Here is a 57,671-nt window from a genome sequence, read left to right on the forward strand (position 1 = left end):
GCGCTTCGTGGCGGTCTATGCCCGTGGTACGTCCAGCCAAGCGTTCGACGGGTCAGGGCCGGTGAAACGCGATAAGGGCGATTATAGTCAGTGTACGTTTAACACAGGCAAGCGCTACCACGCGGACCTTAATGCCGCTTATAACATCGCCGCCCGCGGGCATGTTGTTTACCAAGGGCGTGGCCGCAAGGCTACCGCCCGTGTGAGCTCGCAGACGCCGACTCGTACACCGCGAACCCCGGTCACGCTCTCCACGCTTTGGCAACAAAGCGCGTGAGAGTGATGGGAATCCGCGATTCTATTCTTTGAATGAATCGTCGGAGGGTTCAAACAGATCTCTAGCCGATTGAGTTAGTCTATTTCCTTGAATATTAACAGCATTACCAACACCACTAGCCTGTGGAGCAACTAACCCAGTTCGAGTAAGTCCGTTCAAAACAGCACTCGTAGTCAGTTCATTTACTTCATATTTCAAATGTTACGTTTCCCATTTCAACAGTCTCACATTCAGGATTTTTCAATGTTCCTTCAGCAATCACGGCGCCCTCTGAGTCGTAAATACAGACATTATCGAGAGATACTTTTCCATAGTGCTGCGCGCCTCGATGCCATACCACAGTCCTCGGCTTGCTTGCCCCTTCTGCACCCGTAGTGGTTGAGCCGTCCCCGATAATATCCACTTCCTGTCCTGCCATGGAATGGTTACCAATTCTGATCGTTGCGTTCGTGTAGGTAGTCATAGAGTCTCGCTCCTTTGTCATCCTGGAATACCCAAAACACTCCCATATAGATCGTCTCGCAAGTGGCTGCCCATGACGACCCTATTCATGTTACACCCAGCCCATTGTAGTCGCACAGCATGTACAAGGCTGCTTTACCGCCGAGCGCCGAATGAGCGAGCAGATCGGTGCTGCCGGGTCGCTCGACGACCTGGTAGCCTTCGACATCGAAGCGGAATTTACGGCAGCGCTGGAAGCGGTTAAAGCTATGTAGAGGTGTAGATAAATGCGCACCTGCACCAGATATGAGAAACTGCCGTCCTTTTTCCGGCGCTTGCGGATCGTTGCCATCACTGTCTCTCAGATGTACCCAATCAAAAGCGGCTCACGTAGCAAATATGTACAACGAACCAGGTAAAACGCCGCTCAACTACTAAATATGAACAGCCATGAATGATCACACAACCCCGCAAACCCGCATGAAGCCTGACATCGCACGCCCTGCGCTGGATAGAACATTCTCCGTGGCGCCGATGATGGACTGGACGACCCGCGACTATCGCGCCTTTGCCCGTACGCTGACGCGCCATGCACTGCTGTATACCGAGATGGTGACCACCGGTGCCATCTTGCATGGCACGCCGCGAGAGCGCTTTTTGGGCCATGAGGCCATCGAGCATCCACTCGCGCTTCAGCTGGGGGGAAGCAATGCCGGGGAGCTTGCCGAGTGCGCGGCGATTGCCCAGGCGTGGGGCTATGACGAGGTGAACCTCAACGTGGGTTGCCCCAGCGATCGGGTGCAGAACAATCTGATCGGCGCTTGTTTGATGGCGTACCCGGAAAAGGTCGCCGCCGCTGTGCGCGCCATGCAGGATGCCGTTTCGATCCCGGTGACGGTGAAATGCCGTATCGGTATCGATGACCAGGACGAAGATGCCGACCTGGAGCGATTCATCGCCACCGTCGCGGATGCCGGGTGCGAAGTTTTCATCGTGCACGCACGCAAGGCTTGGCTCCAGGGGCTTTCACCCAAGGCCAACCGTGATGTGCCACCGCTGAACTACCCGCGCGTGCATCGCTTGAAACAGAGCCGCTCCGAGCTGCATATCGGCATCAATGGGGGCATCAAGACGCTGGCCGAGTGCCGCGAGCATCTTGCGCATGTCGACAGCGTAATGATTGGCCGCGAAGCCTATCAGAACCCCTGGATGCTGGCCGGCGTCGACCAGGCGCTTTACGGCGAGCGCGGCCCGGCCTCTAGTCGAATGGCCGCCGCCCAGGCGTTTCGTCCTTATATCGCTCAGCGCCTGGAAGAAGGCGCCAAGCTCAACCACATCACCCGCCATTTGTTGGGGCTGTTCCAAGGCTGCCCCGGCGGGCGGCGGTTTCGTCGTCATCTGTCGGAACATGCGCACCTGGAAGGTGCCGGGTTGCGAATCTTCGACGATGCCTTGAGCCTGGTGCGTGAACCCGATACTCGCGAGATTGAATTGGCTCAGTAAAGCGAGTCGGGAGGCGGCGCCAGGCTTGAATTGAAGCTTTCCACCGCCGTTTCCGCCTCCTCGATCGCATCGAAGCGAGCGATATGGAACAACGCTTCTCCCTCGTTGGCCAATGGCAGGCGGCTCATGCCGATCACGATGCCATCGGCTATCGCTCGCACGGCACTTTCATCGTTGCCGAACGGATCGGCTATCTTGCCCAGCACCTCCCCCTTGGCCACGCGCGCGCCCAAACGTACTTGGGGTCTCAATATCCCGTCGATGGGCGCGCGAGCCCAGCTGGAACCATTGGCAAGTTCAGCCGCCGGCGGGGGGCGTCGACGCTGCTCGCCGGTAAGCATGCCCAGGCGACGCATGACGCGCAGCACCCCGCGCACGCCGGGTGAAATCGCCCACTCATCGAAACGCAGTGCCTCCCCGGCTTCGTAGGTCAGCACCGGAATTCCGCGATTCTGGGCATAGTGGCGCAAGCTGCCCTCGCGCAATTCTGCATTGAGCACCACCGGCGCACCGAATGCATCGGCCATACGCTCGGTTTCACTGCCGGGGCGAAGTTGCGCCCGGATCTGGGGCAAGTTGGTACGGTGAATCGCGCCGGTGTGAAGGTCGATCACATGCGTGGCCTGGTCGACGATCTGCTCACGAAACAAGGTGGCAATACGTCCGCCCAGGGAACCCGATTCACTGCCAGGAAAGCATCGATTGAGATCGCGCCTGTCCGGCAGATAGCGGGTCTGCTGCAAGAAACCGAAGACGTTGACCACAGGAACCGCTATCAGCGTTCCCTTCAGGTTATTGATGGCTTTGGAGCGCAGCACACGGCGCACGATTTCCACGCCGTTGATCTCGTCGCCATGAATGCCGCCGCATACCAACAAGACCGGCCCCTCCTTGCGCCCATGTACCACCTCGACGGGAATATGCAGCGGGGTATGGGTATATAGCCGAGCCACCGGCACATCGATTTGCAAGCGTTGGCCGGGATTCACTTTTTCTCCTGCCAATTCAAAAGCGGCACGCACCATATACTTCCCCCTGGAAACGAAAGTGTCTTTATAACGTCATAGGCAAGGCATGACGAGCCTTTCCATGACAGTTTGCCACTTTCAACATACAATCATGCATGTATCAATGCTTTTGCATGCCCTATCGGATAAAATCAATCCATTCCCACCAGCGGCAGCTTACGACAGGAGGAGCCCTATGGCTCGGCGCACAAAGGCAGAAGCGGCCGCCACACGTGAGGCGCTTCTCGATGCGGCAGAAGAGATGTTCATGGAGCACGGGGTGGCGCGCACCTCACTTGAGCAGATCGCTCGGCATGCAGGAATGACGCGAGGTGCAGTCTATTGGCACTTCAAGAACAAGAGCGATGTCTTTCACGCCATGCTCGAACGGGTTCGCATGCCGTTTCAAGACCTGGTGGATGAAATCGAGACGCTGGAACATGACGTCTCGTCGCTGGAAGCCATACGCATTGCCTGCCTGAGAGGTTTTTCCCGCCTCGAACAGCCGCGCTACCATCGTGTGCATTCGATTCTTATTCATCGTTGTGAATTTTTCAGTGATATCGACCCCATCGCCATGCAGACGGAAATCGCCGAAGAGTGTCACACCTCGCTTCAGGAACACTTCACGCTTGCCTCACAGAAAGGCGCTTTACGTTCCGATCTTTCCGCTTCGGTGGCCGCCGACCTCCTGCATGCCACCCTGGGTGGGCTGTTTCATGAATGGCTGCGCAACCCTGAACGCTTCTCTATCCGTGAACGCGGCGAAACGCTTATCAATCAATTGCTGCTGTTGATGAGTCCTCCTCCGTTCTCTGCGTCTGCGTAACTCTTCAAGACCAGACAGGTGACGTTAACCTTACTCGGACACACCACGAGAAAAGGGCGCCATCCAAATGAATGACGCCCCTCGAAAACGCTTAACGTTCGCGTGAAACTTAGCGCTCGCTTAAAGCTTTGCGTTCAACCGCCGGTTGCTGTTCACGATGGTCGCCTATTGCCATCTTGCGCTGCAGCCAATCCGAGATATGCGCAATCATCGCATAGAAACTGGGAACGAACAGACTCCCCAGGATCGCCACCGATACCATGCCTACCGCCACGGTAGTACCGATATGATGGCTGCTGACGTTGCTGGCCCCGGTGGCCAATGCCAACGGCAGGGTACCGAGAATGAATGCCAGTGAGGTCATCACGATCGGCCGGAAACGCAGTTCAGCGGCGGTAATGGCGGCCTCACGAATCGACTTGCCCTGCTCCTTGCGCTGCAGCTCGGCGAACTCGACGATCAGGATGGCGTTCTTTGCCGCCAGCCCCACCACCACCAGCATGCCGATCTCCACGTAGACACTGGTATCCAGCCCGCGCATTGCAATGCCGCCGATACCGCCAAGGAAAGCAAAGGGTGTGGCGGTGAGTACCGCCAGCGGCAGCGACCAGCTCTCGTATTGCGCCGCCAGAATCAAGAACACCATCAGCAAACCGAAGACGATGGCCAGGGTGGCGGCACCCCCCATCTGGCTTTCCTGGTAGGCGGTACCGGTCCAGCCCATGGCCCAGCCGGAGCCCAGGGTCTCCTCGACAATCTTTTCCATGGTGGTGACCGCCTGGCTGGAGCTGTAGCCCGGCGCCGGACCGCCTTGGAACTGAGCACCCAGGTAGACGCCGAAACGCGATACCACCGCAGGCTTGGCCTGACGCTCAAGGGTCACGAATTCAGACAGAGGAATACGCTCTCCGTTGCCACCCCTTACATGCACCCGGCTGATATCATCCGGCGTTCTGCGGAATTCATCCTCGTTTTGCAGATAGACCTGGAAGTTGCGGTTCTGATAGCTGAAGAAATTGACGAAGCCGCTGCCGAAGGTATTCGACAGGGTCGCATTCAGGTCCTCCAGCGCCACCCCATAGCTGAGCGCCTTCTGCCGGTCGATCTCGGCACGGTAACCCGGCACGTTGACATTGAAGGTGGTGAACACCTGTTGCAGGGCGGGATGCTGATTGGCCGCCTGCATGATCCGTACCGAGGCCTGGTACAGCTCTTGGGAAGAAGCCCCCTCCAAGGATTGTAGGTAACCGGTGAAGCCCCCGGTGGTGGAAAGTCCCATGATCGGCGGCATGTTGAAGCCCATGGCCGAGCCTCCCGGCACTTGGGCTCCCAACTGCATTACCCGCCCCACCAGCTCCTCGGCAGTCAGCTCACGCTCCGCCCAGGGCGCCATATTGATGAACATGACACCCCGCGCGGAGTTCACCGCGCTGGAGAGGATATCGTAACCGGCGACCGCCGCCACGTAGCTGACGCCTGGAATTTCCTCTATGCGCGAGCTCAGCTCATCCATGTAGTCCTGGGTGCGCGCCAAGGAGGCGGAGTCCGGCAGCTGCACACTGGCCAGCACGATGCCTTGGTCGGTCTCCGGCACCAGGGTCGAAGGAGTGATCTGATACAGCCACCAGGAACCAGCCCCCACCAGGGCGACCAGCAACAATGCCAGCCCCCAGAAACGTACCAGGGCTTTCACCAGCCATATATAAGCCGCAGTTATCGCCGCAAAAAGCCGGTCAAAAAGACGCAAGGGCGTATTGAGGACACGCCTGAACTTGGACTCGTCCTTCTCGTGCAGCTTGCGCTTGATGAAGATGGCCGAAAGTGCCGGGGTAAAGGTCAATGCCATCAACGCCGAGAAGGCCACCGAGATCGCCACCGTCAGCGCAAACTGCTGATATATCTGCCCGGTGAAGCCACCCAGAAAGGCAACAGGAACGAATACCGCCGCCATGATCAGCGAGGTGGCAATGACGGGGCCGCCCACCTCTCGCATGGCGCGAACGGTAGCCTGGATGACGGTAATTTCCTCATCCTCGCTGAGCACCCTCTCGACGTTTTCCACCACCAGGATGGCGTCATCGACCACGATGCCGATCGATAGCACCAGCGCAAACAGCGTCAACAGGTTGATGGAGAAGCCGAACATGAAGAAGCCGGCGAAGGTGGCCAGTACCGCTACCGGAACCACCGACATGGCGATCACCGTGAAGCGCCAGTTTTGCAGGAAGATAAACAGAATGACGCCCACGATCAGGAAGGCCTCGACAAAAACCGTGAGCACGGTATTCACCGAGGCATCGATGAACAGGGTGGTGTCGTAGGGCACCACGTATTCCAGGCCCGGCGGAAAACGCCCTTCCAGATCGGCCATGGTCGCCTTGACCGCCTCGGCGGTTTCCAGCGCATTGGCCCCCGGTTGTTGGTTGATGATGATCGGCGTCATGCTGGCGCCGTTGAGTTCGGCGTTGACACCATAGAAGGAGGCTCCCAGCTCTACACGTGCCACGTCCTGCAGCAGCAGGGAAGAACCATCCGGATTGGTGCGCAGGAAGATCTCACGGAAGTCGGCGACATCGTTGAGCCGCCCGCCCGCAGTGATGGTGTAAGTAAAGGCCCGGGGCTCAGACTGGGGCGGGGCCGCCAGGCTGCCCGCCGGCACCTCGGTGTTCTGGGCACGGATCGCCGCGGCCACCTCGGTGGGCGTCAAGTTGTACTGAGCCAGCTTGTCCGGATCCATCCAGATGCGCATGGCGAACTCGCCGCCTCCCAATACCTCGGCATTACCTACGCCAGGCACCTGACGCAATTCGTTGAGAATATTGAGTGTGGCGTAGTTCTGCATGAAGGTGCTGCTGTAGTCGCCCTCCGGCGAAATCAGCGCCACCAGCATCAAGATCGAGCTGGAGCTGAGCTCCACCTGCACACCCTGGGTCTGCACCGCCTCGGGCAACTGGGATAGCGCTCCCTGTACACGGTTGTTGACGTTGATGGTATTGATGTCGCCGTCGGTACCGATGTCGAAGGCGACGTTCAGACTCATCGAGCCGTTGTCGGCACTGGTCGAGCTCATGTAGAGCATGTTCTCGACCCCGTTGATCGCTTCGGCCAGCGGCGCCGCCACCGTCTGTGCCACCGTCTCGGCGTCGGCACCGGGGAAGCGAGCCTGCACAGAGACCGAAGGCGGCACCACGCTGGGGTACTGCTCGACGGGTAGCACGCGCATACTCATCACCCCAACCAAGGTCAGGATGATCGCCAGTACCGTGGCGAAGATCGGCCGCTTGATGAAGAAGTTGGAGAAATTCATGGGGTACTTTCCCCCTCCTCTTCATCCGCCGGGACAGTCGGTCCACCCGTGGCCTGCTCTTGGATTACTTCACGGATTTCGGCCTGTTCCTCAGCTTGTTCTTGCGCCTGCTCTTGCTCTACGTCCTCGACGAGTTCTTCAGCATCTTCTTCAAAGGGTTGTGGTTCGATCGGTGTGCCGGGCTCGATACCAGCCGGGTCGCCAACGATCACCCGTTCGCCGGGCTCGATACCGCCGCGCAGTATCTGCCAGGGACCGGCCACTTCGCCCAGATCCACGGTGCGGGCACGGGCCACGTTATCCTCATCCAGCACGAACACTTGAGGCCCCATCAGCCCCTGCGTCAGGGCAATCTCGGGCACTGCCAGGACATCGAAACGCTTCAAGCCTTCGATACGCACACGGGCGAACTGGCCCGGCAGCACGCGGCCGTCAGGATTGGCGAAGCTAGCGCTGGCTTGTACGGTGCTGGTGGCCTCGTCCACCCGCGAGCCGAGAAAGTCCAGATGGCCCTGCAGGCGCTCGCTATCTCCATTGCCTTGAGAGGAAACCTCCAGGCTGGCGCCGATCTCCTCGATGGACTGGCCTTCGAGCTGACGTCGCAACTCAAAAGCATCGCGCTGGGGCAACTGAAAGCGCACTTCCAGGGGGTCGAGCGGCGTGATGGTGGCAAGCTCAGTTCCGGCATTGACCAGATTGCCCACATTGATCTGGCTTAGACCGATCATGCCGGCGACGGGCGCCGAGACTTCGGTATAGCCCAGGTCGATTTCGGCACTTTCCAATGCCGCTTGTGCCTGTGCCACACGGGCCTGGGCCACGGCCAGTTCGGCACGCGCCTGATCGTATTCCTGGCGGCTGACCGAATTCTGGCTAAGCAACCGCTCGAAGCGTTCGGCATCGCGCTGAGCACGGGCCAGTTCGGCACGCGCGCTCTGCAAGTCCGCTTCACGCTGATTCACTGTGGCCTGGTAGAAATCAGGTTCGATGGAATACAGCTGCTGGCCTTTTTCCACCAACTGGCCCGGCTCGAAATGACGTTGTTCAAGAAAACCCGTCACCCGCGCCACCAGGGTGACTTCGTCATCACTACGCAGCAAGGAGGGATATGATTTATCCAAGGGCAAGTCCTGGAGAGCCGCTTCCATCACTGCCACCGGATGGGGAGGAGTCTCTTGTTGCTCGGCGGAGGCCTGCTGCTCCGGGGCCTCCTGGCCACAAGCCGCCAGCAACGTGCCCATGCCCACCGCCAGCAAGGCAAGGCGGACACCGCTAACCATCGTTCTCATACGTTTATATCCCGTTGCGTGCGTGAAAAGTTGACGTAGATTACATTCATACATGTATGAATGTAAATATCCGCCACCTATCACCTATCGTTCAGACGAGGTCTATCTCCGATGTTTGTGACACTGTCCGAGCGTTGTTCCGCATTATCTTCCGGCAATGTGAACGTAATGCTGTCGCCTCGCAGCCAGTCGTTGAGCTCGTTAATGACTTCGACATCCAGAATACCCGCCTGCTGGTGCAAGGCGAGCAGATTGATCACGTAGTCGTAACGGGCCTGGGCGTAATCGGAAAAGGCGTTGTACAAGTTCTGCTCGGCATTCAACACATCCACGATATTCCGCGTGCCGACTTCATAGCCCGCACGGGTTGCATCCAACGCGCTCCGGTTGGAAACGATCGCTTGTTGGCGCGCCTCGACGGTCGAGACGTCATTACTTACCTGGGTATATAAAGAACGTACCTGCTGTACCGTATCGCGGCGCTGGGCCTCGAAATCGAACTGGCTGGCTTCCAGTAGATAGGTACTCTGGCGAATGCTCGCCTGGGTACTGCCCCCGGTGTAAATAGGCCAGTTGAGCCCGACGCCCAACTGACCGGTAGCGTCGTTGCCTTGTACCCCGTCGATATCGTTGTCGGCATATTGGTAGCTGGCAAAGGCATCAACGATAGGCAGACGCAGCGCCTTGGCTATATTGACGCTACTTTTGGATACTTCGACCCCCGCCTGCTCGGCCAGAACCAAGGGGTTATTGACGATCGCCATCTCGACCCAGGGGTCACGCCCGGTAGGGGTAGGTAGATCGACGGGGAAAGCCTCATCGAGCGCCTCGATGCTGGAATAACGCTTTCCGGTCAGGCGCTCAAGCACTTCAAAGTTGACTTGAAGATCACTTTCGGCGGCGATGCGTATCGCGCGTGATTGATCGAACCTGGCTTGCGCCTCTTCCACTTCGGTGATGGCGATCAAACCCACTTCAAACTGCTCTCGAGCTTGCTCCAACTGGCGCCCGATAGCACGCTCCTGAGCCCGCCTTGCTTCAAGGATGTCATGCGCCCTTAGAATGTCGAAGTAGGCGCTGGACACATTGATCAATACTTGCTGTTCCGTGGCGGCCAGGACGTAAACCTGCTGATCGATTTCACGCTCTGAGCGCTCCACCTCACGCCGATTGATCGCATCGAATAACGCCTGGGAGGCTTCAAGCGTCAAGCTGACGCTATTGAAACGATCGGATCCCGTCGCCTGTGCAGCACCACCATCAATCTGACGTGTGCTTGACTGGCTATCGAACTGCCGGGTATGCGCCGCGCTACCCCCCAGATTCACCTGAGGCAGCAGGTCTCCTCGCTGAACATCCAGCCCCGCTTCGACACTCTGGCTCTGGGCACGAACGGAGCCCAATTCAGAATTGTTGTTCAATGCATCGCGGGCAATCGTCAATAAATCTGCGGCAAACGTAGGCGTTACCCACGTCATGGCGATAAGTGCCGGCAAGAGGCCACGCCGCAAGAAACGGCCGTTAGTGGCGGCACTCGCCGGTGATGAAATGAATCGCAACATAGCGTTTTCCTCATACTTGTCAGTCGGAATACATATACATACATTGTCGCATGTTTTAGAGTCGAAGCTAGACAGTGGTGCTGGTTTTGCACATTTTTTCATGTAGGGCACTTTCATCTCTACTATGCTGCACCGCAACACACCACGCAGAGGATGTCGCATGCATGCTCTGGAAATGATCAAGATACGCGAACTGGAGATAGCCGTGCGCATCTGGCATCCTGACGCCCCCAATACGCTCATCGCCTGGCACGGTCTGGCCCGCCATGGGGGTGATTTTGCCGCTTTGGCACGGGAGCTTGGGCCTCAGTGGCGCATTCTCGCCCCGGATACCCCCGGTCGCGGACTCTCCAGCTGGTCGTTGCATCCAGCGCATGATTATCTCTACTCTCACTATATGCGTGTGGCTCTGGCTGTGCTCGACCACTTCCAGTTGGAGCGTGTTCCCTGGATCGGTACGTCCATGGGAGGCTTGCTGGGAATGCTGCTGGCCTCCGAAGAACCGTCCGCCTCACGTATTCAGTGCCTGGTACTCAACGATGTTGGCCCCGAGCTGGATGCTCAGGCGTTGACCCGCATGGCCACCTACTTCAGCGTGGTAAAGCGCTTCAATGATTTCAGTGAACTGCTTGCCGAGCTCAAGGAACAGTACCGTGACTTCGGTATCGATACCGAAGCCGGGTGGCGGAGGATGGCGCTGGAAAGCGCTCGACGCTTGCCGGATGGCACCTGGAGTTACCATTACGACCCGCGTATTGGTGAGCAATTCATCCACGATACCCCGCGGGATATCTGGGCCGATTGGACACGCATACAGTGCCCTTTGATGCTGATTCGTGGCGCGCATTCGCCTCTACTTACCACTAAAAGTGTCGCCCGGATGCAAGAAATACAGCCTTCGCTCGTCACCCTGGAAGCCCCAGGCTGCGGCCATGCGCCGATGCTCGACCGTCCCGGCCAAGTCAAGCCTATCGCCACTTTCTTGCAGGCGCATGGTAATGCCCATTCATTACCTTGGTGGCAACGCCTGAAGCAGCGCTTCGTCTCTTGAACCGCCACCCGCGACGCCACCTTCAACGCCATGCTATCTTTTCTGGTAAGCCTGCCTTCACGAACCGGCTCTTCAAGCATCGCATCCCCATGGAGGAATGAATCATGTACAAAGTCGTATTTTTCGTACCTGAAGAAGACGCCGAAACCGTCAAGGAAGCCGTATTCGAAACCGGCGCCGGACGAATCGGCAATTATGAGGCCTGCTGCTTCCAGACGCCGGGAACCGGCCAGTTTCGTCCCTTGCCGGGTGCCGAGCCCCATATCGGTGAAATCGGGGAGCTCGAATACGTGAAAGAACTCAAGGTGGAATTAGTCTGTGAAGATACGCTGATTTACACCGCCGTGGCCGCGCTCAAACTGGCTCACCCTTACGAGGAGCCGGCGTTTGATGTCTGGCGCCTGGATGACACCTGACCCTACAATTCCACGGAGGATGCTGAAGCCGTTGTTAGGCTGAACCTGGCTAGGCTGAACCAAAGTAACGCTCACGGTCCTCAAGAGTGACTGCGCTGATATGCAGCGGAAACTCGCCATGGCGACGGTCGGCAAAGAAATGCTGCAAGGTGCGCTCGATGGTGGGAAAGGCGAGCTCGTCCCAAGGAACCTCGTGTTCCTCGAATAACGCAACTTCCAGGCTTTCCACGCCGGCATCGAAGCCACCCAGCAAGTCGGCACGAAACATCATGTACACCTGATTGATATGCGGTAGATCGATCAAAGTATAGAGGCCGCGCAACGTCACTTCGGCGCATGCTTCTTCACGCGTTTCGCGAGCGGCGGCTTGCTGGGTGGTTTCGGCGTTTTCCATATAACCTGCCGGTAGTGTCCAATAGCCTTTGCGTGGACTGATGGCGCGCCGACAGAGTAATACTCGGGAGCCGCTGACCGGCAGGGTGCCGGCCACGATACGCGGGTTCTGGTAATGGATCGTGCCGCATGATTCGCACAGATAGCGCGGTCGATCATCGCCCTCTGGAATGGCGAAGCACAGCGTATGGCCACAGTGGCTGCAAAAGTTCATCGTGTTTCCTCTGTTGAGCGCATTCCTGCTGCGGCTGATGGACAAGACAATCTTTTATCCTTGACGCTGATCACAGCCCAAGGATGAAGGTATCAAATTCGATGGATACGTCATGTTAGAGAAACTCAACGAACGGCTGCAACTGCTTCGCCCTCAACGGTTTACCCATCTGGCGCTTCCCGAGGCTGCCGTGTTGTTGCCGATCGTCGAACGAGCCGAGCCGACGTTACTGTTCACGCGGCGAGCACGCCACATGAGCACCCACAGCGGCCAAGTCGCCTTCCCCGGCGGCAAACGTGAACCCGACGATCCCGATTTATATAGTACCGCCCTGCGTGAAGCCGAGGAAGAGGTCGCCTTGGCACCGCAACATGTACGCTGCCTGGGCAGCTTATCCGATGTGCTCTCCCTGCATGGCATCTGCGTGACGCCCTGGGTGGGGATCATTCCGCCGGATTTGCCTCTGCACCCCGACCCCACCGAGCTCGACACCATCTTCGAGGTGCCGTTGCACTATTTTCTGGAAGACAATCGCACCCATACCGATGTGATCACGGTGGATGGCCGTGCCCATTACGTGCCCAGCTATCACGTTCAGGGGCATGTGATCTGGGGGCTCTCGGCGATGATGCTGGTCGAATTGCTCGCCGAGGGTTTCGGTATGCCGATCGATATCTACCAGCGCCCCCCGGGGGCTTTGCGTCATCATCCAGAACGCCCTATCCCGCGTACCAGGCGCCATTCCTCCCGGGGAGTCTTACGATGATGCAGGCCCCGCCTTTCGCCACGCTTTCTTCCACCGGCAACTCCGCCCCCGTATTGCGCTCCGATGCGCTACCGGCATTGGTCGATGCCTTGATCGAACGGGGTTGGTACCTGGGCACGAACGTCATCGATGCCGACCTGTGCCAGGCTCTCTATCAGGAATGCCTGAACATGGCCGAGCATGGCGTTCTCATGCCGGCGGGAATCGGTCGAGGAAAGCAGCACAACATACGCCGAGACGTACGCGGCGATGCCATCCACTGGCTGGACCGGGAAAGCCAGGCCCAGCGACGTTACCTCGAAGCCATGGCAACGCTTCAGCAAGAGCTTAACCAGACACTATTTCTGGGATTGTTCGAATACGAAGCGCATTTTGCCCATTACCCCGCCGGCGCCTTCTACCAGACGCACCTGGACAGTTTCCGCGGGCGCGCCAACCGGATGCTCTCGACCGTGGGTTACCTAAACGCGGGCTGGCCGGAAGATGGTGGAGGTGAAATGGTCATCTACGCCCCCGACGTTCCCCATCGCGAAGTCGCCAGAGTACGGCCACAAGCCGGCACCTTCGCCTGCTTTCTATCCGAGACCGTTCCCCACGAAGTGCTGCCGACCCGCTTGCCGCGCGCCAGCATTGCCGGCTGGTTTCGGCGCAATGCCTCCCTTGGCAGCGTTATCGACCCGGCACGTTAATCCCATGAGACCCGTGCAAAGCAATGACCGAACATAACCTTCAGGCGCTTCACGCCCGCATCGCCGCCCTCGAAGCGCGCAATGCCGAACTGGAAAACGACAAGCGCCATTATCGATGGCTGGCGGAAAGCACCACCGATCTGATTTCACGCCATGCCCGCGACGGCACCTTTCTGTATGCCTCGCAAGCCGCCCTCGAGCTGCTCGGCTATGAGCCCGAAGAGCTGATTGGCGTTTCCGCTTACGGCCTGTTTCACCCCACCGACCTCAATGACCTGCTCAACAAGTCACCGCGGGTGTACTACCACGCCGGTTTCTATCAGCAGACCTACCGCTTTCGCGCCAAGGCCGGGCATTACGTCTGGTTCGAAACCACCAGCCGCACTCGACGCGACCCGCAAACCGGCGAGTTGATCGACATTCTTTGCGTCTCTCGGGATGTGGGACGCCGCATCCATGCGGAGGCCAACCGTGAACGCCTCGCCCAGGTCGTCGAATCGACCACCGATTACGTGCTGTTCACCGGCAGCGACGAGGCTATTTTCAGCTCCAACGAAGCCGCCAGACGGCGCTTTTCGCTTCCCCGGGAAAACCCGCGGATGCACCTCAGCGAGGTCTATACCGCTGATTCGCTGCATGTATTGCGCGAGATCGTGTTTCCTGCGGTGGCGCGCTACGGCTCCTGGAGCGGCGAGCTGGAAATGGGTAATGGCAAACAGCCGGTGCCGGTCTTGAGCGTGGTTCTTGCTCATCGCGGGCTAGGGGCAGAACCCGGCCACCTTTCCCTGCTCAACCGTGATATCAGCCTGCGCAAGGCCACCGAAGCGCAGGCACGCCACCATCAAGCGCAAATTGCCCACGCCAACCGCCTGGCCACCATGGGCGAACTGGCCTCCAATATCGCCCATGAACTCAACCAGCCGCTGGGCGCCATGGCCAACTACGCCAGCGGCGCCTTGATGCAATTGCGCGCCGACCCCCGGCGCCCTGCCGCTGACCTGGAATTGCCGCTTACGCGTATCGACGATCAGATTCATCGCCTGGCTCAACGACTGCGACACATCCGCACCTTTGTCAGCAAAGGACGTACACAGATACGGCCGTTGGATTTCAACCCGGTGGCAGAGGCAGCTTGCCGGCTGTGCGAATGGCAGTACCAGCAAGCCGGGATCAGCTTGATGCACGAGCTGCCAGCGTCGCTGCCTCGTGTGCAAGCCGATCCGGTAGCCCTTGAACAAGTCCTGGTCAACCTGCTGCTGAATGCGCTGGAAGCTAGCCGACACCATCCCGGCGCCAGTGAAGTCAAGCTCAGCGCCTGGCGCAGCGGCCCGCGCCAGGCAAGCTTTCAGGTCAGCGATCAAGGTCCGGGCGTTGCCTCTCATCAAGTCGCGCATATTTTCACCGCCTTTCACTCCACCCGCCCCGAAGGGCTAGGCATGGGCCTGGCGATCAGCCGCTCCTTGATGGAAGCCATGGGGGGTCAACTCATGCTGGCGGAACAAGGCGAGTTCAGTGGCGCCACCTTTGCCGGTACACTGCGCACTGAATCCGATAGCGCCCTAGCATCCGGGAGATTCCTGTGAACGACACTCTTTCCCCGCCCCCTTTACCCTGCATTGCCGTCGTGGATGATGATCAAGCCTTGCGTGAATCGCTGGCTTGGCTGCTGGAATCCGTCGGGCTTGCCACCCAGGCCTATGCCGATGGGGAAACCTTCCTGGCTACCCGGACAGCCACTATCGATGCTGTTTTGCTGGATGTGCGCATGCCCGGCCTTAGTGGCTTACAGGTGCATCAACAACTGCGTGACGAGGGGCTTACCCTACCGGTCATCATCATGACCGGCCACGGCGATGTACCCATGGCGATAACCGCGCTCAAGGGGGGTGCCTTTGATTTCATCGAAAAGCCTTTCAATCCTCAACAACTTATCGATACCGTACAGCAAGCCCTTAACCTGCATCAGCGCGAGCGTTTGGCGCAACGACAACTTGCGGCACTACAGGCACGTTATCAGTCGCTTCGCCCCAAGGAGCGACAGATCATCATTCATGTTGCCGAGGGCATGACCAGCCGGGAAATTGCCGCGCATATCGGGGTCAGTGGCAAAACGGTCGAGGTATATCGACTGCGGGCAATGAAAACCATGGAGGCTGCCAATCTGGCGCAACTGGTGCGCCAAGCAGTCGTTCTAGAGCTTGTGACCTGCCTGCCGGACCCAGCATCGGGCTTGTCCGGGCGCTGACGCTAGCGCGGCCTCATTTCAATCAGGAAAGAGAGGATTGAAGCGCTCACTGACTTCTTCCACGGTCTCATCGAACAACGCCTCGTTCGCCGTGGGCGGTTCGGCACTCATCTCAGTCGGGCTTATCGGCAACGGCTCTACGGCTTGTCGAAGGGTTTCTTCCGAGCCAGGAAGCGGAGGGCTAGCCTCGGGGGGACTGAATTTCTCTACGGATCTGACGCCACGCTCTTCAGTGGCTTCGCTCAGGTCAATAGTGATTTCCACCCGGCGGTTCTGAGCACGTCCTTCCTGGGTGGCGTTTGAGGCTCGCGGTTGCGTATCGGCGAACCCCTGCACCACCAAGCGCTCAGGCGAGAGGTCGTCATTAAGCAGCAACACGTTGGCCACCAAGGCCGCACGCATGGCGGAAAGGTCCCAGTTGCTTTGAAAGCGTCGCGTACGGATGGGAATGTTATCGGTGTGTCCGTCAATGGCGATCGTACCCGGTAAGCCTTCGAAGACTTCCGACATATCCAATAGCAGAGTTTCGAATTCATTGGTCACATTGGCCGAACCGGAAACGAAGGTACCTTTCTCCTGGATACGGATCACCACTCTCTTGTGGTCCACCTCCACCTGCGTGACGCCTTCTTCAATGGAGTCTTTCAGAAGGTCTTCCACCTGTTGAGCCACGGCTCTGACTTGCTGCTGCAATCGTGCATCGAGGATGTTGCGCAAGCTTTCCAGCTGAGGGCGCTCCTCCATGGAACGTTGGCGGATTTGATCGAGCAGTGTTCGGTCCGGGGTCGCCGGGGAAAACTGATCGAATACGGCGCTGGTCCCCATAGGAATCTGTTCCGCTGGAATATCCCGCTGCACACCGAATGCCTTGGAAAGCTCTCCGGCGATTCGCCGAAATTTATTCGCATCGACCTCAGCGAATGAGAGTAGCAGCACGAAAAAGCACAGCAACAACGTCATCAAGTCAGCGTAGGTGACAATCCATGCCGGTATCTTGGAGTCTTTCTGGCTCATTCCATCAAGCCTGTTCGCTGGCCGGTTTGGCTGCACCTTCAGCGCCAGCCTCTTCTTCCTTACCACTGTGTTCCGGCGGCAGGTAGATGTTCAGCATTTGTTCCAGCACACGTGGGTTCTTGTCGCCTTTTATCGCCAGCACCGCATCGATCCACAGCTGCTGCATCTTGGCTTCCTGATTCATTCGTAACCACAGCTTTTCAGCAATCGGATTGGCGATCATGGTAGCGATCATCGCCCCGTAAAGCGTGGTCAACAAGGCCACGGCCATGGCCGGACCGATCATGGAAGGTTCATTCATGTTGGCCAGCATCTGTACCAGGCCCACCAAGGTTCCGATCATCCCCATGGAAGGCGCCACTTCTCCAAAGGCGGAAAATACCTGGCCCCCAGCTTCGTTACGCTCCAGCGTCAACAAGCGTTCCTTTCCCATCATTTCTTTGATCATTTCGGCGCTAAAGCCATCCGCCAGCATCTGCAAGCCTTTTTGCAAGAAAGGCGAACTAACCTCTTGGTCTTCCAGCGCCAGCAGGCCACGCTTACGTGAGATCTTGGAGAGTTCGACCAGCTCTTCAATACTTTCCTGCGTATTGGGCAATTGGAATTTAAAGGCCCGGGCCACCGCCTTGAAAGCGAAACGAAACTGCGTCAGGCTGAACTTCGCCAACACCACGAACAAGCTGCCACCCACCACAAGCAACAACCCGGTAGGATTCATGAAAACCTCAGGCGATGTGCCCAAGACAACGGCAGCGCTGACCAGCACCGCCGCTCCTACCAAACCGATTAGTGTCGCGAGATCCACGGCAACTCCAGAATTTAAAATGTAAGCGCTACGCAACATACGGAAGCAAACAATAAAGAGTCCGCCCAGATACGTCAACGCTACTAATAGAGCGAATAGATTAAACCTTAAGAATGAGAACTATACAGCTCTTAGTACCAGCGCCATGCAGGATACCACGCAAAAAAGCACAGCCATTGAAATGGCTGTGCTTGTGTCTGGTTATTCAAGTTTTCTTGATGCCCAACAACATCTACTCAGCTAAATATTTATTCATTGCCTTGGTTTGTCAGCCAACGTAGCCGTCGATTACACCAACTGCGCTTCCATGGTGATTTCCGCATTCAGCGCTTTGGATACCGGGCAGTTGACCTTGGCCGCTTCCGCTGCCTTCTTGAAATCATCTTCGCTGATTCCACTAATGGAGGCCTTGACCTTCAGATGAATCTTGGAAATTTCGAAGCCTTCATCGGTTTTTGACAGCATGACAGCCGCCTGGGTATCGATGGACGTCGGCTCATAGCCGTCTTCGCCCAGAATCATGGAAAGTGCCATGGAGAAACACCCCGCATGCGCAGCACCGATCAGCTCTTCCGGATTGGTGCCCTTTTCCTCTTCAAAGCGTGTGCCGAACGAATAGGGATTGGCATCCAGAACACCACTTTCGGTCGATACCGTGCCTTTACCCGCTTTCAGGCTACCTTCCCAATGTGCAGTGGCATGACGATCCATGCGTTTCTCCTCAATATTGTCAGCAGAAATGAATTGCCGACACTCACCGTAAAGTGCCGACACTGCCTTTATCAAGGTAGCTGATGTAATTCCTTTTGTATGTTTCTGTGTGAACACACTATGCAAGCCGGCAAAAAATCAGCACCAGCCTACTTCCCTAGCCTGTCTATCGAACGTAACCTTATCCATTAGCCAATTAACAAAGGAGGCGGCATGTCAGCTGCTGATACCTTGCGCCTGCTGCTGCTGTCTTCCTTGTGGGGCATGTCGTTCATTTTCATGCGGGTCGCGGTACCCGAGTTCGGCCCGGTACCGCTGATCATGGTGCGCATGGGCATCGGTGCCCTGCTGTTAATCCCTTTACTGTTCAGCCTGCGCTACTTCAAGCTGATGTGGGAACACAAAGGCTCTTTATTGTTGCTGGGTGTGATCAACCATGTGCTGCCGTTTACGCTGTTGGCTCTGGCGACCACACGCCTGGAAGCTGGGTTTACCTCCTTGATCAATGCCACCACACCAATCTTCACTGCCCTGCTGGGAGCGTTGTTCTTCACTACCCCGGTTCAGCGCCAACAATATCTGGGCTTGGCCATGGCCTTCTTCGGTGTCTATGTGCTTTCGGCCAATCGTCTGGATTTCGCCTTGGGCGGTGATGGCTGGTTCATCCTGGCGGTGCTCGGCGCCACCTTCTGCTACGGCATTGCCGGCAACTATTCCAAGACCTACCTTTCGCACCTGCCCATTCGCGTCCTGGCTGCGGGCAGCACCAGCATGTCCGCCCTGGTCCTGCTTGTTCCCGGCATTCTGCTGTGGCCCAGCGAACCGATCAGCCTTTTGGGTTGGAGCAACGCCGTAGCGCTCGCGGTACTCAGCACCACCCTGGCGTTCTTGCTCTACTTCGGCCTCATTGCCAGTGCCGGGGCCACTGCCACGTCCACCGTTACCTTCCTGGTACCGGTCAGCGCTTTGTTATGGGGCTACTTGCTACTGGACGAGACACTCAGTTTGCAGCTTATCGCCGGCATGGCGATCACCTTGCTCGGCACTGCCATCGCTACCAAATTGCTGCGCTTGCGTCGCAAGACACCGGTTACCCCCAAGTATCCCCCACTTTGATGACCTGCCCTTCGCCTTCCAGCAAGATGGCGTTGCGGCCAAAATAAGCGCCTTTGAGCGTCGGTTGATTGCCAATTTCGATCAGACTTTTCAAATACGATCGTGGAGATCACCACCGTCGCCACGATCAAGTGGCCTTCTTCGGGAAAACGTTCCGCTGCCAATAGTGCCATGCCCATCGCCGCACCGGCCTGGGCATCAGTGCCAACCAAGGTAATCACGCATAGAGATCCGGTCGTAAATTGAATTGTCAACCTGTCACGAGGGGATTTCCCCCGCCCTTTTCAATCGCCAACGCACAAATATCGGCCCCAACAGCTCAAAAATGATTGTGGAGCCAATCACAAGAGGCAGTATCTTGCTACCTACCTCCGGAAACCTTTCTTCCACCAACAATGCCAGCCCCAGTGCCACACCGGCCTGGGATAGAAGGCACCAGCCCACATTACGACGCACAACCGAGTCGGCGCCGGCTACCGAGGACGCCAAGGCACCGCCTCCGATAAGTCCGATAGTACGAGATACAATGTATACCGCCCCGATCATTCCCAGCGATGGCAGCATGCCGATATCCATCTTAAAACCTGCCAAGAGAAAGAACATCACCATAAAAGGCTCAATGGCTCCCTTGATATCACTGAATGGCCGCTTATAGTGCTTGGCACGATTCGCCACGGTGGCGCCCAGTGCCATGCAGGCCAGCAGATAGGAAATGTTCAGCCATAGGGCCAGGCCCCCGCAAAGCAGAACGAAGCCTGATGCTTCCAGCAAAGTCGGCTCACCTTTGCGCATGTGCCCGGTCATCAAGGCCATGGGGAAACCAAGGATTACGCCCAGGGCAATACCGCCGAAAACCTCCCAAATAGCGGAAAGCATCCAACCTAAGGGGGCCATGTCACTGTTCAAGGCTTGGGCCAGGACCAGTAAAATGCTGAAGAGAATGACGCCCCAAGCATCATCGATGGCAACTACGCCAAGCACGATGCCACTGAGCGGGCCGCTGGCACCTTCTTCATTTATAACATCGAGGGTTGCGGCCGGCGCCGAGGCGGGAGCCATGGCTGCCAGCAATAAGCCCATGACAGGATCAAGACCAATGAGCTGAGTTGCCAGAAAGACAGCGACGGCCGCTGACAGCACTTCACCGATAGATATTATCAGTACCTTACGCCCGGAACGCTTCAGTTCCCGGCCCATGAAACGCTCACCCAGCAGAAAGCCGACCATTGCCAGTGCAAGATGAGTCACTTGATCAAACCAGCTGGAGACTTGATCCGGAACAAGATCAAGCATATCAGGCCCAGCAATCACGCCAATGACCAGCAGTAGAGAAACCCGAGGAATGCCCGTTTTTTCCCCCGCGACATGAGCAAACCAGCCGGTCAGAAGCAGGACACCAAAAATAAGGGTAAGCGGGATATGCCCTGAAACATGCAATATCTCGTGTTGCATCAGGCCTCTCCGAAGCGAATCAAGCCATGCAAGCAATACCTCTCGTCACCGGAAGCTATCTTCCATACCGGCTGGCTGCTACGGAGATAGTCTGCACTTTTCATGAGTCGGAGAAGATGACACAAATCTTCCATAACGATATTTTTTTCACCCAGGTGGTTTCTAATTTATCGGCACAGCACCATCAAATGCCTGACATCATATGGTTTTTAACCGAAGTATCCTCTCTACAGACTGGATCAATTTTTTCGGGTGTCAACGGCAACCCGATCGGCAGATCACACCAATACCAGCACCAATAATGCAGAGGTACTGGAAGCCATATGACTCACCTGTTCTTCCAGATAGAGCTGGAACTTTTCCATCGAGACCATCCTTGTTCAGACCGTCCTTGTTCAAACCAAAAGCGACTCACGACGCCCGCCATAGGCGTCACACCAGTCCCTGTATTTTTTCGCGGGCAACGCCTTTGAGTAAAGAAAGCCCTGGGCCTGGTCACAGCCCAACTCTCGCAGTGCACGATGCTGCGCCAACGTCTCGACACCTTCTGCGGTGACCTCCAACTCTAGCGCATGGCCGACGTTGATCAGACAAGCGACAAGCTTGCGTGAGCGTTCACTTACCGCCAGATCATCTATGAAAGCTTTATCGATCTTGAGACCGGTTATGGGAAGGTACTGCAGATATTCGAAAGAGGAAAATCCGGTACCGAAATCATCAATGCTAACCCTAAAGCCAAAGCGTCGCAGTCGCTCCAACGCACGCTTGGTGGCCACCATATCGAGCATTAACGCACTTTCGGTAATTTCAATTTCCAGGCGTGAAGGTGCCAGGTCCAACTGCTTGACCAACGCTTCCAGTTCGTCGAGCAAGTCATCATCGAGCAAATTTCGCACCGAGAAATTGATGCTGATCACGCCCTCATTCTCAAGAGCGAATTGACACGCCTCACCGATCACAAAATGCGTGACCGGTGAGATCAGCGTAGTATTTTCCACCTTGGGCATGAACATTGCCGGTGCGAGAAATTCGCCGCTCTTATTGCGCCAGCGAATCAGCCCCTCATTGCCACACACATGACCATCGGCAAGGCGTACTTTGGGCTGAAAATGCAGCTCGAATTGCTTGAGCTCAAGGCCGGTGCGTACCTGTGAGATCAATGCAATGGTTTCCATGCTGCGCTGCGTTAAGGACGAGTCGTAATGGCAATGCGAACGCTGCTTTTCGGTCGCCGAAAACAAGGCGATGCGTGCCTGGCGAAGTAACTCACCGGGGTCCGAAAGGCTATCCTGTGGCGAAAGACTGCTCCCCATAACAAGTTGCACGCGTACCGGCACCCCGCGCACGATGATGTTTTCTTCACCAAGATCGATCAAGCGTTGAGCCATTCGCTCGATGCAAGCGCGATCGACGCCGCTCACCACCACGGCAAGCTCCGCACCGCTGAAACGGTAGATACCCACACTCTGAGAGCCGAATTGATCGAAACGTCGACCTATTTCGGCCACCAGCTCGTCAGAGGCATCCATACCCATTGCTTCGAGAACGTCGGTTATATCAACCAGCCGCACCAGCACTAAACCCACCTGCGCCTTGAGGGATGCCGTCTTCAATGCATGGCTGAGGTGCTTCTGGAGCGCGACTCGGTTAGGTAGACCCGACCCAGGGTCGGTACGCATCAATGTCTCTCGAGAAGCATAGGTGTGGCGCAACCTGCTGAAAAGAAAACCTGAAAACCCTCCGATCAAAAGATACATGGTTAAGCGTACCAACCAGCTGGCGGTATTTTGCGAAACGTTGCCGCTCACATCGAGCGGCATGATTGCCATCGACCACCCTGCCGCCAAGGCTACCAGGAGCGCGCCGTACATCCCATACCACGAAGCCCCCAGCAGCACCGGCAAGAGCATCAGATAAGAATAGGCGTAGCGTGTGCCACCCGTTGCATAAACAATCAGAGTGCCCAATGCTAGAAGAATCATCAGCACAACAATCCGCAAGGCCGTCCGGCAGAATTCCGGCCAATCCTGCCAGTGAAAAACATCGGTTAACGGATGGCTTGAAGCCTTGGGGAAGCTAACCATTTCACAACTCCTTTTGGTGTCACTTCGGCCAATGGAAAGGCAAGCAAGGCATAGTTTTTCGTTTAACCCTTACAGCCTAGTAAACTAAATCATATTTATCCTTGGGGAGGAAACTCCATGAGCGACGAGACCTACACGCCACTCCGCGTCTGGAAATGGGAACCGGGCAACGGCGGTAAATTTGCCAATATCAACCGCCCCGAAGCCGGAGTCACCCATGAAAAATCGCTCCCCCTAGGCAAACATCCGCTTCAACTTTATTCCCTGGCCACACCCAACGGGGTCAAGGTCACCATTTTGCTGGAGGAACTGCTGGCACTGGGTTTCGAAGGAGCCGAATACGATGCTCATCTCATCCAGATTACCGAAGGGGACCAGTTCAGCAGTGGCTTCGTGGAGGTCAACCCCAACTCCAAGATTCCCGCTCTGCTGGACCAGAGCATGACCCCGCCCCAGCGGGTATTCGAGTCCGGCGCCATTCTGCTTTATCTGGCGGAAAAGTTTGGCGCCTTCCTGCCCAAGGATATCGCCAAGCGCACCGAATGCCTCTCCTGGCTGTTCTGGCAAATGGGCAGCGCCCCGATGCTGGGCGGCGGTTTCGGTCATTTCTACGCCTATGCGCCGGAGAAATACCAGTATCCGATCGACCGCTACACCATGGAGGTGAAGCGTCAGCTCGACGTCCTGGATCGACAATTAGCCGATCAGCGGTTTATTGCGGGCGCGGACTATACGATCGCCGATATGGCGATTTGGCCCTGGTACGGCGCTCTAGTGACCAACCAGGTATACGAAGCCGCTGAATTTCTCGACGCCCATACCTACAAGAACGTGCTGCGCTGGACCGAGGAAATTGCCCAGCGCCCGGCGGTACAACGTGGCCGCATGGTCAACCGTACCTGGGGCGAACCCCATGAACAGCTGCATGAGCGCCACGCCGCCAGCGACTTCGAGCATAAGACCCAAGATAAGCTGCAGGAAAAAGTTAATGGATAGCATGCAAAACGGCCCGTCAGGGCCGTTTTTAGCTTTGTTGAATAAAAAACGGCAATGGGGTTATTCCCACTGCCGTTGATCGAGTTGTTTCTCAAGCTCAGAAGTTGGGCTTGCGCTTCTCAACAAAGGCGCCCATGCCTTCGCTTTGCTCTTCACCGGCAAAGCACAGCGCGAACAGGCTGGTCTCAAGTGCCAAGGCACTGCTGAGATCCTGGTCCATACCATCGTGAACGGCTTGCTTGGCGTTACGTACCGCCTGGGGGCCGTTGCCGGAAAGCTGTTTGGTCAACTCATCGGCATAGGCATCAAGCTCCGCCTGAGGCATCACCCGGTTGACCAGACCGATACGCAGGGCTTCCTCGGCATTGATCTTGCGGCCAGTGGTGACCAGGTCAATCGCCATGGCCGGGCCGACACGCCGCGGTAAGCGCTGGGTGCCGCCGAAACCGGGAATCACACCCAGCAAGACTTCCGGCTGGCCGAATACCGCGTTATCGCTGGCTACCGCCCAGTCGCAGGCCAACGCCAGTTCGCAGCCGCCGCCAAGGCAAAACCCGTTCACCAAGGCGACCACCGGCACCGGTAGCTCTTCCAGACGCTTGATGGTACGCAGGGCTTGAGAGGCGAACGCTCGTGCTTGCTCTGGGGTCTTGTCGCGCATTTCGGTGATATCGGCACCGGCAACAAAAGATTTCTCACCGGCACCGGTAATCAGCACGGCGCGCAGATCAGGGTGCGCTTCCAGCTCGACCAGATGCGCTTCCAGGGCGCTCAATACGTCGCTGTTGAGCGCATTCAGGGCCTTGGGGCGAGTGATGGTCAGGCGGACGACACCATCGTTATCGACTTTTTCGATCACAGCTTCGCTCATACAGGGGCTCCTTGCGTTGTTATTAAAAACACTGTTATTAAGAATGGCTACTAAAAAAGGTTCACCCACCAACCCTAGCGAACGCTTGGTTGGTAGGCAATCACTTCTTTGGTCGTCTCCCTTCAGGGCTTAGTCGTAACGGTGGAAGCCCCGGCCGGTTTTACGTCCCAGATAGCCCGCGTCCACCATGCGCTTGAGCAGTGGGCAAGGCCGATATTTAGGATCGCCGAAACCATCCTGCAATACATTCATGATCGCCAGGCAGACATCCAGACCAATCAAATCCGCTAACGCCAAGGGCCCCATGGGGTGAGCGGCGCCCAGCTTCATGGCGGCATCCACCGCCTCCGGCGTCGCGGCACCCTCTTGCACCAGGAAAGCGGCTTCGTTGATCATCGGCACCAGCAGGCGGTTGACCGCAAAGCCGGGAGAATCGCCCACCGGTACCGCGGTCTTGCCCAATGCCTCGGCCAGGCGTTCGATACGCTCCACCGTGGCGTCACTGGTCTGTTCGGCGCGAATCACTTCCACCAGCTTGAGTACCGGTACCGGGTTGAAGAAGTGCATGCCCACCACGCGTTCAGGGCGTTCGCACACCGCCGCCAGCCGCGTCAGCGAAAGCGATGAGGTGTTGGAGGCGAGAATCGCGTCGCTGCTCAGGTGGCTCAAGTCGCGGAACAGTTTTTCCTTCAAGGCGGGCTGTTCGGGCGCGGCTTCGATAATCACCTCGCAGTCGCTCAATGCATCCAGCGCGGTGGAGGTGGAAAGACGCGCCAGGGCGGCATTCTTGTCGGCCTCGCTGAGTTTGTCCTTGGCCACCAGCTTGCTCAAGCCTTTTTCAATGTTGCTGTGGGCTCGGCCCAGCTGTTCATCGGCCACATCGTAAAGCTGGGCATCGAAGCCACTTGAGATCAAGACTTGGGCAATCCCTTGGCCCATGGTGCCGGCGCCGACGACGCCAATCGCTTTATCACTCATCTTGCTCTCCCTGGATTACTGACTGCGCGCTTCTTCACGCAACACGAATTTCTGAATCTTGCCGGTGGAGGTCTTGGGCAAGTCGGTGAAAATGACGTTTTTCGGCACCTTGAAGCGCGCCAGACGCTCGCGGCAATGCTCGATGATATCGTCCTCGGTGACCTCGCCATATCCCACCTTGAGCTTGACGAAGGCACAAGGCGTCTCGCCCCATTTTTCATCCGGCTTGGCCACCACAGCGGCTTCTTCCACCGCCGGGTGATCATAGATGGCGTTTTCCACTTCGATGGTGGAGATATTCTCCCCACCGGAAATGATGATGTCCTTGGAGCGGTCCTTGATCTCGATGTAGCCGTCGGCGTGCCAGACGGCCAAGTCGCCGGTGTGATACCAGCCGCCTTCCAGTGCCTGCTCGGTGGCGGCGGGATTTTTCAGGTAACCCTTCATCACGTTGTTGCCGCGCATCAGGATTTCGCCGATGGTCTCGCCGTCCTTGGGCACCGGCTCCAGCGTATTGGGGTCGGCGACGCACAACGCTTCGAGCATGTGGTAGCGCACGCCCTGGCGGGCCTTGATCCTGGCACGCTCTTCCAGCGGCAATTCATTCCAGGCCTCGCGCCAGGCACAGACGGTCACCGGCCCGTACACTTCGGTCAAGCCGTAGACATGGGTGACTTCGATGCCGAGCTTTTCCACCCCGGCAATCACCGAGGCGGGCGGTGCGGCACCGGCCGTGGTGACTTTTACCGGATGGTCGAATTCATGTTTGTCTTCCGCCGGCAGATTGACCATGCCGTTGAGAATGATCGGGGCGCCGCTGAAATGGGTGACGTTTTCCGACGCGATCAGTTGCATGATCTTTTTCGGATCGACCTTGCGCAAGCAAATGCTGGTCCCGGCATTGGCGGCAATCGTCCAGGGGAAACACCAGCCGTTGCAGTGGAACATCGGCAACGTCCAGAGGTAGTTCGGATGGTGAGGCATGGCCCATTCCATGATATTGCTCACCGCGTTGAGATAAGCGCCGCGGTGGTGATACACCACGCCTTTAGGCTTGCCGGTGGTGCCGGAGGTATAGTTGAGCGAGATGGCGCTCCACTCGTCTTTCGGCAACTGATAGGCGTAGTCCGGGTCGCCCTCCTCAAGCAGCGCTTCGTATTCGATTTCACCGATGCCCTGGATTTCACCCAGAAATTCCACATCCGCGACATCGATCAGTAGCGGTTTGTGCGTAAGCTTTGACACCGCTTCCTTGATGGTATCGGCGAATTCCGGGTCGACCAGAACCGCCTTGGCCTCGCCATGCGCCAGCATGTAGCTGATCGCATCGGCATCCAGGCGGATATTCAAGGTATTAAGCACGCAACCGGCCAGCGGCACCCCGAAATGCGCTTCAAACATGGCAGGGATATTGGGCAGCATCACCGCCACGGTCTGGCCCGGCTGGATGCCGCGCTTTTCCAGTGCCGACGCCAGACGGCGGCAGCGCTCCCAGGTGGTGGCCCAGTCGCGGCGAATACTGCCGTGTACCACCGCCGGGTAATCCGGATAAATAGACGCCGTGCGCTCGATAAAGGTCAGCGGTGAAAGCGCCACGAAATTGGCCGTCGTCTTGGGCAGGCCTTGCTCGAAGATGTTCTGGGACATGAGGGCTAAGCTCCAGGTGTGAAGTGTTATGTCTGACGGTGCGGATAAGTCGGAAGATAGTGATCCGCCGATGACCGAAAAAGCCACCGGCGACATGAAATCCGTCAGACACTTACATCGAAGGCGCTCAGGCTCTGCATGCCCGCCTCGATCACCGCCCGCTGAGCACGGCCCACCGGCAACCACTGTTTGATAGCGTAGTCGGCGCTGAGCGTCTTGCTGCGATAGAAAGGATCATTGCTGCCGTTGTCCAACGCGGCCTGGGCCTTGAGTGCGGACTGACCCATCTGCCAGGCACACAGCACATGGCCGGCCAGGTTGAGAAACGGCGTTGCATACGCCTGGACGGCATCGGGGCCGTTATCCGGGTCTTTGCCTTGACCCAGCACGATGGCCATGGCGGCGCGCAGGTCATCGGCGCCCGCCGCCAAGCTCTGACCCAGGCCGGAAAGTGCTGCATTTTCGTCCAGCTCCCGGGCCGTGGTTTCCACGTCATCCAGCAGTCCCGAAAGCGCCGCGCCATCGTCACGTTGCAGCTTGCGCCCGGCCAGATCGAGTGCCTGAATACCGTTGGTGCCTTCGTAAATGGGCGCGATACGCGCATCGCGCAGCAGCTGAGCGGCTCCGGTTTCTTCCACGTAACCCATACCGCCATGCACCTGAATGCCCAGAGAGGCGATTTCCACAGCTTGATCGGTGGAGAAGCTCTTGACCACCGGGATCAGTACATCGGCTCGCGCCTGAGCGGTCTGGCGCTCGCCTTCATCGGCGCTGCGACGCGCGGTATCCAGCTCGGCGGCGCAGTACAGTGCCAGGGCACGCAGGGCGTCGGTGCGCGAGCGCATGGAAAGCAACATGCGGCGTACATCCAGGTGATCGCTGATGGTGCAGTCCTTGCCACCTCGGGATTTGGGCGTCTTGCCTTGCACGCGATCCTGGGCGTAGGCGAAGGCATGCTGGCAGGCGCGTTCGGCCACACCGATACCTTGAATGCCTACCTTATGACGCGCTTCGTTCATCATGGTGAACATATGGTTGAGCCCGCGACCTTCCTGCCCTACCAGATAGCCAATGGCGCCGTCTTTCTCGCCGAAACTCAGCGTGCAGGTGGGCGAGCCGTGAATGCCCAATTTATGCTCGATGGAGGCGCACACCACGTCGTTGCGCTCGCCCAGGGAGCCATCCGCGTTGACCAGAAACTTGGGAACCAGAAACAGCGAAATGCCCTTGTTGCCCTGCGGCGCATCGGGCTTGCGTGCCAGTACCAGATGGATGATGTTTTCGGCGCAGTCGTGCTCACCCCAGGTAATGTAGATTTTCTGACCGAAAACGCGATAGTGATCGCCTTCGGCCTCTTCACAAGGGATGGCGCGGGTACGCACCTGGGAAAGATCCGACCCCGCCTGGGATTCGGTGAGATTCATGGTGCCGGTCCAGGCACCTTCCACCAACTTGGATAGGTAAACGGACTTGAGTTCGTCGCTACCATGATGGGAAAGCGCCTCGATGGCACCCGCGGTGAGCATCGGGCACAGGCCGAGGGCCATGTTGGCGCCGTGAAGCATTTCTTGAACCGAACTTGCCACGACTTCTGGCAGGCCCTGCCCGCCCAGTTCCTCGGAGACCCCGATGCCGTTCCAGCCGCCTTCCGCGTACGCTTGATAAGCGTCCTTGAAACCCTTCGGCGTCATGACATCGCCGTTTTCCTGACGCTGACAGCCCTGATGGTCACCGCTGGCATTGAGCGGTCCCCAGACATCCCCGGCAAGCTTGGCAGCTTCCTCAAGTACCGCCTCGACCAAATCAGGGCTGGTTTCTTCGAAGCCCGGCAACGCCAGTGAGCGATGCTCGAGCAGCTCTTCGAGCACAAAGCGCAGGTCACGCACTGGCGCGGCATAATAATTCATGAAAAGACCTCGGATGGTGAAATTAGTGATTCTTCTACCCGGGATAGTAGATTCACTACTTTTCACACACCATTAGCCTAACGTCTTGGTTGCACCTCAGGACCCGTTTCAGAACCCGTGTTCGTGTTGGCGTCAGTTTCATTCTCGTCAGTTTCGTTCACGTCAAAGTACTGAACGTGTTCCTCATCGCGTGTCGGAGGGCCGGCCAAGGGTTCGGCCACTTCCACGTCCGCCACCGCATGGGAAAGATCTTCCATATGCTCGTGCTCCGTGGCGCCCTTGATCAGTTCCTCGGTCACCACCAGTTCCGCCCCGGCGGCGGACATCGGTGTGGTCGCGGTAAAGGGCGCCACGGGTATCGGGGCCGGACGTACACTGCGCCGCCAACTGAAGAAGGCAAGAAAGATAGCGCTCAAGCCCCCCAAGGCCCAGAACAAGCCAGCATCGCCCAAGGCAGTCATCAAGGGAGAAATCATCAAGGGGCTTATCGTGGAACCCAGGGCGTTGATCAACAGCAAGCCTTGGCTCATGCGCACCAGCGCCCCCGCCGGCGCCCGGTCGGCGGCGTGGCTGACCGCCACCGGATAAAGCGCAAATACCCCGCCGCCCAGCAAGAACAGCAAGCCTATCAACAAGGGCGTATTCATTGGCAGAACCAGCATGGCGACGGAAATCAGCACGCAAAAGATACTGATACCAATCAGTACCATCTGGCGATCATGACGATCCGACCAACGCCCGATGGGGTATTGCAATAGCATGGCGCCGAGAATCACCACCGCCATCATTTGCCCCACCTGGCTCACTCCCAGGCCGATACGCTGCAAGTAAAGCGGCAGCAATGAATAGGCTGCCGCCACCAGCATGCCCGAGCCGAAACTGCCCACCACACCGGTGGGGGTGAGCGTAATCAGGCGATGCGGAGGCAGCGGCTCGGCATGTTCGATCAACGGCGATACACGCGGAATCATCGCCATCGGCAATACCGAAAGCGAGGCCAGCAAGCCGATCACCATGAACGGTGCCGTGACACCCATGGCATCGGTCACGCCCAGCAGCAGCTGGCCGAGCACACCGGCGGCGTAAAGCGAGATCATATACAGCGCCAGCAGGCGACCGCGCACCTTCTGCTCTCCCGCGGTCAGAAGCCAGCTTTCGATGACCAGATAGACACCCACCGTGGCCCAGCCACCGATCAGGCGCAACACGAACCAGGCCCAGGGCTCGAAAAACAGGCCTTGAAGCAAGACGGTGACCGCCACCAGCGAGGCGAAGCTGCCATAGGCACGAATGTGACCGATACGCAGCAGCAGACGGTCGTTGACCATGGCCCCCAGCGCAAGACCGATAAAATAGGCCGAGGAGACCACACCGATCATCGTCGCTGACTCTCCCGCCGCGTCCATCCGCAACGTGATCAGGGTGGCCAGAAAGCCATTGCCGATACCCAGAATGAACAGCCCCAACAGGGGCGCCAGGGCCATGGCCAGTAGTTGCCGCGACATGAATAACCTCACCATCTTGAAACGGAATGTACCCACTCATCACCGGACATGGTGTGTCGCGAGCTGTGTTGCGGCGCGCAATTATTGCTTCAACGCCTATAAAGTCAATGATTTTTCCGGCGGTTATCCAGTGTTGGCATAATTAACGGTTTTGCATGCTGAAAGCTTTTGCATGATCACCACATCCGCATGCGGAAAGACCGCTACCAAGCCGTGCTGTTGCGCCCACCAGCGAAAGGTCTCTTCACTGAAAAAACACACATGCGTGGGGTCGAGAATGTAATGCCAACGGGCAAAGGCCTCCGGTCCCTGGACGCGCTTGGTCATTATTGCCAAAAAGCCACCTGGCTTGATCAAGGCTAGCAGCCGTGCAAGCTCGTCGCCTGGAGCGAACAGGTGTTCGACGACTTCGGTGGCGGTGATGAAATCGTAGTCACGCTCGAACACGCTTGTATTCGGCGCGTAGAAGGGGTCATAAAGCGTCATCGGATGGCCGACTTCCTCGAACATCACCGAGAGCGTTGGCCCCGGGCCTGCGCCAAAATCCAGCCCACAAGCGCCCGGTGCCAGGCGCTTTTGCAACGGATCGAACAAGCGGCCTAGAAAGCGTCGATAGCCCGGATCATCCGGAGAATTTTCGTGCTGATCGTAGACGGCTTTTTCCTGAGCGGGGTCAAGGCGCTGGGAAGGGGGAACAAATACCAACTCACACGTGGCACACTGGTGGTAATCGCGGCGTTTATCATGGTGATAAGCCACCGGATTGTCATTGGCACATAGCGGACAGGACAACATCGTCGTATTCTCTTTGGCTCACGATTATCTGTTAAGGAAGTAGGAATGCTCTCAGGTCTGGATCATCTTGTCGTTACTGTTACCGACATGGGACGCGCGGTGGACTTCTATTCCCGCGTATTGGGACTGGAAGTGCGCTATCGCGATACCCAGCGGGTCGACCTCTTGCTCGGCGATACCGCCCTGCGCTTGCACCAGACGGATACCGACATTGCTCCGATATCCGCCACCCCGACCCCCGGCAGTCTTGATCTATGCCTGCGCTGCCAGCTGCCTCTGGAAGAGTTTCAACAACACCTGGAAGCATTGAATATCGAGATTGAGCTCGGTCCGGTAGCCCGCCAAGGCGCGACAGGCCCGATCGAATCGATCTATCTGCGCGACCCGGACGGCAATCTCCTGGAAATCTGCCGCCCTGCACGTTGATGCCAAGCCAGGCCACTCGCGTTATCATGGCCGCTCTTTCAACAATTTTTTCAGCAGCACTTTTTCAACAACTCTTTTTCAACAACTGTTTCAGCCGCTACTCTCAGTCATTTTATCAGCCATTCTTTGCCACCGGGCTCGATTGCAGCGGCTCAACTCGTCTGTGACCAGGATTGTGTATGAATGACGATGCAACGCCGGACAACCTCGGCAATACCAATGATCATGCTATTGCCGAGCAGCGGCGTTCCCCCGACACCACCATTGCGATCGTGGGCTACGCCCTGCAGCTTGCCGGCATTGCCACCGGCGGGCTGACATCACTTCTCGGTGTGGTGATTGCCTATGTTTACCGCGGCGGCGGGCCCAGCTGGCTCGATGACCACTACCGTTACCAGATTCGAACGTTCTGGCTGTCGTTGCTCTATTTCTCGGTTTCTGCCTTATTGACCTTGATACTGATTGGCTTCGTCACCTGGTTGATTGCCGTGGTATGGCTGGTGATACGTTGTGTCAAGGGAATCAAGGGGCTGCAACGACAGCAAGCACCCGCTAATGTGACCACCTGGTGGCTGTAGCGCCTATGGCAGACCATGACCCGACGCCTGAAACGACTGCTGCCGTGCCGCTTTTTACGCGGGCGGGGGCCATTGCCTGGCTATGGCACCGGTTATCCGGCTGGCCGCTTCGACGCATCTGGCGCCTGGCCAAGATTCTCGGTCCCCTGGCTTATCGTTTCAGCAAACGTGAACGCAATATCACCCAGCGCAACCTGAGGGTGGTCTATCCCCAACTGGATAAAAGCGCCTGTCGCCGATTGGCATGCCAAAGCCTGGTACATTCCGCCGCGACCATGCTTGAGCTGGGCCATGCCTGGATGGCCGACCCCGCACGGGTGGAAGCCAGTATTATCGCGGTTCACGGAAGCGACAAGCTCGATCGAGCGCGTGCCGAGGGGCGCGGGGTGATTGTGCTGGCGCCGCATTTCGGCAATTGGGAGGTGCTCAATTTCTGGCTTTCCAGTCACTTCCCGTTTACCGCCATGTACGAACCGCCCAAGATTCATCAGCTTGATCCGGTCATTCGTCATGGCCGGGAGCGCATGGGGGCAAAGTTGGTACCCACCAACCCGCGTGGCGTAGCCGCCTTGCTCAAGGCGCTCAAACGCTGCGAAGCGATCGGCATTCTACCCGACCAGGAGCCCGACTGGGGCAGTGGCGTGTTCGCTCCCTTTTTCGGCCGCGATGCCTATACCGCCACCCTGCTACCCAAACTGGTGGCGCGCACCCAGGCGCGTGTCGTCGTGGGGGTGGCCAAGCGTGTGCCGGGGCAGGGCTTCGAGATTCACTTCATCGATGCCGATTCAGGTGTCTACGCCGAAGATGAGCTGGAATCCGCCACCGGCGTCAACGCCAGCGTGGAAGCCGCCATTGCCTTGGATGCCGCTCAGTATCAGTGGGAATACAAACGCTACCGTAAAGTGGCCGAAGAACAGCAAGGCCATCCTGATTACCGTTCTTTCCGGCTCTACTGAGCCGGTATCACCAACGAGAGAACCATGTCTCAAACGTACATTTCCCGCGATGAAACCCGCACACCACAGATTATCTATGGGCTTTACCTGGCCGGCATTTTCACCGCCAACCTCACTCTGTTCATCGGCGTGATCATTGCCTACGTCTATCGCAAGGATGCCGCCCCCTGGTTGCAGACGCACTATCGCTACCAGATCCGCACCTTCTGGATCGGCATGCTGTACTCCAGCATCGCCTTCGTGCTGAGTATCATCTATATAGGCGTGCTGCTTTGGCCGTTACTCGCCATCTGGCTAGCGGTACGTTGCATACTCGGCTGGCTGGCCATCCGCAAACAGCAACCGCCCGCCCGCCCGGATAGCTGGCTCTGGTAACAGGCACCTGACGATTCCTTTATTTATCGTTCAGGCGGGTGTAGGCATCATCCAGGCGCTGAATATCGTCTTCTCCCAGGTAGGCGCCTGACTGTACTTCGATCAGCTCCAGCGGAATCTTGCCCGGATTTTCCAGTCGATGTACTTCGCCGATGGGAATATAGGTGGACTGATTTTCGCTGACCAGAAAGGTCGTTTCACCTAATGTGACCTTGGCGGTACCGCTGACGACCACCCAATGCTCGGCACGATGATGATGACGCTGCAACGATAGCCGCCCACCAGGTGCTACGCTGATATGCTTGACCTGATAGCGCTGCCCACGGTCCACTGCGGTGAAACTGCCCCAAGGGCGATGCACCTGTGCCGAACGACTGGCTTCTTCTCGCCCGGCTTGTTCCAGCCCGGTCATTAATGTCTTGATTTGTTGACCTTGATCACGCCTGGCCACCAGAACACAATCCGATGTTTCGATGATAACCAGATCATCCAGCCCCAGAGTGGCCACCAAGCGATGTTCGGCCCGCACCAGAAGATTGCGGCTATCGACCGTCCAGACGTTCCCTTCGGTAGCATTGCCTAGGTCATTCTTGTCGCTGACTTCCCACAACGCCGTAAAACTTCCGATATCACTCCAACCAGCATCAAGCGGCACCACCGCGGCACCTTTTACGCCTTCTGTACCTTCAATCGAAGCCAGCGGTTCCATGACGGCATAGTCGATGGAATCAGAAGGGTTTTGACAAAACGTCTGGCTATCTAAACGCAAAAAATCCAGGTCTTCCTCGGCCAATGCCACGGCCTGTTCACAGGCCCGATGCATGCCCGGTTGAAGACGCTGTAAGGCATTGAGATAGATCGAGGCACGAACCATGTAGATACCGCCATTCCACAAATAGCCCCCTTCTTTCAGATAGGTCTCGGCGCGGCTGAGGTCGGGTTTTTCCACAAAGCGTTCAAGCTCGAACCCCTCTCCCACTACCGCACCACACTTGAGATAGCCGTAGCCGGTTTCGGCTCGCTCAGGCACCACGCCAAACGTCACCAGATAACCAGCTTCGGCCAGCGGCTGCGCGGCTTTCAGGCTGGCATGAAATGCCGCCGTATCGCGAATCTGATGGTCGGCGGGCAACACCAGCAACAAGGGGTCATCACCGCCCTGCAACGCAAACCAAGCGGCACAGCCAATTGCCGGAGCGGTATTGCGCCCTTCCGGTTCGAGCATGATCCGTGCGGCATGCCCGGTTTCGCGTAACTGTTCGGCCAGCAGGAAACGATGCGCCTGATTACCGATGACAATAGTAGGCAGCGTATTCAGGCCGTCCAGGCGCACCAGAGTTAACTGCAACAAGCTGGATTCACCGGTCAAGCGCAGAAATTGTTTGGGGTAGTCACGGCGTGATAACGGCCATAGCCGCGTGCCACTGCCGCCGCTGAGAATCACAGGCTGAATCATTGGGCTGCTCCTGCGGAGATGGCTGGTTGTGCCTGTTTGCCGAACGCTTGCTGTAACCAGTGTCGCAGGCGATGCATGCCAGGGGCATCGTCTGTGGCTTCCGGCACCGAGCCCGGTACGAAGCCGTGTGCCAGAAAAGGGGCAAGCAGTGCGGTGTCCCCGCTGATGATATGTACCGGCACATCATTGGTGGAGTTTTCGCCGGTTATCAAGGGAGCCGCCTGATGATCGCCGATCAGAATGATCAGGCTGTCCTTGTTCGCTGCGCGTTCGGCCCAGCGTGCCGCGGCCTTGAGCGAGTAATCCACCGACCAGGCGTAATGATCGCGGATACGCTCGATCTCCTGCCACAACACTTCCGGTGGATCGCCAGCATTTTCCCAAGGGGCGAAGACCGCGCCATCACCGATCATTTCCCAGTCGTCCAGTACCGGGAGAATCGGTGTCCAAGGCGCATGGCTACTGATCAGGGCAATTTGCGCAAACACCGGCCCAGGCTCACGCAGATGGCGTTGAAAGTAATCCAAAGTAAATTGATCGGGCATGGTGACCCAGTTCAGCGGCGGCCCGGCGTAGTCGATGTCGGAGGCGGCATGAATCTCATCGAAACCGTAGGCTTCGCCTTCCGGCCAAGCCATGGTGATGGCCGGCATGACACTGAGGGTCCGCTGGCCGGTAGCGCGAAAATCGTCCACCAAGGTGCTTTGGCCACTTTCCAGCATCAGCCGGTACCAGAGTTGATTGTCGATCCATAGCCCACTGAGCGTAGTGGCGTGGGAGAGCCAGGACTGGCCGCCGCGCACCGGCGCTTCGAGCACGCCAGAGACCAGATGCAATCCAGCGGCTTCCAGCCGCTCACGCATCTCGTGCAAGGTGGGCAAGACCGCGTCTCGATAGCGCGGGTCCTGTATCGCCGTCACCCCATAGGATTCGATAAACACCAGCAATACATCACGTTGCTCAAGCCCGGGCAAAGGTTGCGCCATGATCGGCGTTTTTGCCAGGCGTTGACGAAACACCTGCCGAGCATGATGCGTCGTCATCACTTGTTCGATTTGAAAGCCGGTGGTGTCAAGCAAGGGCGTTCGCCCAACGGCAAGCGGTCGCTGTCCCGCCAGTTCCAATATGCTCATCAAACCGCCCAAGGCGACGAATACCAGGGCCAACTGCCCCGACCTGGCGCTTAACGAGTAGGGAGGAGTGAAAGAGAGCCCGCGCCACAGCATCCAGGCTGCGGCGCCTATCAGACCTGCGCCGATGACCATCACCAGGGTTGCCGCGAAGCTACCCAGGTTGCCTTCCAGAAGGTGATACACCGAACGCAGCAGCGGAACGTCCAGATACAGATTCAATGAGCGACCGAATACCTGTTGAGTGGCGGCCTCTCCCAGCCCAATCAATACCGTCAACATTACCCAGACAAGCAATGCAAGACGTAACCAACGGCCGCCACCACGATGGGGCAGCAGCATGCAAAGCCCCGCCACACTCAAGGCTTCCCAAGCCAATAGCCGGGGAAACAGCTCACCGAAACGCCACCATAGCGGCGCTAATAGCATCGCATTGAGCGCCATCGTGCTCAGCAGCAATCTTTTCATGAGGTTCGTTGGTTCATGGCTATCCTCAAGGTAGGCTTTTTTCTGGCAAGCTAGACAAAAATGAACTTTACTGTTCAAGCGTACAATTATTGTTGCACTTATTCACGCCTTGCGGCCGGGTTATTTTCATTATCTTCAAGGATGCGAGTCCATGCCCTTCTTGCGGCTGCCAAGCCTTTTGCTGACAAGCCCGTTACTGAAAAGTCCGATGCTGAAAAATGCGTCAAGCATGACCCTGCTATACATCCTGTTGTCAGGTGTGGTGAATGCCGAAACCAAGGCGTATTTTTCCCAACTCACCGAACGTGCGCAACGCTTGGCTGAAGTCTCTTATCAGGCATCAAGTGCCAAATTGCCTGCCGCGCTTCAGAAGCTGGATTATGATAGTTACCGCCAGATTCGCTTCGACCCGGCACAGGCGATATGGAAAGACGAGAGTCTGTTCTCGGTACAGTTGTTTCACAGTGGCTTTCTGTTTCAGACACCGGTGAAGCTGTTTCTCATCGAGGAAGGCCAAATCACACCGCTGGAGTTCTCCAGCGACTTCTATCGCTACGATGATGACGCTGCCGGGCTGCTCGAGGAAGACTTGAGCGGTGCCGGCCATGCCGGGTTTCGTCTGCATTTCCCCCTCAATAATGCTGACTACGCCGACGAATTCATGGTGTTTCTGGGCGCCAGCTACTTTCGTCTGGTGGGACGCAACCAAGCCTATGGACTTTCCGGCCGTGGCCTGGCAATCGATACCGCCTCCCCCGGCGGCGAGGAGTTTCCCGAGTTTCGTGAATTCTGGCTGGTCAAACCCCAGGCCGAGGACACCCACATGACGGTATTGGCCCTGCTGGATGGCCCCTCGCTTAGCGGCGCCTATCGTTTCGATATCCAACCCGGCCACCAGAGCCGTGTGGACGTCGAGGCCCGCCTGTTCGCTCGCCGGGATATTGACAAGCTGGGTGTCGCTCCGCTTACCAGCATGTTTACCCATGGTGACACCAGTGTCGCGCCGCCGGATGATTTTCGGCCTCGGGTGCATGATTCCGAGGGGTTTCTGACTCAAACCGGGCACGGCGAATGGATCTGGCATCCATTGCACAATCCACGCAGGCCACGCATTTCCGCCTTTCAGGATGCCTCGCCCGGGGGCTTCGGGCTGGTACAGCGCAAGCGGCGTTTCAGTCATTATCTGGATAAAGAAGCGCATTATCATCGTCGCCCCAGCCAATGGATCGAGCCATTGGAGTCATGGGGGGAAGGTCACGTCGAATTGGTCGAACTGCCCACCCCGGATGAAACCCATGACAATATCGTTGCCTACTGGGTACCTGCCGAAGCCATGCAGGCGGGCAATAGCCGCCATTACCGGTACATGACACATACCTTCGATGCGGACCTTGCCCGACATGCATTGGCCAAGGTCGTGCGTACGCGTCAAGGCTCGGCAGGCATTCCCGGAAGCCAAGAAGCCAACCCCGTTACCCAACGCCGCTTCATCATCGATTTTCAGGGTGACCAGCTTTCCGGTTTATCGGCCGGGCAACCCGTACAAGCGAGGCTGGAGGCCGGGCAAAGCCAAATCTCCGACCTTCAGGTTCACCGCCTGCCCAACGGCGATTGGCGAGCCAGCTTTCGTGTCGACAGTTCTCACGAGCCCGCCGACATACGCCTATGGCTGGCGCTGCACGGGCGCCCATTGAGTGAAACCTGGCACTTTACCTGGTACCCGGAGGAGCTTGACGCACTCGGCATAAAGCGAGGTAGCGATGTCTCCGACTGAGCGCGCAGCTACCGCCATTGCCTGGCAAGGCACACGCCGCCTTGTTTTCGCCATCCTCACATTAGGCAGCAGCACGCTCGGCAGCCTGATGATGTGGCAGCTGATGCAACAGGTCGGGCTGACACCCCTGAAAGTAGGCGCCTGGTTGCTGTTCACACTTACCTTCAACTGGTTGACGGTGGCATTCTGGAGCTCCCTCATCGGGTTTGTGCTGATGCTGGCCAGGCGCGACCCGATAACGCTTTTGCCCACGTCATGCCGAGGTGAGGCGGATTCCACGCGGCTATCTAGCCGCACCGCCCTGATCATGCCGATTTACAACGAGCCACCGGAACAGACGCTTGCCGGTCTTGAAGCGAGTTGCCTGTCGTTGCTGGAAGAGGCCAACGGGCCGGTCGATGCGCATATCGAGGCGTTTGTGTTGAGCGACACCCAAGATCCGAAAATTGCTGCCCGGGAGCAAGCCCTGGTCGCCGGATTGCAGCAACGCCTGGCCGGAAAGCTTAGGGTGCACTATCGCCGCAGAGAGGAAAATAAAGGGAAAAAAGCCGGTAACCTGATGGATTTTTGTGAACGCTGGGGGCGCCGTTACAGCTATTTTGTGGTGTTGGATGCCGATAGCCTGATGGGCGGACGCACTCTGTTAGGCATGATTGGCGCAATGCAGCGCCAGCCGGATGTGGGCCTGATTCAAAGCGTACCGATTCCCATCGGCCAGCGCAGCATGTTCGGCCGCATGGTTCAGTTCGCCGCCACCCTTTATAGCCCGATGTTGGCGGTGGGGCAGAGTTTCTGGCAAGGCGATGCCGCCAATTTCTGGGGCCATAACGCCATCATTCGCACCCATGCCTTCATGGCCCACTGCGGCATGCCTACCCTCAGCGGCCCGCCCCCCTGGGGCGGCTATCTGCTCAGCCATGATTTTGTGGAAGCTGCCCTATTGAGGCGCGGCGGCTGGAAGGTGTTGCTCGATACCCACTGGGGCGAAAGTTTCGAAGGACTGCCCGGCAATCTGCTCGACTACGCCAATCGTGACCGGCGTTGGTTACAAGGCAATCTGCAACATTTGCGCCTGCTGGGTGGTTCAGGCCTGCACCCATTGAACCGTCTGCATTTTCTGCTGGGGGCTTTCAGTTATATGGCATCCCTCCTGTGGCTGCTGATCGTGGCGTTCTATCAAGTGGATATCGTCTTTGCCACGCCCGGCTCTGCAAGCGTTCGAGATGTTCCGCCTCACGCCTGGACTCTGCTGGGCATCACGCTGAGTTTATTATTGATGCCCAAACTGCTCGGTGTGTCGTTGGCATTGATACAACGTCCGCAGGCCTTTGGCGGCCGTGTGCGCCTGGCAGTGAATGCTCTTCTGGAAAGCGCTTTCGCTGTATTGATCGCTCCGCTCATGATGGTGCTCCATAGTTTTTTCCTGCTGGCGATGCTGAGTGGTCAAAGCATCACCTGGCTCCCTCAGCAACGTACCGATCGCGCCGTCACCTGGAGAGAAGCTTGGCGCCATACACGCTGGATCAGCCTGGCAGGTATGCTATGGGCAGTGGCGCTTTATCTTTTGACAGTCAATGCGGCAGTCTGGCTGCTACCCGTCTGGCTGGGGCTGAGTCTGGCCACGCTGGTCGTGCAACTGTCCAGCCGGTCGCTCTCCTGGCCCTTGCTCGGGGTGCCTGTCGAATACGCCGAAGCCAATGTCCTGGGGCATTTTTCCGCCTGCCTGGATCGCGGCATGCCGATAGCCGAGCGGCTCCTAGAACCGCCGCCACACCAGACAAAAGAGATGCCGGTTCAATCATTTCGCCGCTTTTCGAGCCGGGACACTCTGCCGCTCAGGGCCACGCCAAGGAATTCACTGGATGACTGAAAGGGTCGAGACATCGCTTACCCAGCGGCTAAAAGGTGCCGTCGGGCTGGGGCGGTCATTATTCATCTACTGGCGCCCCGGTCGTCAGACAAGCTTGCGGCGGTTGTATCGACCGTTCATTGCGCCGGGCGATATCGCCTTCGACGTGGGCGCCCACCTGGGTGATCGCAGCGCCGCTTTTCGCAGCCTGGGCGCCCGAGTGGTCGCCCTGGAACCACAGCCGGAACTGGCTCGCTGGCTTGCCCGCTTGCTGGGAAGCCGGTCGATCACCTTGCTGGAGATGGCGGCCGGCGCTGAGGCGGGTCATGCCGACATTGCCCTCAGTGCCACCCACCCGACTCTGGCGACACTGGCAAGCGAATGGCGTGAGCAGATCGGCCAATGCAACCCCGATTTTCGTCAGGTTCGTTGGGAGCAGCAACTCAGGGTGCCGGTGACCACCCTAGATGCGCTGATTGGTGAGCACGGCCAACCGGCCTTCATCAAGATCGACGTGGAAGGCTTTGAAGCGGAGGTGCTGAAAGGGCTCAGCCATGCCGTGCCGGCGCTGTCGTTTGAAGTCGTGGCGGGCGCCCTGAGTGTGGGCAATGCCTGTATTTCGCGCCTGGAGCAGTTGGGCGATTATCGCTATAACGCCGTGAGTGGCGAGCAGCGCCGTTTTCTCTGGCCACACTGGCAACCCGCCCACAGGATGGAGCAATGGCTGGAAAGCGGCGCAGACGCCCTGGCCTCGGGCGATATCTACGCCTGTCGTTCGGATCATTGCTTGTTCAATTAGCCAGACCACAGCGCTCTCATGCTTCTATCAAACGGCCACTGGACCACCGTCTTTTTTCTGAATGACCACGGTGGCCGCACGTGGACGGACACTGCCCGATGCTTCACGGGTGGCATCTTGTGCCAACGAAGCGTCGTCCGCGGGCCAATTGCCCGGATGCTGAATGTTAATGAACAGCGCCGTCTTGTCAGGCGTGGTGAAGATGCCGGTGACCTCGCAGCCGTTCGGGCCGACGGCAAACCGCTTGATATGGTGCTGATTGTTCTGCTTCACCACAGGGTCGCCGCCACCCTTACCCGCCTTCAGCGCGCTGGGCACCACGGCAAGCAACTGATCGTTGGTGTATTGGGTAATGCTTTCATAGCCGTTGTCGGTCTGAATCCAGAGGATACCCTCACCGCCTTCGCGCTCGTCGAACCACAAGCCATCGGGGCTGGCGAACTGGTTCTGCTCCGTCAGACCAGACAGGTTATCTGCGTCGTTGACACCGGCGCCGAAAACAAACACTTCCCAGCCGAAGGCATTGCTGTGCTTATCATCACGCCAGCGGATGATATGCCCCGCACCATTGTCGGGGCGCGGGTTGGCCGCGTTGGTCGGCGCTGTCTTGAAGCCGATACCCGGCTGGGCAATGTCTTCACCATCGTTGGTATAGGTGGGAGAGCTGGCTTTTTCGGTGCGCTGGCTGTTGTTGGTCAGCGTCAAGTAAACCTCACCGGAAGCCGGATCAACGGTGGCCCACTCAGGGCGATCCATCGGCGTGGCCCCCATCAAGTCAGCCGCATCGCAGGTATGCACGATAACACCCGCCAGGTCATCCTCAGCCAGTCCCAGCGCGTCGGCCAGTCGACGTCCGTCGCGGCTGGTGGCGGTGGGCGTCAGAGGCAGCCATTCGCCACTGCCATCAGCGTTGAAGCGCGCGGTGTAGAGGGTGCCCTTGTCCATGTATTTGGCACCAATGGCCAGGCGGTCATACTGCTCACCGGGGCGATTGCCATCCGCCGGATCCCAGGACGCCTCGGAGACGAATTTATAGACATACTCGTTGCGCGCATCGTGGCCGGAATAGAAAACAACCGGCTCCCCTGCTTCCAGCTTGCCTATCCAGCATCCTTCGTGGCGGAAGCGGCCAAGCGCCGTACGCTTGACCGCGTGCTGATTCGTGTAAGGATCGACTTCGACCTGATAACCAAAGGTACGCGCTTCGTTGCGGTAGTCATCGGTGGCACCTTCACCGCGCGGCGTGACATCGAAACGCGCGAATTCGTCATCGTCTTCACTGACATCACCAGCGGAGGTTTCCCAACCGTAGCGGCTGCGCTCGGTCGGTATGCCGATACGGGCATCGTCGATGAAACGTTCGCCAGTGTTGACGAAAATATTCGGCCAGTTCTCTTCACAGGCAATGTAGGTGCCCCAGGGAGTGACACCGTTACCGCAATTGTTGTTGGTGCCGCGTGTCTGGGCACCGTTCGGCGAGAAGCGGGTCTTGACGTAGTCGCTGCCCGCTACGGGGCCACCCAGATCCATCACCGTGGCACTGGTAAGGCGGCGGTTGTAGCTCGAGCCAGGCACATGCGTCCAGCGGCCCTCGCCATCCTTCTGCACTTCCACCAGCGTCACCCCGTGAGCATTGATTTCAGTGCGTGACTCCTCGGCCGGGCGTTTGCCTTCCTCGGCATTGGTCGGGCCGCCCTCGGTTGACCAAAGAGCGTCTTGATCGATGTATTCATTATTCAACGCCAGCACAAAGCGATGCGACGCACTCTGGTTGTCGAGTGCAAAGCCGGCCATGCCGTCATGGTGCATGCCGACACTGGCGGCCTGTTGCTCGGCGGTCATCGCCTGGGCAGGATGCCATTGGTCGCCGGCCTTCAGCGGGGTACCCCAGGGCACGAGAACCTGAGCGGTGTAACCTTCCGGCACGACCACGGCGTCCTTGTGGGCGCCGCTAATCGCTTCGAAGGCGAGCGCCAGCGGTTTCCTGTCGGATACCGAGGCCAAGGCTTTAGAGGTCACCCCCATGCCCAGCATGGAGGCTGCAGCTAATCCCAGCCCTCCGCGCATCACATCACGGCGTGATACATGCTTGGCAAGCACCTCGGCAAAGGGCTGATTGCCGCTATGGTTAAATAGGCGATGATCTTCGATCTGCTTACTCATGGTGGCCTCGCTTGTGAACTTGTTGTGAACGCAAATTGCTGTGAACGCAAAAGCTGGTCACCTGGAACGGTAGGTTCTGGAAATGACAGTTGAATGAGCCATTGATGTTAGTTTTATGAAGGAACAGGGTATTCAATGGTTAAAAGTGAACTGCCGATGCAGTGATGGCGGCGTTTCCGAGTCGATAGATACGTACTCGACAAATCCAGGAAAAAGGAGAAGGCATGCAAGCTCACTGGCATGATTTAAGCGGGCCGGGGCTGGCCACCTGCGCCGAACGCGACCCGGTGGCGGTGCTGGTACTTGGTGCTATCGAACAGCATGGTGCTCATCTACCGCTTTCCACGGATCTGGATATCGGTCTGGGCTTGCAGGAGGCCATGCTGCAAGCCCTTGCGTCTCGCCACGCCACCCCAGACGTTCTGTGTTTGCCCGCCTTGGCGGTAGGCGCCAGTGACGAACATATCAGTTTCAGTGGCACTCTGAGTCTACCCGCGCCTCTAGTCATTGCCACTCTGGAAGCCTATGGCGACAGCCTGGCGCGCGCCGGTATCAAACGACTGATGCTGCTTAATAGTCATGGCGGCAACAAGGCGGTGATGGATATCGCCGCCCTCACCTTACGACGGCGTCATGCCATGTGGGTAGCCAAGACCACTTACACTCGCCTGTCGCCACCGGTGGATCTGCTACCCACCAACGAATGGCGCCACGGCCTGCATGGCGGGGCCGTGGAAACCGCCATGATGCTGCATCTGGCGCCCGAAAAAGTCGCCATGCAGCATGCGGGAAACTTCGCTTTTAGCGGTGAGTCTGGCGCAGCCCAAGGCGGTCGCTTGGGCCTGGAAGGTCAGGCATCGCTTGCCTGGCTGGCGGAAGACTTGACACCGAAAGGCTTGGCTGGCAACGCCACTCTGGCCAGTGCCGAGCTTGGACGCCGCTTGGTCGAACACTACGCCGCAGCGCTTGCCGATGTGGTGGTGGAGCTTGCTTCCATGCGACTGCCGGCACGCTGATCACGTGCCGGCAGTCGGTATCGAAGCAGTCGGCTTCGAAGCAGTCAGCATCAAAAACAAGGGGCTCAACGCGGCGACTCGCCCAGAATGGCATCCAGCAAATGCCCGGCACGTTCAGCCTTGGCGCTCAGATAACGGTGGTTATGGTCGGTCAGGCTACCGTACAGCGCCTGACGCGACACCACCTCTATGCCGCCCTGGGTTAGCGCCGAGATTTTCGTGGGATTGTTGGTCAAAAGTTGTACTCGGGAAATATCCAAGGCATTGAGCATATCCACCGCCACGCTGTACTGGCGCTCATCCTCGCCGAACCCCAGCACCTGGTCGGCATCCAGGGTATCCAGCCCGCTGTCTTGAAGCGTGTAGGCACGCAGCTTGTTGGCCAGGCCGATCCCGCGGCCTTCCTGGGCGAGATACAGCAGCACGCCGCCGCCCATGGCATCAATGTCCGCCACGGCGTTGCGTAACTGCTCGCCGCAGTCGCAGCGCAAACTGCCGAACAGATCGCCGGTCAGGCACGCCGAATGCAGCCGCAGCGGAACGGCACGTTCAATATCGAGTTCACCGATGATCACCGCCACATGCTCGCGCATGCCATCGGGCTCGCGAAACAGCACGAAACGCGCCTCGGCGGCCTCGGCAAGTGGGATACGCGCTTCACTGACACGTTTGAGCATCCCCGGCGCTCCATGCAAGCACGCCTGAGCGGCTTCCAGCGACATCCTGAGCAAGCTGCCTTGGTGTATCTGTTCGACGATAGCGTCGTGCTGCTGGCGGTCAATTCTTGCGCACAAGGCCGCCGGTACCAGCAAGGCGCGGCGCATCAAGGTCAACGCCGCCTGTTCTGCTGCGTTCGCGGCCTCCAGGCCGTTCAGGCATGGCTTGGCGGGCGAGTGTTCAGCGAGAGGCGCCACCGACAACATTGAGAGTTCCGCTTCGCTCAGTTCATCGTGCAGCGGCAGGCGACCCGCCTCAGCGTCCAGGCTGACTCCCAGGGCGGCTAGGCGATGGCGAGTCATCACCAGCGCCGGAGAGGCTTTTGCCAAGGCGCTCAATGTACGTACCGAATGATTGCCTTCCAGCGCCTGGACCAGCAGCAGTTCATCGCCGGACTGCAACACCACCGGCAAACCTCGACGAATATCGAAAATGGCACGTTCAACCTGGTGCATAAACACCTCCCAAGCGGTGATGATGGCGTCGATGGATGGGGCTTGTGCTCCTTGCCACTGCCCCGCATGATGCGGCCAATGGTTCTTCACCAAGACACGCCACCCACTGAAGATACACTATTGACTATGGATGAAATTTCACCGACCCAAGCCTGGCACTGGCTGCTCGCGCGGCATCGTCGCCAGCCACCGCCGTTTGCATTGACCCGCACCGTATCGGGCGAGTGGCATGGACCCGCTCCCCTTTCCCAGGAAGCGATTTCTCTGCTTGAATGCCTGGCGCCACTGGTCGAAACCACAAAGCGGCTGGCACTCGCGCAGCTGGGGCAAAGTCTGGATGGGCGCATCGCCACGCAAAGCGGCCATTCGCACTACATCAACGGCCCACAAAGCCTGGTGCACCTGCACCGCTTGCGGGCGCTGGTGGATGCCGTGGTCATCGGCGTGGGTACCGCCAGTGCCGACAACCCTCAACTCAGCGTGCGGCACGTCGAGGGCGAAAGTCCTGTTCGCGTCATTCTCGACCCCCGTGGCCGCGCTCCGCAGCAACTCGGAATATTGCAAAATGGCCCCACGACTACGCTGCACATGATCGGTGACAACGTCAGCCTGGACACCCACGCCGCCGGGCATGTCACCCGACAGCGTCTGGCGCTGGATTCCCAGGGCCACTTCCAGCCGCAGGCCGTGCTCGATGCCTTGGCCGCACACGGGCTGAAACGCGTCTTGATCGAAGGCGGCGGCGTTACCGTTTCGCGCTTCATCCAGGCCGGCGTGATTCACCATCTGCATTTGCTGGTCGCACCGCTGCTGATCGGCTCGGGACGCCCGGGGCTTACCCTGCCACCTATCGAGACGCTGCACGCCGCCCTGCGTCCCCCGGTGCGTTGTTTCGCCTGCGGTGACGACACCTTGTTCGATGTGACGCTTCTGGCCTCCGGGTGAGCCCACCGGGCGGTGTGGGTGCCGGAGCATAAAACACACACCCGGCAAGCTGGCCAGCAATACCAGCACGCCATAGGCCAGCGAAATCGCTACTCCCTGGGCCGGGGGCAGCCCCACCAACGCCCAGACCCCGGCGGCGGCACCTTCCCGCAGCCCCCAGCCGGCAATCGAAAAGGGGATCAGCATCGCCAGCAAAAGCGGTGGCGTCAGCGCCAGCAGGGTGGTGCTGGAAATGTCCGCACCGATCGCCCGGGCGGCACACAGCATCACCAAGCCATAACTGAAGACCACCAGCAACGAAGCCCCCAGCTGTTGTGGCCATATACCCGGACGTAACAGTCCATTCTGGATATCTTGACGCAATGCTTGCCACCAGCGCGGCCCGCCATGCGGCGAGAGCTGGCTTTTACGTAACCCCCAGCGTAGCGCCACTATCAGCAAAGCGCTCAGGGCGAGCAAGACCACAAGCCCCACCGACCCCAGCACCGCATGCCATACCGGTGACGCTAGCAAGGCTGCCAAGGTCAAGATAACCACCGCCATCTGCCCCGAGGTGCGCTCGATGATCACCGCTCGCCAGGCGCTGCCACGCGCCCGGCTATGTTGCGCATGGCGCCAGGCACGGCTGGCATCGCCCACAACACCGCCGGGTAACAATTGATTGACCAACAGGCCAAGGTAGTACTCTTTTAGCGCATGGGCATAACCCAGCGGCACCTTCAGACAGCGGGCGGTCAGCCACCAGCGCCAGGCACTGAGCGCCACTTGCCCACCACTGAGCGCTAACGCCAAGATTACCCAGGCCGGCGCCAGCCCGCGTATTTCCTGAAATACCTGCTGGGGTGATACCCACAGAAAAAGCCCCGCAAGCACGATCAAGCTCGCAACGGGCCGCCAGAATGATCCCGACATGCTCAAAGCTCACCCTCGGGGCTGGCGAATATATCCACATGACCCACGTAGATGCCCACCTCGCCGTTGTCGAGTGCCGCCAGGCGCTGATCACGCCAAGCCTTCAACATGTCTTTTCGATGGGGCGCCTGAGCCAGTGTGGCCTCATGCCAGCCTTCCACCAAGGCCCGCGCCAGCGGCAGAAAGTGCCGGTCTCCGGCGGCCAGGTTCCAGGGTGACGATGCCTGTTCCACGCGGTAACCGGCCTGTTGCAGGCATTCAACCAGAAGCTTGGGCGCGCGCCCTCCCAGGGCGGCTCCCAGCCCCTTGTCGCGAGATTGATGCGCCTGGAATAACCCTAGCACCATGGCGTCCTCCGCATCGGAAATAGCCTCCCCGCCATGGTTCAAGAAGTGCCAGTCGCCGCTGACACTCAAGGTAAGCAACAGGGCCTGTTGGCGCTGACGGCACGCCTCTACCAAAGATTTCGCCCACTGCATTGAAACCAGATCGCACAGTGCCGAAGCGGTGACCAGATCCACGCCATCCATCAAGTCGGCATCCACCGGGGCCAAGTGGCGACGCTGGGGCGTCAGCATGACGGGTCGAGAAGCGGCATCCCGAATCGATGCTTGCGGGGCGCTTGCCTGCTGCAGCAACCCAGGGTCGTGGTCCACCAGGCGCCAATGCTGGGGGCCGGGCAAGCGCGGAGCGAGAAACCGTGGATTACTGCCCGCACCGCTGCCCAAGTCCAGAATTCGCTTGGTGCCCGGGCGGCGCTCGAGCCAGTCATGTGCCAAGCCGGTGAGGCGATGGCTGCGTGATTTGCCGTCCAGAGTTTCGCGCAGGCTTAGCCAGTCGGCGTTGAAATGACCGCCATCAGGCAGAGAAGCCGCCAACGCCTGAGTGAATTTTCGGCCCGCCGTCGGCCAATCGTTCAATGTTTCCCGCGCCTGAACCGCACCATCGCGCAGTGTCTGGCGCAGCCTTGGCGACTCGCACCAACGGCGCAGCGCTTGGCTAAAAGCATCTATATCGCCGGGGGGCAGGCACCACCCCGCGCCCTGCGGCAGGGTATCGGCCAGGGCGCCCCCCTGGGTGGTCACCACGGCGATGCCCCGGGATAGCGCCTCGGTGACCACCATGCCGTAACCTTCATACCAGGAAGGCAGCACAAACAGATCGCTGGCGGCGTAGGCGGCATTCAGTTCATTTGCGCTGCACTCACCGCGCAGCTGAACCCGGTCTTGCAGGCCATTCTGCTGGATCAGTTGCTGTACCCGCGCCACCTGCGCCGGGTCACGATCCAGGCTACCGATACAGTCACATCGCCAATCGAGATCGCGTAACGAAGCCAGCGCAGCCACCAGAATGTCATGGCCCTTGCGTTCGGTCAGAGTGGCCACGCACAGCAACCTCGGAGTGGGGTTTTGTGGATCAAAAGCATTCAGCGGCGCTCCCTCCACCCCCGGTTCCACCACATGCCGCGGCGCCAATTCGATGGCTGGCAGCGTTGCGGCGAGTTGTTCCAGGCGTCTGGCGGTAAAGGCACTGGTAACGATGATGCGCTTCACCCAGGAGAGCCCCTTGAGTTCCAGCGCCTTGAAGCGCTGCCTCTGCGTCTCGTTCAGGCCGCTTTCATCGCAGAGTGGGTGGTGCACTAGGGCGGTGATATCCAGGCGGCGGGCATGGCGCGCCACCACTTCGGGCAAGGCGCCCATGGCCAGGCCGTCGAGCACTACCCGCGCCTGGTCGGGCAGGCTACCCAATGCCTGGTCGAGCTCATGCTCGGCGATGGCATCGGCATCGGGAAAACGGCCTTCAAGCCCCTGCACGCTTACCTGCCAGCCTTGGGCGCGCAGTTCATTCACTACCCGGGCGTCATAGAGGTAGCCGCCGGTGCGTTGCCCAGGGTCACCTGCCACGACTAATGTTAGGCGCTGCACAGCTCGCCCTCATAGCTCGCCCAGGCGATGTGCGATTCATGCAAGGTCACCTCGATACGTTGGATACCCCGCGCTGCTTCTCCTAGTTCACCTTGCTCGATGGCGCCCGCCAAGGCATCGAAAATCACCTTGGCCATGAATTCAGTGGTGGTGTTATGGCCCTTGAGCGACTCCACCTCATCCAGGTTGCAGTAGTTGTAGGGCGCCAACAGCTGTTTGAGCCGCTCGCTTGCCAGCCCGATATCCACCACCAGCCCATCGGTATCCAGCTCAGCACGCTGAAAGCACACATCCACCACATAGGTGGCGCCATGCAGGCGTTGGGCGGGGCCGAAGGCTTCGCCGGTAAAGCTGTGGGCGATCATGAGGTGATCGCGAACGCAGAGACGATACATAGAGGACGGACTCCTTGGGGTTAGAGATAGCGCACACGATGGCAAAGTTCGGTACTGCCTGGCGCCAGAATTGTCGCCATGCGACGGGGTAATTCGGAAAAATCGCTTTCGCCGCTGATCAGGGCGTCCAGACAGGGGTCTTGCAACAGGTACAAGGCAAGCTCAAGGCGGCGCCGATAGCCCCAGCGGGGCTGACGCTGAGCGGGTAGCTTTCCCACCTGGCTGGAACGCAAGGTCAATCGCCGGGAATGAAAGGCTTCCCCCAAGGAGAGCGTGACCTCACGTTCGCCGTACCAACTCATTTCGATAACGCTTGCCTCGGGCCCGGCAAGTGTCAGGGCCTGGCGCAACCCCTCGGGGTTGCCGCTGGCATGAATTACGCAATCGCATTCGCTGGGGGCCTGTCCAGGCATGGCAAAGGCAACGCCCAACTCGCGGGCCAAGGCTTCGCGTTGAGGGTTGATATCGATCAAGCTGACCTGAGTGCCGGGAATCGCCTGGCACAACCAAGCCACCAAGCTCCCTACCACGCCTGCGCCGACCACAGCGATGCGGTCGCCGACGCTGGGAGCGGCATCCCAAACACCGTTGATCGCGGTTTCCATATTGGCGGCCAGCACCGCCCGTTCCGGGGGAAGCATTGCCGGAAGCGGCATCAAGGCATCCACAGGCACCACGTAACGCTCCTGATGGGGAAACAAACAGAAAACCGTCTGACCGAGAAGCTCTTCAGGGCCCTCCTCCACCTGGCCGACGCTTGCATAGCCGTACTTCACCGGCGCCGGAAATTCGCCTTGCTGAAAGGGCGCACGCATTCGCTGGTATTCCGACGGGGGTACCCGACCGTGCCATACCAAGGACTCAGTACCTCGGCTAATACCGCTGTAAAGCGCCTTGACCAATACCATGGGTGGCTGCGAGGCGTGAGGCGGCCACTCCAGGCGTGATTCACGTAGTTCACCATTCTCCTTGGCACTCATCCAGAAGGCCTTGGCCTTAATGAGGGAATCTTCAGCAGCCGCCGCAGCCATAATGCAATCCTTAACCGAAAGAGAAAAATGCGCTTTATAAAACTCGTTTCATGAAACATGCTTTAAAAGATAGTTAACAAAATACGCCTTGATTCACAATGATCAGCTCAATCGCATTGCTTTAGCCAAGTGTTCGGTCGACGTTAACACTTCTACAAGGATGGTACATAAAAATATTTATGCATCAATTTATTTGAGCTATGTTGAACGTAATCTTCCCCAGCGGGTAATGCCATGGCCCTTTTTTCCTCCGATGCAGACCCATTAGGCCCATTTTCAGGCCGCCGTATTGAGCGCACGTTGGGCGAGCTAGTCTTGGGAGTAGCTGCCCTCTGGTTGCTGGCGGCATTGCCTTATCCACTTTCCCTGACACTGGCGCAAACCCTCGGGGCTACGCTGCTGTACGCCATACTCGCAGGCTGGCTATTGCACCATTGGCGACAGGGTGCGCTTGGCTGGGCCAATCGCATCACGTTGTTGCGGGGCATCCTGATACTGCTACTCACAGCCGCCCTTTTCACGCCCGACTCCTTCGAAGCTCGACGCTTCACCTGGCTGGGCATGGCGACCCTGGCGCTGTTGCTAGATGGCCTGGACGGCTGGGCCGCTAGACGCCAGAACTGCCAAAGCGAGTTGGGCGCACGTTTCGACATGGAACTGGATGCCTTCTTCATATTGATGCTCTGTCTGGGGCTGATGATTGCCGATATCATCAGTGCCTGGGTGCTGTTGATCGGCATCATGCGCTATATTTTTGTGTTAAGCGGCCATGTATGGCCATGGCTGAAAGCCCCGTTACCCGAAAATGTGCGACGCAAGGTCATCTGTGTCTGGCAGATAGTGGCGTTATTGCTGGCGCTACTTCCTTTCATACCCTCCGGTATTGCCTTGGGCCTTGTAAGTTCGGCATTGGTAGCCTTGACGGTCTCGTTTGCACTCGATGTACGCTGGCTATATCGGCATGCACCTTCCTCTCTTGCAGGTACCTGACCATGACATTGTTCCATAACGTCCTGAAACGCTCCCCGGCAACCCTGTTGGCTGCCAGCATTGCGTTTAGTGCACCATCAGTTCAGGCGGCACCGGAAACATTCGCTATCGACCCGGAGCACTTCTCGGTCGGTTTTCTGGCCAAGCATGTCGGCTACGCCAAGGTCCTTGGCATGTTTCTGAAGGCTGAAGGCGAATTCATTTACGACGAACAAAGCCAGACGCTTCATTCGGCGCAAGTGACAATCGCGGCCGACAGCGTTTTTACCAATCACGAAGAACGTGACAAGCATCTGCGAAGCGATGATTTCCTGCATAGCAGGCGCCACCCAGCGATTGTCTTCGAAGCCACGCGTTTCACCGCACAAAGCGACAATCAGGGCCTACTTGAAGGAGAGCTCACCCTGCTCGGCGAAACGCATCCCGTGACACTTGACGTCACACTCAACAAGGCAGCGGAATATCCTTTCGGACATGGTGAATACACGCTGGGAATTTCCGCACGTACCACGATCGAACGTAGCCGCTGGGATATGCGTTATGCACTGGAAGAGGAGATGGTCGCTGATGAAATCGAACTGATCTTTGAGTTCGAGGCATTACGACAATAGCGGTGCCGGTATTCACGGTAAGCTTGTCAGCATTTTTATAACGAAACCAACAAAAACGCTCCGCCAAGATACAAGACGGAGCGCGATATGCCACAGGCATGAGGGGATGTGCCAATCAAAAACGCAAGCGCAGCCCCACGCTGGCGGCGTCGAAAGTGTAATCGGATTTATCCAGATAACGCATGTAATCCGCCCCCAACGAGAGGTTCGGCGTCATGTCGAATTCGCCACCCAAACCGTAGGAAAAGTCACTTTCACTTTCGACGTCGAAATCCACCTCGGTGACGCCTACCAGACCGTAGACACGCAGTTCCGGGGCAATCGGCACGATCCCCTTGGCATAGGCGCCTACCAAGTATTCAAGGCTAACGTCACCATCGGAGCCACCGGTACCCAAATGCCCTTCTACAGCGAAGAGCTCATTGAATTGCGCACCACCCCGTAGGCGCAAGCCGAAGTCGTCCGAGGACGAAGCACCGCCATCCGGGTCAAGCTCCCACCACATGGCATCGCCACCCAAGTAACTTTCGGGATATGTCGACCATTGCTGGGCCTGAGCCGATACAGCGAAAGCCCCCGCGCTTAACAAGACTGCAGAGAGAATTAGCGGTTTCATAGCTATGTACCTCCGTTAAAGAACGGCGTTTTATTACCTCCCTTTCAATGTGGTTCATACCATGGATTCACGCAAACCTATTTTTGTCTTTTTGCTTGTGTTGGTGTTTATGCAGCTCGTATTTGTCGCAGCGCAATATATTGAACTAAAGTAGGTTTCTTCAGCCTAGTCACTGCAGTTAGATCCGCATGCGCTGCTGTCCTTCACCCCTTCCTGGAGATGCCATAATGCCTACCCAATCCGATCAGCCACAGTGCATCCTATTGGTACCCACTAGCATCGGCGCAGGCTTGACGTCGGCCTGCCTGGGGCTGATCCAGGCGCTGGACACCATCGGTCTGAAAGCCGGTTTTCTCAAGCCGTTCATGCAAGATGAATTCAACGGCTCGGGCCAGGATCACTCCACGGCGTTGGTGTCACGTACCTTGAACCAACGCCCTCCTCCACCGATCTCCCAAGCTCGCCTGGAGCATCTGCTGCGCGACAACCATCTCGACGAGTTGATGGAAAACGTGATCGAGCTTTACGACCAGGTCACACATCAGGCCTATCGCGATGGCAGTGCACTGGACCTGGTGGTAGTGGAAGGCGTCGTTCCCACACAGCACACCACTTATGCCACCCAGACCAATGCCCAACTGGCGCATGCACTTAATGCGCGGATCATTCTGGTGGGCACCGGTGACCTGAATGAACCCCAGGCACTGGCCGAACAGCTCGACATGCACGCCAGAAGCTTTGGCGGCGTCAGTTCCAGCCGAACCTTGGGCTGCATTCTGATGCGAATGAAGAATCTGCCTTATGATGAGGACAGTCTGGCTCCCGCCCCAGGCACGGCCAATGCCCGGCTGGAGAAACCGGTGCTGGATGAATTGCAACGCTACTCGCCGGCCTTGGCCACCGAGCGTTTTCATTTGATCGGCGTGGTGCCTTATAGCAAGGCTTTGAGCGCTCCCCGCACGCTGGATGTGGCCCGGGCGCTGGAAGCACGTCTGCTGAATGAAGGCGAGGCGGTCAGTCGACGCGTGCTCTCCACCAGTCTGTGCGCGCGTAGCGCCGCCAACGCCTTGCATATCTTCAAGCCTGGAAGCTTAGTGGTGACCTCCGGCGATCGTGATGACGTGATACTGGCCACGGCACTTGCCACCATGAACGGCACGCGACTTGCCGGGATACTGCTGACCAACGGCTACATGCCCAACGACAACATGATCGAAATGTGCCGTCCGGCACTCAATACCGGCCTACCGGTGCTTACCGTGGATACCGATAGCCTGACCACGGCGACCAACCTCAGCCGCATGAACAACGAAATTCCCATGGATGACCTGGAGCGTGCCGAGAAGATTGCCCGTTTCGTTGCCGCGCATATCGACCTGGAATGGCTGAAGGAAAACCTGAGCCGGGGCTATACCCGCCGCCTCTCGCCCTCGGCCTTTCGCTACCAGCTGGTCAAGCTGGCGCAGGAAAACAAGAAACGGGTGGTGCTGCCCGAAGGTAACGAACCGCGCACCGTGGAAGCCGCGATCCTCTGTCAGCGTCGCGGCATCGCCGACTGTGTGCTGCTGGGCGACCGCGAAGAGATCGAAAATGTGGCGCTCAATCGCGGCCTCACGCTTCCTGACGATTTGGAAATCATCGACCCTGACAGCATCCGTACCCGTTATATCAAGCCCATGGTGAAATTACGGCATGGCAAGCTCAACGAGATTACCGCAGAGGCCCAGCTTCACGACAATGTGGTGCTCGGCACCATGATGCTGCAACTCGATGAAGTCGACGGTCTAATCTCCGGTGCGGTGCATACCACCGCCAATACCGTGCGCCCAGCATTTCAGCTGATCAAGACCGCCCCTGAATACCGCAATGTGTCATCAATCTTTTTCATGCTGCTGCCGGAACAGGTCGTGGTCTATGGCGACTGCGCGGTGATTCCCGACCCGGATGCCGACACCTTGGCGGAAATCGCCCTGCAAAGCGCGCGCTCCGCCCAGGCCTTCGGCATCGAGCCGCGAGTGGCGATGATCAGTTATTCCACCGGATCATCAGGCAGTGGTGTGGATGTCGAGAAGGTCCGCGAGGCCACCCGACTGGCCCGAGAGCGCGCCCCGGAATTATTGATTGACGGCCCGCTGCAGTACGATGCCGCCGCCATCGAAAGCGTTGGCCGGCAAAAAGCGCCGGATTCGCCGGTGGCCGGACGTGCCACGGTCTTCATCTTTCCCGATCTCAATACCGGCAATACCACTTACAAGGCCGTACAGCGTAGCGCCCAGGTGGTGAGCGTGGGTCCCATGCTGCAAGGCTTGAACAAGCCGGTGAACGATCTTTCACGCGGGGCTCTGGTGGACGATATCGTGTATACCATCGCCTTGACCGTCATTCAGGCCACCCAGAATAGCGAAGTGGCACGGCACAGAGAGGCAGCCACCACTGAATGAGCTAACCCGACAGAGCTGGTTTGGCAGGCCAAACCCACTTATGCTCTGAGCTCTCGTTACTTGTATTCAACATACTTCTCGCTCTGACGGGCGAGGGTTGTCGCACAGGAGAGCTGCATGACTGGCCTGCTACCCGATGTCGACCCGAATGGGTTGCTGGAATATTCCGTGGTTTACACCGACCGCTCCTTGAATCATATGTCTCAGCGGTTTCAAGGGGTGATGCGGGATATATCCGCCACCTTGAAAGAGGTCTACCACGCCCATGCGGCAGTGATCGTTCCCGGCAGTGGCACCTTCGGCATGGAAGCGGTGGCTCGCCAGTTCGCTACCGACCAGAAGACCCTGGTGATTCGCAACGGCTGGTTCAGCTATCGCTGGACGCAAATCCTCGACATGGGACGCATCACCCATCAGCAGACAGTTCTCAAGGCTCGGCGCCTGGACGCTGACGACCCGCACTCCCCTTTTGCGCCGGTACCGATCGAAGAGGCCGTGGCCCAGATTCGTGCCGAAAAACCCGCGGTGGTTTTCGCCCCCCAGGTGGAAACTTCGGCCGGTCTGCTGTTGCCGGACGATTACATTCAGCAGCTCACTCAGGCGACGCATGAGGTCGGAGGCTTGTTCGTGCTGGATGCCATTGCCGCCGGCACGCTTTGGGTCGACATGCAGGCATTGGGTATCGATGTGGTGGTTAGCGCACCGCAGAAGGGCTGGAGCGGCCCGCCCTGTTGCGCCATGGTCATGCTTTCCGAGCGCGCCACGGCTCGGCTGGGCGAAACCATCAGCAGCAGTTTCGCCTGTGATCTGGGCAAGTGGCACAGCATCATGCAGGCCTATGAAAGCGGCGGTCATGCTTACCACGCCACCATGCCCACCGACAGCCTGAATCGGCTACGCGACATCATGTTCGAGACCCGCGACTACGGCTTTGACAAGGTCAAGCTCGAACAACAGCGTCTGGGCCGCGACACCCGTGCCATGCTCGAATGTCACGGTTTCAAGAGTATCGCCGCACCCGGCTTCGAAGCGCCTGGCGTAGTGGTCTGTTATAGCGAAGACCCGGCCATGGTGGCCAAGCTGGCGCAGGCAGGGGTGCAGGTGGCCGGCGGCGTTCCGCTGATGTGCGATGAAGGCGAGGGGTTTCAGACCTTTCGTATCGGGTTGTTCGGCCTGGAAAAGCTTCACCATACCCAGCGCAGCGTGAAGACTCTGGAAGCCGCCATCATTCAAGCCACAACGGCCTGATTCCGGAAACGGTCTACAAGACACGAATCGATGGGATACACCGCTGGGCATTCGCCCAGCGGTCTTGGGTTTGGCGGCTAAAAAGTGGTGGCTCAATAACCGCCGACGCCTCTGGGAGCCAAGCCCAGGTTATTTTCTACTTTCTTCACTCCGTTGGTATTTTCGGCGGCTACCTCTGCCGCAGTGCGCTGCTCCGGGGCATCGACCAATCCCCAAAGTTCCACGTTGCCGTTTTCCACCAGAACGTTGATGCCGCCGATGCGCACCCCGGCATTGTCTTCGATCTCCTTCATGATGGCGTCACGGATGGCGCGATCATCCGCCGGCGCCTCGGAAGGCTGGGTACTGGTCGACGCCAGCCCCTGCAATAGATTGGCACGACTCACGATTCCCACCAGTTTGTCATTACGCACCACCGGTACACGCTTGATGTGATGCTTTTCGAGCAACCGGGCCACATCTTCCAGCGGCATGCTCTCCTCGATGGTCAATGGCTTCGGGGTCATAATCTCACTCGCCTTGCGC

General features: G+C 58.2%; 49 protein-coding genes and 2 pseudogenes (1 of these 51 running past the window's edge). 24 read left to right on the plus strand and 27 right to left on the minus strand.

The annotated features are described in order from the left end of the window. A pseudogene (locus GPM19_RS02325) lies at window positions 1-277 on the plus strand (IS200/IS605 family accessory protein TnpB-related protein); the annotation flags it as partial. Window positions 278-464: 187 nt separating this feature from the next. On the opposite strand, the gene GPM19_RS02330 reads toward GPM19_RS02325, so the two are convergent. Further along, window positions 465-740 (minus strand): hypothetical protein, encoded by a 276-nt coding sequence (locus GPM19_RS02330; protein WP_160417289.1) that lies wholly within the window; start codon window positions 738-740, stop codon window positions 465-467. Between the two features lie 428 nt (window positions 741-1,168). Here GPM19_RS02330 and dusA point away from each other — a divergent pair, with 428 nt between their 5' ends. After that, a complete protein-coding gene (gene dusA / locus GPM19_RS02335) occupies window positions 1,169-2,221 on the plus strand; it encodes a tRNA dihydrouridine(20/20a) synthase DusA (RefSeq protein WP_160417290.1) in 1,053 nt (350 codons plus the stop codon). On the opposite strand, the gene GPM19_RS02340 is transcribed toward dusA, so the two are convergent. Further along, window positions 2,215-3,246, minus strand: coding sequence for a succinylglutamate desuccinylase/aspartoacylase family protein (locus GPM19_RS02340; RefSeq protein ID WP_160417291.1), 1,032 nt, complete (start codon window positions 3,244-3,246; stop codon window positions 2,215-2,217). The two genes, dusA and GPM19_RS02340, sit on opposite strands and share 7 nt — an antisense overlap. Before the next feature lie 178 nt (window positions 3,247-3,424). Between GPM19_RS02340 and GPM19_RS02345 the strand changes: the two genes are divergently transcribed. After that, window positions 3,425-4,057, plus strand: a complete 633-nt coding sequence (locus GPM19_RS02345; protein ID WP_160417292.1) for a TetR family transcriptional regulator — start codon at window positions 3,425-3,427, stop codon at window positions 4,055-4,057. 109 nt (window positions 4,058-4,166) lie between these two features. Here the strand turns inward: GPM19_RS02345 and GPM19_RS02350 are convergent, their stop codons facing one another. From GPM19_RS02350 to GPM19_RS02360, 3 genes are all read right to left on the minus strand, one after another. Continuing rightward, window positions 4,167-7,364 carry an efflux RND transporter permease subunit gene (locus GPM19_RS02350; protein WP_160417293.1) on the minus strand — a complete coding sequence of 1,066 codons (3,198 nt, stop codon included), beginning with the start codon at window positions 7,362-7,364 and terminating at the stop codon, window positions 4,167-4,169. Then, window positions 7,361-8,653 carry an efflux RND transporter periplasmic adaptor subunit gene (locus GPM19_RS02355; protein ID WP_160417294.1) on the minus strand — a complete coding sequence of 431 codons (1,293 nt, stop codon included), beginning with the start codon at window positions 8,651-8,653 and terminating at the stop codon, window positions 7,361-7,363. The genes GPM19_RS02350 and GPM19_RS02355 overlap by 4 nt, the downstream gene beginning before the upstream one ends. A gap of 80 nt (window positions 8,654-8,733) precedes the next feature. Beyond that, complete coding sequence (locus GPM19_RS02360; RefSeq protein WP_160417295.1) at window positions 8,734-10,215, minus strand: TolC family outer membrane protein; 1,482 nt, start codon at window positions 10,213-10,215, stop codon at window positions 8,734-8,736. Window positions 10,216-10,375: 160 nt separating this feature from the next. Here GPM19_RS02360 and GPM19_RS02365 point away from each other — a divergent pair, with 160 nt between their 5' ends. Both GPM19_RS02365 and GPM19_RS02370 read left to right on the plus strand, forming a co-directional pair. Beyond that, the gene (locus GPM19_RS02365; protein ID WP_160417296.1) at window positions 10,376-11,266 is read left to right on the plus strand and encodes an alpha/beta fold hydrolase; all 891 of its coding nucleotides are present in this window, start codon (window positions 10,376-10,378) and stop codon (window positions 11,264-11,266) included. Between the two features lie 104 nt (window positions 11,267-11,370). Then, window positions 11,371-11,682 carry a YqfO family protein gene (locus tag GPM19_RS02370; protein ID WP_160417297.1) on the plus strand — a complete coding sequence of 104 codons (312 nt, stop codon included), beginning with the start codon at window positions 11,371-11,373 and terminating at the stop codon, window positions 11,680-11,682. Window positions 11,683-11,731: 49 nt separating this feature from the next. On the opposite strand, the gene GPM19_RS02375 is transcribed toward GPM19_RS02370, so the two are convergent. Next, window positions 11,732-12,289, minus strand: coding sequence for an NUDIX hydrolase (locus GPM19_RS02375; protein ID WP_160417298.1), 558 nt, complete (start codon window positions 12,287-12,289; stop codon window positions 11,732-11,734). Window positions 12,290-12,401: 112 nt separating this feature from the next. Between GPM19_RS02375 and GPM19_RS02380 the strand changes: the two genes are divergently transcribed. Genes GPM19_RS02380 through GPM19_RS15580 form a run of 4 tightly spaced genes read left to right on the plus strand, consistent with a single transcriptional unit; the run spans window position 12,402 to window position 15,989 of the window. After that, window positions 12,402-13,055 (plus strand): CoA pyrophosphatase, encoded by a 654-nt coding sequence (locus GPM19_RS02380; protein ID WP_160417299.1) that lies wholly within the window; start codon window positions 12,402-12,404, stop codon window positions 13,053-13,055. Next, window positions 13,052-13,744: a 2OG-Fe(II) oxygenase gene (locus GPM19_RS02385; protein WP_227842102.1), complete on the plus strand. Its 693-nt coding sequence runs from the start codon at window positions 13,052-13,054 to the stop codon at window positions 13,742-13,744. Before GPM19_RS02380 ends, GPM19_RS02385 begins: the two co-directional genes overlap by 4 nt. A gap of 23 nt (window positions 13,745-13,767) precedes the next feature. Continuing rightward, complete coding sequence (locus GPM19_RS02390) at window positions 13,768-15,327, plus strand: PAS domain-containing sensor histidine kinase (protein ID WP_160417300.1); 1,560 nt, start codon at window positions 13,768-13,770, stop codon at window positions 15,325-15,327. Then, the gene (locus GPM19_RS15580) at window positions 15,324-15,989 is read left to right on the plus strand and encodes a response regulator transcription factor (RefSeq protein ID WP_160417301.1); all 666 of its coding nucleotides are present in this window, start codon (window positions 15,324-15,326) and stop codon (window positions 15,987-15,989) included. Before GPM19_RS02390 ends, GPM19_RS15580 begins: the two co-directional genes overlap by 4 nt. An 18-nt stretch (window positions 15,990-16,007) precedes the next feature. Here the strand turns inward: GPM19_RS15580 and GPM19_RS02400 are convergent, their stop codons facing one another. The 3 genes from GPM19_RS02400 to GPM19_RS02410 all read right to left on the minus strand — a co-directional run bounded on the left by GPM19_RS02400 (window position 16,008) and on the right by GPM19_RS02410 (window position 18,519). Continuing rightward, window positions 16,008-17,003: a flagellar motor protein MotB gene (locus GPM19_RS02400; RefSeq protein WP_160417302.1), complete on the minus strand. Its 996-nt coding sequence runs from the start codon at window positions 17,001-17,003 to the stop codon at window positions 16,008-16,010. Window positions 17,004-17,007: 4 nt separating this feature from the next. Further along, window positions 17,008-17,808 (minus strand): MotA/TolQ/ExbB proton channel family protein, encoded by an 801-nt coding sequence (locus GPM19_RS02405; RefSeq protein ID WP_160417303.1) that lies wholly within the window; start codon window positions 17,806-17,808, stop codon window positions 17,008-17,010. Between the two features lie 288 nt (window positions 17,809-18,096). After that, entirely contained in the window at window positions 18,097-18,519 is a 423-nt protein-coding gene (locus tag GPM19_RS02410) for an OsmC family protein (RefSeq protein ID WP_160417304.1), read from the minus strand. Between the two features lie 213 nt (window positions 18,520-18,732). On the opposite strand from GPM19_RS02410, the gene GPM19_RS02415 reads away from it, so the two are divergent. Next, on the plus strand, window positions 18,733-19,635 hold the full coding sequence (locus tag GPM19_RS02415) for a DMT family transporter (protein ID WP_160417305.1): 903 nt from the start codon (window positions 18,733-18,735) through the stop codon (window positions 19,633-19,635). 258 nt (window positions 19,636-19,893) lie between these two features. Here GPM19_RS02415 and GPM19_RS02420 read toward each other — a convergent pair whose 3' ends face one another. Together GPM19_RS02420 and GPM19_RS02425 are read right to left on the minus strand one after the other, a co-directional pair. Then, on the minus strand, window positions 19,894-21,087 hold the full coding sequence (locus GPM19_RS02420; RefSeq protein ID WP_160417306.1) for a cation:proton antiporter: 1,194 nt from the start codon (window positions 21,085-21,087) through the stop codon (window positions 19,894-19,896). 395 nt (window positions 21,088-21,482) lie between these two features. Next, window positions 21,483-23,171 carry a putative bifunctional diguanylate cyclase/phosphodiesterase gene (locus GPM19_RS02425; protein WP_160417307.1) on the minus strand — a complete coding sequence of 563 codons (1,689 nt, stop codon included), beginning with the start codon at window positions 23,169-23,171 and terminating at the stop codon, window positions 21,483-21,485. A 117-nt stretch (window positions 23,172-23,288) separates the two neighbouring features. Here GPM19_RS02425 and yghU point away from each other — a divergent pair, with 117 nt between their 5' ends. Beyond that, window positions 23,289-24,167 carry a glutathione-dependent disulfide-bond oxidoreductase gene (yghU, locus tag GPM19_RS02430; RefSeq protein ID WP_160417308.1) on the plus strand — a complete coding sequence of 293 codons (879 nt, stop codon included), beginning with the start codon at window positions 23,289-23,291 and terminating at the stop codon, window positions 24,165-24,167. Between the two features lie 97 nt (window positions 24,168-24,264). On the opposite strand, the gene GPM19_RS02435 is transcribed toward yghU, so the two are convergent. The 6 genes from GPM19_RS02435 to GPM19_RS02460 all read right to left on the minus strand — a co-directional run bounded on the left by GPM19_RS02435 (window position 24,265) and on the right by GPM19_RS02460 (window position 31,870). Beyond that, the gene (locus GPM19_RS02435; protein WP_160417309.1) at window positions 24,265-25,038 is read right to left on the minus strand and encodes an enoyl-CoA hydratase-related protein; all 774 of its coding nucleotides are present in this window, start codon (window positions 25,036-25,038) and stop codon (window positions 24,265-24,267) included. Window positions 25,039-25,167: 129 nt separating this feature from the next. Continuing rightward, entirely contained in the window at window positions 25,168-26,016 is an 849-nt protein-coding gene (locus GPM19_RS02440; protein ID WP_160417310.1) for a 3-hydroxybutyryl-CoA dehydrogenase, read from the minus strand. A 15-nt stretch (window positions 26,017-26,031) separates the two neighbouring features. Next, window positions 26,032-27,663 (minus strand): acyl-CoA synthetase, encoded by a 1,632-nt coding sequence (locus tag GPM19_RS02445; RefSeq protein WP_160417311.1) that lies wholly within the window; start codon window positions 27,661-27,663, stop codon window positions 26,032-26,034. Window positions 27,664-27,767: 104 nt separating this feature from the next. Then, complete coding sequence (locus GPM19_RS02450; protein WP_160417312.1) at window positions 27,768-29,570, minus strand: acyl-CoA dehydrogenase; 1,803 nt, start codon at window positions 29,568-29,570, stop codon at window positions 27,768-27,770. 77 nt (window positions 29,571-29,647) lie between these two features. Continuing rightward, window positions 29,648-31,075 carry an MFS transporter gene (locus tag GPM19_RS02455; RefSeq protein ID WP_160417313.1) on the minus strand — a complete coding sequence of 476 codons (1,428 nt, stop codon included), beginning with the start codon at window positions 31,073-31,075 and terminating at the stop codon, window positions 29,648-29,650. 123 nt (window positions 31,076-31,198) lie between these two features. Continuing rightward, on the minus strand, window positions 31,199-31,870 hold the full coding sequence (locus tag GPM19_RS02460; RefSeq protein ID WP_160417314.1) for a class I SAM-dependent methyltransferase: 672 nt from the start codon (window positions 31,868-31,870) through the stop codon (window positions 31,199-31,201). Window positions 31,871-31,915: 45 nt separating this feature from the next. On the opposite strand from GPM19_RS02460, the gene GPM19_RS02465 reads away from it, so the two are divergent. The 4 genes from GPM19_RS02465 to GPM19_RS02480 all read left to right on the plus strand — a co-directional run bounded on the left by GPM19_RS02465 (window position 31,916) and on the right by GPM19_RS02480 (window position 34,205). Continuing rightward, entirely contained in the window at window positions 31,916-32,296 is a 381-nt protein-coding gene (locus tag GPM19_RS02465) for a VOC family protein (protein WP_114485880.1), read from the plus strand. Between the two features lie 179 nt (window positions 32,297-32,475). After that, window positions 32,476-32,874, plus strand: a complete 399-nt coding sequence (locus GPM19_RS02470; RefSeq protein WP_202114658.1) for a DUF4870 family protein — start codon at window positions 32,476-32,478, stop codon at window positions 32,872-32,874. Window positions 32,875-32,879: 5 nt separating this feature from the next. Continuing rightward, entirely contained in the window at window positions 32,880-33,830 is a 951-nt protein-coding gene (locus GPM19_RS02475) for a lysophospholipid acyltransferase family protein (protein WP_160417315.1), read from the plus strand. A gap of 24 nt (window positions 33,831-33,854) precedes the next feature. Then, entirely contained in the window at window positions 33,855-34,205 is a 351-nt protein-coding gene (locus GPM19_RS02480) for a DUF4870 family protein (RefSeq protein ID WP_160417316.1), read from the plus strand. A gap of 19 nt (window positions 34,206-34,224) precedes the next feature. Here the strand turns inward: GPM19_RS02480 and GPM19_RS02485 are convergent, their stop codons facing one another. Together GPM19_RS02485 and GPM19_RS02490 are read right to left on the minus strand one after the other, a co-directional pair. Further along, entirely contained in the window at window positions 34,225-35,661 is a 1,437-nt protein-coding gene (locus GPM19_RS02485; RefSeq protein WP_160417317.1) for a mannose-1-phosphate guanylyltransferase/mannose-6-phosphate isomerase, read from the minus strand. Then, on the minus strand, window positions 35,658-37,259 hold the full coding sequence (locus tag GPM19_RS02490; RefSeq protein ID WP_160417318.1) for an LTA synthase family protein: 1,602 nt from the start codon (window positions 37,257-37,259) through the stop codon (window positions 35,658-35,660). Before GPM19_RS02490 ends, GPM19_RS02485 begins: the two co-directional genes overlap by 4 nt. Before the next feature lie 229 nt (window positions 37,260-37,488). On the opposite strand from GPM19_RS02490, the gene GPM19_RS02495 reads away from it, so the two are divergent. From GPM19_RS02495 to GPM19_RS02505, 3 genes are read left to right on the plus strand one after another with little or no spacing between them, the layout of a single operon-like run. Beyond that, window positions 37,489-39,033 carry an OpgD/OpgG family glucan biosynthesis protein gene (locus tag GPM19_RS02495; protein WP_227842103.1) on the plus strand — a complete coding sequence of 515 codons (1,545 nt, stop codon included), beginning with the start codon at window positions 37,489-37,491 and terminating at the stop codon, window positions 39,031-39,033. Then, a complete protein-coding gene (mdoH, locus tag GPM19_RS02500; protein WP_160417319.1) occupies window positions 39,020-40,903 on the plus strand; it encodes a glucans biosynthesis glucosyltransferase MdoH in 1,884 nt (627 codons plus the stop codon). Before GPM19_RS02495 ends, mdoH begins: the two co-directional genes overlap by 14 nt. Next, a complete protein-coding gene (locus GPM19_RS02505; RefSeq protein WP_160417320.1) occupies window positions 40,896-41,681 on the plus strand; it encodes an FkbM family methyltransferase in 786 nt (261 codons plus the stop codon). The genes mdoH and GPM19_RS02505 overlap by 8 nt, the downstream gene beginning before the upstream one ends. Window positions 41,682-41,708: 27 nt before the next feature. Here the strand turns inward: GPM19_RS02505 and GPM19_RS02510 are convergent, their stop codons facing one another. Next, complete coding sequence (locus GPM19_RS02510) at window positions 41,709-43,844, minus strand: PhoX family protein (protein WP_160417321.1); 2,136 nt, start codon at window positions 43,842-43,844, stop codon at window positions 41,709-41,711. A gap of 224 nt (window positions 43,845-44,068) precedes the next feature. Between GPM19_RS02510 and GPM19_RS02515 the strand changes: the two genes are divergently transcribed. Beyond that, window positions 44,069-44,860, plus strand: a complete 792-nt coding sequence (locus tag GPM19_RS02515) for a creatininase family protein (RefSeq protein WP_160417322.1) — start codon at window positions 44,069-44,071, stop codon at window positions 44,858-44,860. A 65-nt stretch (window positions 44,861-44,925) separates the two neighbouring features. Here the strand turns inward: GPM19_RS02515 and GPM19_RS02520 are convergent, their stop codons facing one another. After that, complete coding sequence (locus GPM19_RS02520; RefSeq protein ID WP_160417323.1) at window positions 44,926-46,032, minus strand: GTP cyclohydrolase II; 1,107 nt, start codon at window positions 46,030-46,032, stop codon at window positions 44,926-44,928. A gap of 126 nt (window positions 46,033-46,158) precedes the next feature. Between GPM19_RS02520 and GPM19_RS02525 the strand changes: the two genes are divergently transcribed. Beyond that, window positions 46,159-46,977: a RibD family protein gene (locus GPM19_RS02525; protein WP_202114677.1), complete on the plus strand. Its 819-nt coding sequence runs from the start codon at window positions 46,159-46,161 to the stop codon at window positions 46,975-46,977. A gap of 60 nt (window positions 46,978-47,037) precedes the next feature. Here GPM19_RS02525 and GPM19_RS15350 read toward each other — a convergent pair. The 4 genes and pseudogenes from GPM19_RS15350 to GPM19_RS02540 form a co-directional block, all read right to left on the minus strand. Further along, window positions 47,038-47,889 (minus strand): annotated as a pseudogene (locus GPM19_RS15350) (lysylphosphatidylglycerol synthase transmembrane domain-containing protein); the annotation flags it as partial. A 2-nt stretch (window positions 47,890-47,891) separates the two neighbouring features. Beyond that, on the minus strand, window positions 47,892-49,814 hold the full coding sequence (locus GPM19_RS02530; RefSeq protein ID WP_160417324.1) for a glycosyltransferase: 1,923 nt from the start codon (window positions 49,812-49,814) through the stop codon (window positions 47,892-47,894). After that, entirely contained in the window at window positions 49,802-50,209 is a 408-nt protein-coding gene (locus tag GPM19_RS02535) for a 6-pyruvoyl trahydropterin synthase family protein (RefSeq protein WP_160417325.1), read from the minus strand. Before GPM19_RS02535 ends, GPM19_RS02530 begins: the two co-directional genes overlap by 13 nt. A 20-nt stretch (window positions 50,210-50,229) precedes the next feature. Beyond that, window positions 50,230-51,240 carry a zinc-dependent alcohol dehydrogenase gene (locus GPM19_RS02540; protein ID WP_160417326.1) on the minus strand — a complete coding sequence of 337 codons (1,011 nt, stop codon included), beginning with the start codon at window positions 51,238-51,240 and terminating at the stop codon, window positions 50,230-50,232. A 300-nt stretch (window positions 51,241-51,540) separates the two neighbouring features. Here GPM19_RS02540 and GPM19_RS02545 point away from each other — a divergent pair, with 300 nt between their 5' ends. Then, window positions 51,541-52,230 carry a CDP-alcohol phosphatidyltransferase family protein gene (locus tag GPM19_RS02545; RefSeq protein ID WP_227842104.1) on the plus strand — a complete coding sequence of 230 codons (690 nt, stop codon included), beginning with the start codon at window positions 51,541-51,543 and terminating at the stop codon, window positions 52,228-52,230. A gap of 2 nt (window positions 52,231-52,232) precedes the next feature. Continuing rightward, on the plus strand, window positions 52,233-52,841 hold the full coding sequence (locus tag GPM19_RS02550) for a YceI family protein (protein ID WP_160417328.1): 609 nt from the start codon (window positions 52,233-52,235) through the stop codon (window positions 52,839-52,841). Between the two features lie 115 nt (window positions 52,842-52,956). On the opposite strand, the gene GPM19_RS02555 is transcribed toward GPM19_RS02550, so the two are convergent. Further along, a complete protein-coding gene (locus tag GPM19_RS02555) occupies window positions 52,957-53,457 on the minus strand; it encodes a porin family protein (RefSeq protein ID WP_160417329.1) in 501 nt (166 codons plus the stop codon). A gap of 227 nt (window positions 53,458-53,684) precedes the next feature. On the opposite strand from GPM19_RS02555, the gene pta reads away from it, so the two are divergent. Continuing rightward, window positions 53,685-55,898 (plus strand): phosphate acetyltransferase, encoded by a 2,214-nt coding sequence (pta, locus tag GPM19_RS02560; protein WP_160417330.1) that lies wholly within the window; start codon window positions 53,685-53,687, stop codon window positions 55,896-55,898. A gap of 117 nt (window positions 55,899-56,015) precedes the next feature. Next, window positions 56,016-57,146 (plus strand): aminotransferase class V-fold PLP-dependent enzyme, encoded by a 1,131-nt coding sequence (locus GPM19_RS02565; RefSeq protein WP_160417331.1) that lies wholly within the window; start codon window positions 56,016-56,018, stop codon window positions 57,144-57,146. Window positions 57,147-57,238: 92 nt separating this feature from the next. On the opposite strand, the gene GPM19_RS02570 is transcribed toward GPM19_RS02565, so the two are convergent. Beyond that, on the minus strand, window positions 57,239-57,671 hold the 3' portion of the coding sequence (locus GPM19_RS02570; RefSeq protein WP_160417332.1) for a CBS domain-containing protein. 260 nt of this gene lie beyond the right edge of the window; the window shows 433 of its 693 coding nt (coding positions 261-693); its start codon lies beyond the right edge, outside the window — the gene reads right to left on this strand; its stop codon occupies window positions 57,239-57,241.

This window comes from Vreelandella zhuhanensis, assembly GCF_009793355.1.
Classification (GTDB): Bacteria; Pseudomonadota; Gammaproteobacteria; order Pseudomonadales; family Halomonadaceae; genus Vreelandella; species Vreelandella zhuhanensis.

Coding starts and splice junctions, on each gene's coding strand:
- GPM19_RS02370 (WP_160417297.1), top strand. CDS start 11,371: ATGTACAAAGTCGTATTTTTCGTACCTGAAGAAGACGCCGAAACCGTC.
- GPM19_RS02345 (WP_160417292.1), top strand. CDS start 3,425: ATGGCTCGGCGCACAAAGGCAGAAGCGGCCGCCACACGTGAGGCGCTT.
- GPM19_RS02380 (WP_160417299.1), top strand. CDS start 12,402: ATGTTAGAGAAACTCAACGAACGGCTGCAACTGCTTCGCCCTCAACGG.
- GPM19_RS02515 (WP_160417322.1), top strand. CDS start 44,069: ATGCAAGCTCACTGGCATGATTTAAGCGGGCCGGGGCTGGCCACCTGC.
- GPM19_RS02340 (WP_160417291.1), bottom strand. CDS start 3,246: ATGGTGCGTGCCGCTTTTGAATTGGCAGGAGAAAAAGTGAATCCCGGC.
- GPM19_RS02415 (WP_160417305.1), top strand. CDS start 18,733: ATGTCAGCTGCTGATACCTTGCGCCTGCTGCTGCTGTCTTCCTTGTGG.
- GPM19_RS02330 (WP_160417289.1), bottom strand. CDS start 740: ATGACTACCTACACGAACGCAACGATCAGAATTGGTAACCATTCCATG.
- GPM19_RS02445 (WP_160417311.1), bottom strand. CDS start 27,663: ATGTCCCAGAACATCTTCGAGCAAGGCCTGCCCAAGACGACGGCCAAT.
- GPM19_RS02535 (WP_160417325.1), bottom strand. CDS start 50,209: ATGTATCGTCTCTGCGTTCGCGATCACCTCATGATCGCCCACAGCTTT.
- GPM19_RS02470 (WP_202114658.1), top strand. CDS start 32,476: ATGAATGACGATGCAACGCCGGACAACCTCGGCAATACCAATGATCAT.
- GPM19_RS02350 (WP_160417293.1), bottom strand. CDS start 7,364: ATGAATTTCTCCAACTTCTTCATCAAGCGGCCGATCTTCGCCACGGTA.
- GPM19_RS02505 (WP_160417320.1), top strand. CDS start 40,896: ATGACTGAAAGGGTCGAGACATCGCTTACCCAGCGGCTAAAAGGTGCC.
- GPM19_RS02375 (WP_160417298.1), bottom strand. CDS start 12,289: ATGAACTTTTGCAGCCACTGTGGCCATACGCTGTGCTTCGCCATTCCA.
- GPM19_RS02540 (WP_160417326.1), bottom strand. CDS start 51,240: ATGGCTGCGGCGGCTGCTGAAGATTCCCTCATTAAGGCCAAGGCCTTC.
- GPM19_RS02435 (WP_160417309.1), bottom strand. CDS start 25,038: ATGAGCGAAGCTGTGATCGAAAAAGTCGATAACGATGGTGTCGTCCGC.
- GPM19_RS02455 (WP_160417313.1), bottom strand. CDS start 31,075: ATGTCGCGGCAACTACTGGCCATGGCCCTGGCGCCCCTGTTGGGGCTG.
- GPM19_RS02465 (WP_114485880.1), top strand. CDS start 31,916: ATGCTCTCAGGTCTGGATCATCTTGTCGTTACTGTTACCGACATGGGA.
- GPM19_RS02460 (WP_160417314.1), bottom strand. CDS start 31,870: ATGTTGTCCTGTCCGCTATGTGCCAATGACAATCCGGTGGCTTATCAC.
- mdoH (WP_160417319.1), top strand. CDS start 39,020: ATGTCTCCGACTGAGCGCGCAGCTACCGCCATTGCCTGGCAAGGCACA.
- GPM19_RS02355 (WP_160417294.1), bottom strand. CDS start 8,653: ATGAGAACGATGGTTAGCGGTGTCCGCCTTGCCTTGCTGGCGGTGGGC.
- GPM19_RS02410 (WP_160417304.1), bottom strand. CDS start 18,519: ATGGATCGTCATGCCACTGCACATTGGGAAGGTAGCCTGAAAGCGGGT.
- GPM19_RS02555 (WP_160417329.1), bottom strand. CDS start 53,457: ATGAAACCGCTAATTCTCTCTGCAGTCTTGTTAAGCGCGGGGGCTTTC.
- GPM19_RS02450 (WP_160417312.1), bottom strand. CDS start 29,570: ATGAATTATTATGCCGCGCCAGTGCGTGACCTGCGCTTTGTGCTCGAA.
- GPM19_RS02360 (WP_160417295.1), bottom strand. CDS start 10,215: ATGTTGCGATTCATTTCATCACCGGCGAGTGCCGCCACTAACGGCCGT.
- GPM19_RS02365 (WP_160417296.1), top strand. CDS start 10,376: ATGCATGCTCTGGAAATGATCAAGATACGCGAACTGGAGATAGCCGTG.
- GPM19_RS02495 (WP_227842103.1), top strand. CDS start 37,489: ATGACCCTGCTATACATCCTGTTGTCAGGTGTGGTGAATGCCGAAACC.
- yghU (WP_160417308.1), top strand. CDS start 23,289: ATGAGCGACGAGACCTACACGCCACTCCGCGTCTGGAAATGGGAACCG.
- GPM19_RS02565 (WP_160417331.1), top strand. CDS start 56,016: ATGACTGGCCTGCTACCCGATGTCGACCCGAATGGGTTGCTGGAATAT.
- pta (WP_160417330.1), top strand. CDS start 53,685: ATGCCTACCCAATCCGATCAGCCACAGTGCATCCTATTGGTACCCACT.
- GPM19_RS02385 (WP_227842102.1), top strand. CDS start 13,052: ATGATGCAGGCCCCGCCTTTCGCCACGCTTTCTTCCACCGGCAACTCC.
- GPM19_RS02520 (WP_160417323.1), bottom strand. CDS start 46,032: ATGCACCAGGTTGAACGTGCCATTTTCGATATTCGTCGAGGTTTGCCG.
- GPM19_RS02475 (WP_160417315.1), top strand. CDS start 32,880: ATGGCAGACCATGACCCGACGCCTGAAACGACTGCTGCCGTGCCGCTT.
- GPM19_RS02420 (WP_160417306.1), bottom strand. CDS start 21,087: ATGCAACACGAGATATTGCATGTTTCAGGGCATATCCCGCTTACCCTT.
- GPM19_RS02490 (WP_160417318.1), bottom strand. CDS start 37,259: ATGAAAAGATTGCTGCTGAGCACGATGGCGCTCAATGCGATGCTATTA.
- GPM19_RS02425 (WP_160417307.1), bottom strand. CDS start 23,171: ATGGTTAGCTTCCCCAAGGCTTCAAGCCATCCGTTAACCGATGTTTTT.
- GPM19_RS02510 (WP_160417321.1), bottom strand. CDS start 43,844: ATGAGTAAGCAGATCGAAGATCATCGCCTATTTAACCATAGCGGCAAT.
- GPM19_RS02525 (WP_202114677.1), top strand. CDS start 46,159: ATGGATGAAATTTCACCGACCCAAGCCTGGCACTGGCTGCTCGCGCGG.
- GPM19_RS02480 (WP_160417316.1), top strand. CDS start 33,855: ATGTCTCAAACGTACATTTCCCGCGATGAAACCCGCACACCACAGATT.
- GPM19_RS02390 (WP_160417300.1), top strand. CDS start 13,768: ATGACCGAACATAACCTTCAGGCGCTTCACGCCCGCATCGCCGCCCTC.
- GPM19_RS02485 (WP_160417317.1), bottom strand. CDS start 35,661: ATGATTCAGCCTGTGATTCTCAGCGGCGGCAGTGGCACGCGGCTATGG.
- GPM19_RS02440 (WP_160417310.1), bottom strand. CDS start 26,016: ATGAGTGATAAAGCGATTGGCGTCGTCGGCGCCGGCACCATGGGCCAA.
- GPM19_RS02400 (WP_160417302.1), bottom strand. CDS start 17,003: ATGAGCCAGAAAGACTCCAAGATACCGGCATGGATTGTCACCTACGCT.
- dusA (WP_160417290.1), top strand. CDS start 1,169: ATGAATGATCACACAACCCCGCAAACCCGCATGAAGCCTGACATCGCA.
- GPM19_RS02550 (WP_160417328.1), top strand. CDS start 52,233: ATGACATTGTTCCATAACGTCCTGAAACGCTCCCCGGCAACCCTGTTG.